At 59.7% G+C, this 46,589-nt stretch carries 48 protein-coding genes and 1 pseudogene (2 of these 49 cut by a window edge); 21 read left to right on the plus strand and 28 right to left on the minus strand.

The genetic code is table 11. The features are described from left to right. The 7 genes from AABM52_RS00505 to zur form a co-directional block, all read right to left on the minus strand. Positions 1 to 8: the start of a MetQ/NlpA family ABC transporter substrate-binding protein gene (locus AABM52_RS00505; RefSeq protein WP_347909927.1), read on the minus strand. Its footprint begins 763 nt before the window's first position; 8 of the gene's 771 nt are visible here — the first part of the coding sequence; it begins with the start codon at positions 6 to 8; the stop codon falls past the left edge of the window. Positions 9 to 68: 60 nt separating this feature from the next. Continuing rightward, positions 69 to 743, minus strand: coding sequence for a methionine ABC transporter permease (locus AABM52_RS00510; protein WP_008002212.1), 675 nt, complete (start codon positions 741 to 743; stop codon positions 69 to 71). Then, a complete protein-coding gene (locus tag AABM52_RS00515) occupies positions 743 to 1,750 on the minus strand; it encodes a methionine ABC transporter ATP-binding protein (RefSeq protein WP_095152821.1) in 1,008 nt (335 codons plus the stop codon). Before AABM52_RS00515 ends, AABM52_RS00510 begins: the two co-directional genes overlap by 1 nt. 239 nt (positions 1,751 to 1,989) lie before the next feature. Further along, entirely contained in the window at positions 1,990 to 2,706 is a 717-nt protein-coding gene (locus AABM52_RS00520; RefSeq protein WP_347909928.1) for a PA5502 family lipoprotein, read from the minus strand. Between the two features lie 37 nt (positions 2,707 to 2,743). Further along, positions 2,744 to 3,532: a zinc ABC transporter permease subunit ZnuB gene (gene znuB, locus AABM52_RS00525; protein WP_046042679.1), complete on the minus strand. Its 789-nt coding sequence runs from the start codon at positions 3,530 to 3,532 to the stop codon at positions 2,744 to 2,746. Beyond that, complete coding sequence (znuC, locus tag AABM52_RS00530; protein ID WP_347909929.1) at positions 3,525 to 4,310, minus strand: zinc ABC transporter ATP-binding protein ZnuC; 786 nt, start codon at positions 4,308 to 4,310, stop codon at positions 3,525 to 3,527. The genes znuB and znuC overlap by 8 nt, the downstream gene beginning before the upstream one ends. Further along, positions 4,310 to 4,792 carry a zinc uptake transcriptional repressor Zur gene (gene zur, locus AABM52_RS00535; RefSeq protein ID WP_347909930.1) on the minus strand — a complete coding sequence of 161 codons (483 nt, stop codon included), beginning with the start codon at positions 4,790 to 4,792 and terminating at the stop codon, positions 4,310 to 4,312. The genes znuC and zur overlap by 1 nt, the downstream gene beginning before the upstream one ends. A gap of 66 nt (positions 4,793 to 4,858) precedes the next feature. Between zur and znuA the strand changes: the two genes are divergently transcribed. Further along, positions 4,859 to 5,779 carry a zinc ABC transporter substrate-binding protein ZnuA gene (znuA, locus tag AABM52_RS00540; protein ID WP_347909931.1) on the plus strand — a complete coding sequence of 307 codons (921 nt, stop codon included), beginning with the start codon at positions 4,859 to 4,861 and terminating at the stop codon, positions 5,777 to 5,779. A 49-nt stretch (positions 5,780 to 5,828) separates the two neighbouring features. Here znuA and AABM52_RS00545 read toward each other — a convergent pair whose 3' ends face one another. Both AABM52_RS00545 and AABM52_RS00550 read right to left on the minus strand, forming a co-directional pair. Then, positions 5,829 to 6,779, minus strand: a complete 951-nt coding sequence (locus AABM52_RS00545; RefSeq protein ID WP_347909932.1) for a homoserine kinase — start codon at positions 6,777 to 6,779, stop codon at positions 5,829 to 5,831. A gap of 57 nt (positions 6,780 to 6,836) precedes the next feature. After that, entirely contained in the window at positions 6,837 to 7,127 is a 291-nt protein-coding gene (locus AABM52_RS00550) for a DUF2782 domain-containing protein (protein ID WP_347909933.1), read from the minus strand. A gap of 74 nt (positions 7,128 to 7,201) precedes the next feature. Between AABM52_RS00550 and polA the strand changes: the two genes are divergently transcribed. After that, positions 7,202 to 10,006 (plus strand): DNA polymerase I, encoded by a 2,805-nt coding sequence (gene polA, locus AABM52_RS00555; RefSeq protein ID WP_347909934.1) that lies wholly within the window; start codon positions 7,202 to 7,204, stop codon positions 10,004 to 10,006. Positions 10,007 to 10,329: 323 nt separating this feature from the next. Here polA and yihA read toward each other — a convergent pair whose 3' ends face one another. Then, entirely contained in the window at positions 10,330 to 10,974 is a 645-nt protein-coding gene (gene yihA, locus AABM52_RS00560; protein WP_046042671.1) for a ribosome biogenesis GTP-binding protein YihA/YsxC, read from the minus strand. A 191-nt stretch (positions 10,975 to 11,165) separates the two neighbouring features. Here yihA and AABM52_RS00565 point away from each other — a divergent pair, with 191 nt between their 5' ends. From AABM52_RS00565 to AABM52_RS00595, 7 genes are all read left to right on the plus strand, one after another. Then, positions 11,166 to 11,456: a cytochrome c5 family protein gene (locus tag AABM52_RS00565; RefSeq protein WP_008002190.1), complete on the plus strand. Its 291-nt coding sequence runs from the start codon at positions 11,166 to 11,168 to the stop codon at positions 11,454 to 11,456. 45 nt (positions 11,457 to 11,501) lie between these two features. Next, entirely contained in the window at positions 11,502 to 12,131 is a 630-nt protein-coding gene (locus AABM52_RS00570; RefSeq protein WP_347909935.1) for a c-type cytochrome, read from the plus strand. Between the two features lie 200 nt (positions 12,132 to 12,331). Then, on the plus strand, positions 12,332 to 12,973 hold the full coding sequence (locus tag AABM52_RS00575) for a thiol:disulfide interchange protein DsbA/DsbL (protein ID WP_046042669.1): 642 nt from the start codon (positions 12,332 to 12,334) through the stop codon (positions 12,971 to 12,973). A gap of 14 nt (positions 12,974 to 12,987) precedes the next feature. Beyond that, positions 12,988 to 13,866 carry an endonuclease/exonuclease/phosphatase family protein gene (locus AABM52_RS00580; RefSeq protein WP_347909936.1) on the plus strand — a complete coding sequence of 293 codons (879 nt, stop codon included), beginning with the start codon at positions 12,988 to 12,990 and terminating at the stop codon, positions 13,864 to 13,866. Next, on the plus strand, positions 13,863 to 15,842 hold the full coding sequence (locus AABM52_RS00585) for a diguanylate cyclase (RefSeq protein WP_347909937.1): 1,980 nt from the start codon (positions 13,863 to 13,865) through the stop codon (positions 15,840 to 15,842). Before AABM52_RS00580 ends, AABM52_RS00585 begins: the two co-directional genes overlap by 4 nt. A gap of 103 nt (positions 15,843 to 15,945) precedes the next feature. Continuing rightward, positions 15,946 to 16,725, plus strand: a complete 780-nt coding sequence (locus AABM52_RS00590) for an N-acetylmuramoyl-L-alanine amidase (protein ID WP_347909938.1) — start codon at positions 15,946 to 15,948, stop codon at positions 16,723 to 16,725. A gap of 76 nt (positions 16,726 to 16,801) precedes the next feature. Then, a complete protein-coding gene (locus tag AABM52_RS00595) occupies positions 16,802 to 18,415 on the plus strand; it encodes an EAL domain-containing protein (RefSeq protein ID WP_347909939.1) in 1,614 nt (537 codons plus the stop codon). A gap of 7 nt (positions 18,416 to 18,422) precedes the next feature. On the opposite strand, the gene AABM52_RS00600 is transcribed toward AABM52_RS00595, so the two are convergent. Next, complete coding sequence (locus AABM52_RS00600; protein WP_347909940.1) at positions 18,423 to 20,213, minus strand: KinB sensor domain-containing domain; 1,791 nt, start codon at positions 20,211 to 20,213, stop codon at positions 18,423 to 18,425. Between the two features lie 10 nt (positions 20,214 to 20,223). Continuing rightward, positions 20,224 to 21,570, minus strand: coding sequence for a sigma-54-dependent response regulator transcription factor AlgB (gene algB, locus AABM52_RS00605; protein WP_347909941.1), 1,347 nt, complete (start codon positions 21,568 to 21,570; stop codon positions 20,224 to 20,226). 435 nt (positions 21,571 to 22,005) lie between these two features. On the opposite strand from algB, the gene AABM52_RS00610 reads away from it, so the two are divergent. The 4 genes from AABM52_RS00610 (at position 22,006) to AABM52_RS00625 (ending at position 26,130) form a co-directional block, all read left to right on the plus strand. Then, positions 22,006 to 22,293, plus strand: a complete 288-nt coding sequence (locus AABM52_RS00610) for a hypothetical protein (protein WP_347909942.1) — start codon at positions 22,006 to 22,008, stop codon at positions 22,291 to 22,293. A gap of 71 nt (positions 22,294 to 22,364) precedes the next feature. After that, the gene (locus tag AABM52_RS00615) at positions 22,365 to 22,529 is read left to right on the plus strand and encodes a DUF1328 domain-containing protein (protein ID WP_003177151.1); all 165 of its coding nucleotides are present in this window, start codon (positions 22,365 to 22,367) and stop codon (positions 22,527 to 22,529) included. A gap of 837 nt (positions 22,530 to 23,366) precedes the next feature. Next, the gene (gene gltP / locus AABM52_RS00620; protein ID WP_347909943.1) at positions 23,367 to 24,698 is read left to right on the plus strand and encodes a glutamate/aspartate:proton symporter GltP; all 1,332 of its coding nucleotides are present in this window, start codon (positions 23,367 to 23,369) and stop codon (positions 24,696 to 24,698) included. A 202-nt stretch (positions 24,699 to 24,900) separates the two neighbouring features. After that, on the plus strand, positions 24,901 to 26,130 hold the full coding sequence (locus tag AABM52_RS00625) for a nucleoside recognition domain-containing protein (RefSeq protein WP_347909944.1): 1,230 nt from the start codon (positions 24,901 to 24,903) through the stop codon (positions 26,128 to 26,130). Here the strand turns inward: AABM52_RS00625 and AABM52_RS00630 are convergent. Beyond that, positions 26,112 to 27,209, minus strand: a complete 1,098-nt coding sequence (locus AABM52_RS00630) for an aminopeptidase (protein WP_347909945.1) — start codon at positions 27,207 to 27,209, stop codon at positions 26,112 to 26,114. The two genes, AABM52_RS00625 and AABM52_RS00630, sit on opposite strands and share 19 nt — an antisense overlap. A gap of 59 nt (positions 27,210 to 27,268) precedes the next feature. Between AABM52_RS00630 and AABM52_RS00635 the strand changes: the two genes are divergently transcribed. Beyond that, positions 27,269 to 27,691 carry a hypothetical protein gene (locus AABM52_RS00635; protein WP_347909946.1) on the plus strand — a complete coding sequence of 141 codons (423 nt, stop codon included), beginning with the start codon at positions 27,269 to 27,271 and terminating at the stop codon, positions 27,689 to 27,691. Positions 27,692 to 27,731: 40 nt separating this feature from the next. Beyond that, the gene (locus tag AABM52_RS00640) at positions 27,732 to 28,154 is read left to right on the plus strand and encodes a hypothetical protein (protein WP_347909947.1); all 423 of its coding nucleotides are present in this window, start codon (positions 27,732 to 27,734) and stop codon (positions 28,152 to 28,154) included. 4 nt (positions 28,155 to 28,158) lie between these two features. Here the strand turns inward: AABM52_RS00640 and AABM52_RS00645 are convergent, their stop codons facing one another. Beyond that, positions 28,159 to 28,392: a DUF1161 domain-containing protein gene (locus tag AABM52_RS00645; protein WP_347909948.1), complete on the minus strand. Its 234-nt coding sequence runs from the start codon at positions 28,390 to 28,392 to the stop codon at positions 28,159 to 28,161. A gap of 391 nt (positions 28,393 to 28,783) precedes the next feature. On the opposite strand from AABM52_RS00645, the gene AABM52_RS00650 reads away from it, so the two are divergent. Continuing rightward, positions 28,784 to 29,785, plus strand: coding sequence for an LLM class flavin-dependent oxidoreductase (locus tag AABM52_RS00650; RefSeq protein ID WP_008045867.1), 1,002 nt, complete (start codon positions 28,784 to 28,786; stop codon positions 29,783 to 29,785). A 68-nt stretch (positions 29,786 to 29,853) separates the two neighbouring features. Here the strand turns inward: AABM52_RS00650 and AABM52_RS00655 are convergent, their stop codons facing one another. Both AABM52_RS00655 and AABM52_RS00660 read right to left on the minus strand, forming a co-directional pair. Next, positions 29,854 to 30,075: a DUF1161 domain-containing protein gene (locus AABM52_RS00655; RefSeq protein WP_347909950.1), complete on the minus strand. Its 222-nt coding sequence runs from the start codon at positions 30,073 to 30,075 to the stop codon at positions 29,854 to 29,856. A gap of 121 nt (positions 30,076 to 30,196) precedes the next feature. Then, positions 30,197 to 30,412 (minus strand): dodecin, encoded by a 216-nt coding sequence (locus tag AABM52_RS00660; RefSeq protein ID WP_008045871.1) that lies wholly within the window; start codon positions 30,410 to 30,412, stop codon positions 30,197 to 30,199. A 157-nt stretch (positions 30,413 to 30,569) separates the two neighbouring features. On the opposite strand from AABM52_RS00660, the pseudogene AABM52_RS00665 reads away from it, so the two are divergent. Then, positions 30,570 to 30,893 (plus strand): annotated as a pseudogene (locus AABM52_RS00665) (YqjD family protein). Here AABM52_RS00665 and AABM52_RS00670 read toward each other — a convergent pair. Next, the gene (locus AABM52_RS00670) at positions 30,890 to 31,783 is read right to left on the minus strand and encodes a LysR family transcriptional regulator (RefSeq protein ID WP_347909951.1); all 894 of its coding nucleotides are present in this window, start codon (positions 31,781 to 31,783) and stop codon (positions 30,890 to 30,892) included. The pseudogene AABM52_RS00665 and the gene AABM52_RS00670 overlap by 4 nt on opposite strands. A gap of 124 nt (positions 31,784 to 31,907) precedes the next feature. On the opposite strand from AABM52_RS00670, the gene trpB reads away from it, so the two are divergent. Together trpB and trpA are read left to right on the plus strand one after the other, a co-directional pair. Then, entirely contained in the window at positions 31,908 to 33,128 is a 1,221-nt protein-coding gene (gene trpB / locus AABM52_RS00675) for a tryptophan synthase subunit beta (RefSeq protein WP_008002146.1), read from the plus strand. Beyond that, a complete protein-coding gene (gene trpA / locus AABM52_RS00680) occupies positions 33,128 to 33,940 on the plus strand; it encodes a tryptophan synthase subunit alpha (protein ID WP_015092933.1) in 813 nt (270 codons plus the stop codon). The genes trpB and trpA overlap by 1 nt, the downstream gene beginning before the upstream one ends. A gap of 107 nt (positions 33,941 to 34,047) precedes the next feature. On the opposite strand, the gene AABM52_RS00685 is transcribed toward trpA, so the two are convergent. The 11 genes from AABM52_RS00685 to AABM52_RS00735 all read right to left on the minus strand — a co-directional run bounded on the left by AABM52_RS00685 (position 34,048) and on the right by AABM52_RS00735 (position 44,204). Continuing rightward, positions 34,048 to 36,009, minus strand: coding sequence for a DUF4105 domain-containing protein (locus AABM52_RS00685; protein ID WP_347909952.1), 1,962 nt, complete (start codon positions 36,007 to 36,009; stop codon positions 34,048 to 34,050). Then, on the minus strand, positions 36,006 to 36,326 hold the full coding sequence (locus tag AABM52_RS00690; protein ID WP_057712574.1) for a DUF2388 domain-containing protein: 321 nt from the start codon (positions 36,324 to 36,326) through the stop codon (positions 36,006 to 36,008). The genes AABM52_RS00685 and AABM52_RS00690 overlap by 4 nt, the downstream gene beginning before the upstream one ends. Positions 36,327 to 36,353: 27 nt before the next feature. Beyond that, positions 36,354 to 36,671 (minus strand): DUF2388 domain-containing protein, encoded by a 318-nt coding sequence (locus AABM52_RS00695; protein ID WP_347909953.1) that lies wholly within the window; start codon positions 36,669 to 36,671, stop codon positions 36,354 to 36,356. A 107-nt stretch (positions 36,672 to 36,778) separates the two neighbouring features. Beyond that, a complete protein-coding gene (locus AABM52_RS00700) occupies positions 36,779 to 37,099 on the minus strand; it encodes a DUF2388 domain-containing protein (protein WP_347909954.1) in 321 nt (106 codons plus the stop codon). A gap of 142 nt (positions 37,100 to 37,241) precedes the next feature. Then, positions 37,242 to 37,451, minus strand: a complete 210-nt coding sequence (locus tag AABM52_RS00705) for a DUF1127 domain-containing protein (RefSeq protein WP_347909955.1) — start codon at positions 37,449 to 37,451, stop codon at positions 37,242 to 37,244. Between the two features lie 258 nt (positions 37,452 to 37,709). After that, positions 37,710 to 37,925, minus strand: coding sequence for a DUF1127 domain-containing protein (locus AABM52_RS00710; protein WP_030129620.1), 216 nt, complete (start codon positions 37,923 to 37,925; stop codon positions 37,710 to 37,712). Positions 37,926 to 38,244: 319 nt separating this feature from the next. Then, positions 38,245 to 39,738, minus strand: a complete 1,494-nt coding sequence (locus AABM52_RS00715; protein WP_347909956.1) for an acetyl-CoA hydrolase/transferase family protein — start codon at positions 39,736 to 39,738, stop codon at positions 38,245 to 38,247. Between the two features lie 214 nt (positions 39,739 to 39,952). After that, positions 39,953 to 41,389 (minus strand): NAD(P)(+) transhydrogenase (Re/Si-specific) subunit beta, encoded by a 1,437-nt coding sequence (locus AABM52_RS00720; protein WP_347909957.1) that lies wholly within the window; start codon positions 41,387 to 41,389, stop codon positions 39,953 to 39,955. Continuing rightward, positions 41,386 to 41,736, minus strand: a complete 351-nt coding sequence (locus AABM52_RS00725; RefSeq protein ID WP_046042645.1) for an NAD(P) transhydrogenase subunit alpha — start codon at positions 41,734 to 41,736, stop codon at positions 41,386 to 41,388. The genes AABM52_RS00720 and AABM52_RS00725 overlap by 4 nt, the downstream gene beginning before the upstream one ends. A gap of 11 nt (positions 41,737 to 41,747) precedes the next feature. Next, positions 41,748 to 42,869 carry a Re/Si-specific NAD(P)(+) transhydrogenase subunit alpha gene (locus AABM52_RS00730; protein WP_347907157.1) on the minus strand — a complete coding sequence of 374 codons (1,122 nt, stop codon included), beginning with the start codon at positions 42,867 to 42,869 and terminating at the stop codon, positions 41,748 to 41,750. Positions 42,870 to 43,304: 435 nt separating this feature from the next. Next, positions 43,305 to 44,204, minus strand: coding sequence for a LysR family transcriptional regulator (locus AABM52_RS00735; RefSeq protein WP_008053123.1), 900 nt, complete (start codon positions 44,202 to 44,204; stop codon positions 43,305 to 43,307). A gap of 157 nt (positions 44,205 to 44,361) precedes the next feature. Here AABM52_RS00735 and AABM52_RS00740 point away from each other — a divergent pair, with 157 nt between their 5' ends. Both AABM52_RS00740 and AABM52_RS00745 read left to right on the plus strand, forming a co-directional pair. Next, the gene (locus AABM52_RS00740) at positions 44,362 to 45,543 is read left to right on the plus strand and encodes an acyl-CoA dehydrogenase (RefSeq protein WP_347909958.1); all 1,182 of its coding nucleotides are present in this window, start codon (positions 44,362 to 44,364) and stop codon (positions 45,541 to 45,543) included. 11 nt (positions 45,544 to 45,554) lie between these two features. After that, a protein-coding gene (locus tag AABM52_RS00745) for a CaiB/BaiF CoA-transferase family protein (RefSeq protein ID WP_347909959.1) crosses the window boundary here: on the plus strand, positions 45,555 to 46,589 show its 5' portion. It continues 186 nt past the right edge of the window; the window shows 1,035 of its 1,221 coding nt (coding positions 1-1,035); the start codon lies at positions 45,555 to 45,557; its stop codon lies beyond the right edge, outside the window.

Genomic DNA, 46,589 nt, shown 5'->3' on the forward strand with positions numbered 1-46,589 from the left:
TTTTTCATTCAGCTAACTCCATGTGAGGTGCCCGTTTGGCACCTGCCAGCGAATGGCCGGCTCATGTCTTACTTACGGGAAAAGTGGACGACCAATTTGTCGCCAACGGTTTGCAGTACCTGGACCAGTACCAGCAGCAACACCACGGTCACCACCATCACATCGGTCTGGAAACGCTGGTAACCGAAGCGGATCGCCAGGTCACCCAGACCACCGGCGCCCACGACACCGGCCATCGCCGTGTAGGACACCAGTGTAATGGCTGTCACCGTAATCGCCGCGAAGATGCCCGGACGAGCCTCCGGCAGCAAGGCATTGGTGATGATCTGTCGCGTGGTCGCGCCCATGGCCTGGGTCGCTTCGATGATGCCGCGATCCACTTCACGCAGGGCGGTTTCCACCAGGCGGGCGAAGAACGGCGTGGCACCCACCACCAGCGGCGGGATCGCACCGGCGACACCGAGGGACGTGCCGGTGATCAACACGGTGAACGGGATCATCACGATCAACAGGATGATGAACGGCAGCGAACGCAGGATGTTCACCACCAGCGACAACATCGCGTAGACGCCTTTGGCTTCCAGCAACTGGCGTGGGCTGCACAGGAACAGCAGCACCCCCAGGGGCAAGCCGAGCAGTACGGTGAACAACAGCGAACCGCCGAGCATCAGCAGGGTATCGCCGGTGGCCAGCCAGATTTCGAACCAGTCGATATTGGCGAAGAAACTTGTCAGGGCTTCCATTAGCGCAGCACCTCCATGTGGACGTCGGCCGCGGTGAAGCGGGCAAAGGCCGCTTCCATGTCACCGCCGGTCACGGCCAGGGTCAGTTGCCCGTATGGGATGTCTTTGATGCGGTCGATACGACCGGCCAGGATGCTGTAGTCCACACCGGTTTCCCGGGCGACAGTGCCCAGCAGAGGCGCGTAGGTCGCTTCGCCCTGGAAGGTCAGACGCACGATGCGACCTGGTACGTGAGCGAAGTCGTCACGCTGTTCGCTTTCGTCGATCTGCTCGTCTTCCTGCACGAAGCGTTTGGTGGTCGGGTGCTTCGGATGCAGGAACACCTCGGCCACCGAGCCTTGCTCGACGATCACACCGGCGTCCATCACGGCTACCTGGTCGCAGACCCGGCGGATCACGTCCATCTCGTGGGTGATCAAGACGATGGTCAGTTTCAGCTCGCGATTGATCTCGGCCAGTAATTGCAACACCGATGCGGTGGTTTGCGGGTCGAGGGCGCTGGTGGCTTCATCGCACAGCAGGATTTTCGGCTTGGTCGCCAGCGCACGGGCAATGCCGACACGCTGCTTCTGCCCGCCGGACAATTGCGCCGGGTACTTTTTCGCGTGGTCGGACAACCCGACCCGCGCCAGCAACTCGGCCACGCGCGCATCGATCTCGCTGCGCGACAATTCGCCGGCCAGGGTCAGCGGCAGCGCTACGTTGTCGGCGACAGTCTTGGAGGCCAGCAGGTTGAAGTGCTGGAAAATCATCCCGACCTGCTGACGGAAGCGGCGCAGGCCGTTGGCGTCGAGAGCGGTGACTTCTTCACCATCGACGATGATCTTGCCGCCGCTGGCGTTTTCCAGGCGATTGATCAGACGCAGCAGGGTACTTTTTCCTGCACCGGAATGACCGATCAAGCCGTAAACCTGCCCGTTCTCAATCGTCAGACTGGTCGGATGCAGGGCGGGGATTTCCTTACCGGCGACGCGGTAGGTTTTATGGACGTTTTGAAACTCGATCACGTAGCGAACCTTGTGGGGCGCGTTAGAAAAGGATCAGCGGTTAGCCGGGCGCGCATTTTAGCCTGTCCGTATAGAGGTTCTTAGCATTTATTTCGCATTGGTCCTGTCATTTGGCAATAACGCGATCAAAGGTCAGGAAAAAGGAACGGCTAAAGAAGCTGGCCCAACTTCGAAGGCAATTTCGACCTGAAATTGTTTTTGCCAGAAAGGACGCCGTCGCGAGCAGACTCGCGATGCTTTTAAGATTTGCGAGGCGTCAGAACCATCTGCGCCGGAACGCTGCGCAAAATCTGCCGTTCCAGCGTCAGATCAAACTCGGGATCGAGTTTCTTCACTCGTTTGGTCAGCAAATTAGCCAGCCAAGGGTAATCGTTGGTGCGCGGAGCCTGAATGCTTACGTCGCACTGAAAATTCACCACATCGGCGGCGATGGCATCCAGTTGGCGACGCAGTTTGCCCATATCGTTGATATTCAGTGCGACCGTGGTGCTTTCAGCCGTCAGGTCGATAACCTTGGCTTTTGGCTTGGCTTCGGCAGCCTTGAGGGCGGCTTCGGCTTTTTCCAGCTCGGCCTTGCGTGCCTGGGCAATCGAGCCGTTGACGCCGCCAGTCAGTGCCGGAGCCTTGGGCATCAATGCGCGGGCACGGCTCAAGGCGGTCGCGGCGGCATCCACGTCACCCTTTTGCAGCACGATCTGGCTGCGGCGCAGATAGGCTTCGGCCAGTTGCCGCTGGTATTGCTCAAGAGAAGCATCGTTGGGCGATTCGGCCTGCAAGGCTGCCAATTGGTCTTCGGCGGTGGCCAGTTCATCGCTGGCGATGTTTTGCTCCAGCTGCACGATAGCCGTGGCCCGTGCATCGGCGGCCTTGGTGGCTTCCGATGGCGTGCTTTGGCAGGCGCCCAGCAGCAAAGAAAATGCGACAAGGAGCAGATAACGGGAGGCGAACGACTTCATTCCTGCGACTCTCTATTTGCGCAAAAAACGAGCAAGTCTACACCCCTCGACGGGGCAGAACAAAACTCAGCAGAAACAGCGCGGCGGCCGTCACCACAATCGACGGGCCAGCCGGGGTGTCCTTGAACCAGGACAGCGCCAGCCCGCCACACACGGCGAGTATGCCCAGCAGGCTCGCGCCCAGTGCCATCTGCTCTGGTGAGCGGGCGTGACGTTGTGCCGCAGCCGCCGGGATGATCAGCAACGAGGTGATCAGCAATACCCCGACGATTTTCATCGCCACGGCGATCACTACGGCGATCAACAGCATCAAGGCCAGGCGCAATCCCGCCACCGGCAGGCCTTCGACCCTCGCCAGTTCTTCATGCACCGTGATCGCCAGCAGTGGGCGCCACAACGCAACCAGCAAGAGCAGTACCGCAGCGCTGCCGCCAAGGATCCAGGCAAGATCGGTCGGACTGATCGCCAGCAGGTCGCCGAACAGATAGGCCATCAGGTCGATACGCACTTCGTGCATGAAGCTTAGTACCACCAGGCCCAGAGAGAGCGTGCTGGGTGCGAGAATTCCCAAAAGTGTGTCGGATGCCAGTGGCTGGCGTTGTTGCAAGGTCACCAGCATCACCGCCAACAGCAAGCAGCCAACGGTGACGGCAACGGTCGGGCTGACATCCAGCAGGAAGCCCAGGGCCACGCCGAGCAATGCCGCGTGGGACAGGGTGTCGCCGAAATAGGCCATGCGCCGCCAGACCACAAAAGACCCCAGCGGGCCTGCGACGACGGCCAGGGCCAGGCCTGCAAGCAGGGCGTAGAGCAGAAAATCAGCCATGCTTGCAGCTATCTCCGTGAACATGGGGTTGGCCCGACGCGGGCGCCTTGACCACCGAGCCATGCAAGTCGTGGGCATGGTCGTGATGGTGGTGATAAATCGCCAGGCTTTGTGCGTTCTTTCCGAACAGCTCGACGAAAGCCGGATCGCCGCTGACCTGTTCGGGATGGCCGGAACAGCAGACGTGACGATTGAGGCAAACCACCTGGTCGGTGGTGCTCATCACCAGATGCAAATCGTGGGAGACCATCAGCACGCCGCAACCGTGACGGTCACGCAGACGAGTGATCAGGCTGTACAGCTCAGCCTGGCCGGCCACGTCGACACCCTGTACCGGTTCGTCGAGTACCAGCAGTTCCGGTTCGCGCAACAAGGCGCGGGCCAGCAACACACGTTGCATTTCACCACCGGAAACGCTTTGCACCGGGCTGTCGATCACCTGTTCGGCGCCGACTTCCTTGAGTGCCGCCAAGGCCATCGCACGGTCCACGCCCGGTACCAGGCGCAAGAAACGCAGGACCGACAGCGGGAGGGTCGGATCGACATGAAGTTTTTGCGGCATGTAACCGACCCGCAGTTTCGGCTTGCGCCAGACGCTGCCGCTGTCCGGTTTCAGCAGGCCGAGCACGGCCCGCACCAAGGTGGTTTTGCCGGCGCCGTTGGGGCCGATCAGGGTAACGATCTGCCCCGGCTCTACGCTCAGTTGGATGTTGTCCAGCACCGGTTGCCCGGCGAACTTGACGGCAACCTGCTCAAGACGGATCAGCGCGTTGCTCATCAAGCCCCCTGGCAACCCGAGCAGAGACCGACCACTTCGACGGTCTGGCCTTCGACGACAAACCCGACATCCCTGGCGCTGGCGATGATCGCGTCGCTGATGGATTTTTGCTCAAGTTCGATCGCTGCGTGGCACGCACGGCAAATCAGGAACTGACCCTGGTGGGCATGTTCCGGGTGATTGCAGCCGATGAAGGCGTTGAGCGAGGAAATCCGATGGACCAGGCCGTTTTCCAGCAGGAAATCCAGCGCGCGGTACACCGTTGGCGGCGCGGCGCGGCGACCGTCCTGCTCGCTGAGTACCGCGAGAATGTCGTAGGCACCCAGGGGCTTGTGGCTTTGCCACACCAGTTCCAGCACTCGCCGGCGCAACGCGGTCAGGCGCAGGCCTTGACGTGCGCACAGGGTATCGGCCTCGGACAAAGCGCTGTGAACGCAATGTGAGTGGTCGTGGGGACGGCTGGCGATCGGTGTTTTTAGCATGAGCGGCGACGACGATTGTGAGAGACGTTATTATGTTACCCGTTCTCGCCTCTTCGAGTGGTCATCGTGTCCCGACTTTTTTCTGTTTTTGTCGCATTTATCGCAAGTTTTCTGCTGATCGGTTCGGCGCAGGCCGAGGTCAAGGTTCTTACCAGCATCAAGCCTCTGCAGTTGATCGCCGCAGCAGTGCAGGATGGCGTGGCGATCCCCGAGGTTTTGCTGCCGCCGGGCGCCTCACCACATAACTATGCGTTGCGCCCTTCCGACGTGCGCAAGGTGCAATCGGTAGACCTCCTGTACTGGATCGGCCCGGACATGGAAGGCTTCCTGCCACGGGTGCTCAATGGTCGTACGTTGCCCAACGTCGCCGTGCAGGATTTGCCGGGCATGAAACTGCGCCGCTTTGCCGAAGATAGCCACTCCCATGCCGAAGAAGCTGACGAACACGACCACGATCACCGTCCGGGCAGCCTCGATGCGCACCTGTGGCTGTCGCCGGTCAACGCCCGGGTCATCGCCACGAAAATGGCGGCGGACCTGAGTGCCGCCGATCCTGACAATGCCACGCGCTATCAGAGCAATCTGAAAGCCTTCGACGAGCGCCTCGATGCGTTGGATGCGCGCCTGAAGAAACGCCTGGCCGATGTTCAGGGCAAGCCCTACTTCGTGTTCCACGAAGCTTTCGACTACTTCGAAGACGCCTACGGCCTCAAGCATGTGGGTGTGTTCAGCGTCGCGGCCGAAGTGCAACCCGGTGCCCAGCATGTCGCAGCGATGCGCGCGCGGTTGCAGGAAGTCGGCAAGACCTGCGTGTTCAGCGAACCACCGCTGCGGCCGCGCCTGGCGGAAACCCTGGTGGCGGGTTTGCCGGTGAAGCTGGCTGAACTGGATGCGCTGGGCGGGTACACGCCGGCGACTGCCCAGGGCTATGAGCAGGTGTTGGAGAAATTGGGGAATGATCTGGCGGGGTGTCTGGAGTCGTTGTAACCGACGCCAGACCCTGTGGGAGCAAGCTCGCTCCCACAGGTCAAAGCCTTTAAAGGGCGAAAGGCAACGGTGTATTGACCGTCTGCCGCTGCGCCAGGCGCAACTGGAACTCCATCGGATCGTGAATCAACACGTCCTGCCCGGCGAACGACTCCGCTGCGATCAGGCGTGACAACCAGAACCGTACGCACGCCACCCGCAGCATGGTCGGCCACAACTCGGCTTCGGCCGCTGTGAACGGTCGCAAGGCTGCGTAAGCGCCGAGCAAGGCCCGCGCACGCGGTCCATCGATCACGCCATCGTCGTCCGAGCACCAGTCGTTCAAGGCAATCGCCACGTCGTAGAGCATCGGCCCGGAACAGGCGTTGTAGAAATCGATCAGCCCGGTCAGGTGCGTGCCTTCGAACATCGCGTTGTCGCGGAACAGGTCGGCGTGAATGTTTGCCCGTGGCAGTGCCAGGATTTTTTCTTTTTGCCGGGTGATTTCTTCCAGTGCCCGCTGCAGCAGGTCTTTCTGTTCGGTACCGAGGTGCGACAAAAACTGCGTGCCCTCTTCCAGCATCCAGTCCAGGCCGCGATCGGTTTTGCGCTTGATCATGTTGGCCTGGGTCGCCAGGTGCAGATGGCCGAGCAACTCTCCCACCTGCGCGCAATGTTGCGCGTTGGCTTGCTTGATATGCTTCCCGGCCAGGCGTGGTTGCAGCAGCGCAGGTTTGCCCGCCAGTTCGCGCAAAGCCACGCCGTCGGTGGTGCGCAAGGCGTAAGGCACCGGTAGGTCGGCACCGTGCAGCACGTCGAGCAGTTCGATGAAGAACGGCATTTCCTGAACCGGACCACGCTCGATCAGGGTCAGGACAAATTCGCCCTGCTCCAGGCTGATAAAGAAATTGGTGTTTTCGCTACCGGCGGCAATCCCCTGGAAATCAAGCAGGCGGCCGAGGCCATAAGGGGCGAGAAAAGCTTCCAGCTCGGGCCGAGCCAGGGGGGTGAACACAGACATGTTTTAACTGCCAGTACGGGCGCGGGCATTGGGCCAGCGCCGATTGAAATTAAGAAACTACTTCCACTCAAAGATCTTCCACGACGGAATCAGCATATCCGGCTGATCCGAACGAATGAAGTTTGCATCGGTACCGTCCGCACGCACCAGAAAGTACGGCTTGCCGCCTTTTGGTGTGACTTTGATCGCATACAGGAAGCCGTTTTGACGGTATTCCTGAATGACCTTGTCCCCTTCCGTGTGGATCGTAACCTCCGGCTCCTGTTTCGAAACATCGTCCGCCGCCATGACGGCCAGTGGTGCGATTGCAAACAAGCCAGCCAGCAACAGGCGATTTAGTGTGCGCATGATAACCTTGTCCCTTTGTCGTCAACGGTCCCGCTATTCTAGCGCCGGACCCGCCGAAAAGGTTGATCCTGCTCATGAGCCAAGCCCCCCTCGTCCTGGTGGACGGTTCTTCTTACCTGTACCGCGCCTTTCACGCGTTGCCACCGCTGACCACGTCCAAAGGCCTGCCGACCGGCGCGGTCAAGGGCGTGCTGAACATGCTCAAGAGCCTGCGCAAGCAATATCCGGATAGTCCGTTCGCCGTGGTGTTCGACGCCAAGGGTGGGACTTTTCGCGATGACATGTACGCCGAATACAAGGCCAACCGTCCGAGCATGCCCGACGATATGCGCGTGCAGATCGAGCCGCTGCACCAGAGCGTGATCGCCCTGGGCTTCCCGCTGCTGTGCGTCGAAGGCGTCGAGGCCGATGACGTGATCGGCACCCTGGCCCGCAGCAGCGCGGCGGCGGATCGTCCGGTGGTCATCTCCACCGGTGACAAGGACATGGCGCAACTGGTCGACGGTCACATTACCTTGGTCAACACCATGACCGGTAGCAGCATGGACGTGGAGGGCGTGAAGGAGAAATTCGGCGTCGCTCCGGAGCAGATCATCGATTATCTGGCGCTCATGGGCGATACTTCCGACAACATTCCGGGTGTCCCGGGTATCGGTCCGAAGACGGCTTCCGGCCTGCTGGTCGGTGTGAACGGTGGCCTGACCGAGCTCTATGCGCAGCTCGACATCGTGCCGACCCTGCCGATTCGCGGCGCCAAGACCCTGCCGGCCAAGCTCGAAGAGCACAAGGAAATGGCTTTCCTTTCCTATCAGCTGGCGACCATCAAGATCGACGTGCCGCTGGACGTTGGGCTCGACGACTTGCAAATGGGGCCTGAAGATCCGGCCAAACTCTACGAGCTGTACACCCTGCTGGAGTTCAAGAGCTGGCTGAACGACCTTGATCGCGATGCCAAACGCCTGGAACTGAGCGCTGCCGCCGAGCCTGCACCGGCCGCCGACCTGTTCAGCGAGCCAGAGGCCGAAGCACCGGCCGCCGCGGCTGAAGCTGCCTATGAAACCATCCTCGATCAAGCGCGTTTCGATGCCTGGCTGGAAAAACTGAACAACGCCAAGCTGTTTGCCTTCGACACCGAAACCACCGGCATCGATGCGCAGCAGGCGCAACTGGTGGGTCTGTCGTTCGCGGTTCAGGCCAACGAAGCGGCCTACATCCCATTGACCCATTCCTACATCGGCGTGCCGCAACAACTGGACCGCGACACGGTCCTGCGCGCACTCAAGCCGATTCTGGAAGACCCGAGCAAGCTCAAGGTCGGCCAGCACGCCAAGTTCGACATGAACATCCTGGCCAACTGCGCCATCGGCGGTGATCAGGGCAACGGCATTACCGTGCGTGGCATCGCCTTCGACACCATGCTTGAGTCCTACGTACTGAACTCCACGGCCACGCGCCATGACATGGACAGCCTGGCGCAGAAGTATCTGGACCACACCACGGTGAGTTTCCAGGACATCGCCGGCAAAGGCGTGAAGCAGCTGACGTTCGATCAGATCGCCCTGGAGCAGGCCGGGCCATACGCCGCCGAAGATGCGGATATCACCTTGCGCCTGCACCAGACCCTGTTCGAAAAGCTCTCGGCCATTCCAAGCCTGGCCAGCGTGCTGACCGACATCGAAATCCCGTTGGTGCCGGTATTGGCGCGTATCGAGCGCCAGGGCGCATTCGTCGACGCCGCCTTGCTGGGCGTGCAAAGCATCGAACTGGGCGACAAGATGGTGGCGCTGGAGCGTGAAGCCTTCGAGATTGCCGGCGAGGAATTCAACCTCGGTTCGCCCAAGCAACTCGGCGTGATCCTTTACGAGAAGCTCGGCCTGCCGGTATTGAAGAAAACCGCCAAGGGCCAGCCCTCCACCGCCGAAGAAGTGCTGGCCAAACTGGCAGAAGACGACTATCGATTGCCCAAAGTGCTCATGGAATACCGCTCCATGAGCAAGCTGAAAAGCACCTACACCGACCGTCTGCCGGAACAGATCAACCCGCGTACCGGGCGGATCCATACCTCGTATCACCAGGCGGTGGCGTCCACCGGGCGGCTGTCCTCCAGCGATCCGAACCTGCAGAACATCCCGGTGCGCACCGCCGAAGGGCGTCGCATCCGCCAGGCGTTCGTAGCCCCGGCCGGTTACAAGCTGTTGGCGGCGGACTATTCGCAGATCGAACTGCGGATCATGGCGCACCTGTCCCGGGATGAAGGGCTGATGAACGCCTTCCGCCACAATCTGGACGTACACACTGCGACCGCCGCCGAAGTGTTCAAGGTCGAACTGGCCGACGTGACCTCCAACCAGCGCCGCAGCGCCAAGGCGATCAACTTCGGCCTGATCTACGGCATGGGCGCGCAAAAGCTCGGCAAGGACATCGGCGTCGACACCAAGACCGCCAAGGCCTACATCGATACCTACTTCGCCCGGTACCCCGGTGTTCGCCAGTACATGGACCGCACGCGTGCCCAGGCCGCCGAGCAAGGTTATGTCGAGACGTTCTTCGGCCGTCGCCTGTACCTGCCGGACATCAACTCCAACAAACCGCAAGAGCGCGCCGCCGCCGAACGCACAGCGATCAACGCACCGATGCAAGGTACTGCCGCGGACATCATCAAGAAAGCCATGGTCGCGGTGGATAACTGGCTGACCGCGTCGGGCCTCGACGCCAAAGTCATCTTGCAGGTGCACGATGAACTGGTGCTCGAGGTGCGCGAAGACCTGGTCGACCAGGTTCGCGATGAAATTCGCGTGCACATGAGCGACGCGGCGAAACTGGATGTGCCGTTGCTGGTCGAAGTGGGTGTCGGGAATAACTGGGATGAGGCTCACTGAGCCCCCTGAAAAGACCTTTTCTGCTGCGGCATAGTGCCGCGGCAGAAGGGCGCAAAAAAAGCTTAGTCCGCAGGGCTATCAGAGTTATTTCAAAGCTATTTGAAAAAAATCTGAACTAATCTTGCACACGACCACTCAGAGTTACTGAATGGCTGGTGAAGCCCTTCGATGCTCCTATGTTGTGTTAAGTGTTGGCAGATATCTGGACCCCGCCCTAGCGGTCTAGAGCTTGAACCCCGGAACTTCTCCCTCCCCATATGAAGCCCGGGGTTTTTTTTGCCCGGAGAAAACTGCCTGGGTGCACCGCAGGCAGTTTTCGGCACTTACTGAGCTTCTGCTTCGGCACCCTTGTCCGCCAGCTCCATCCAGCCAGCCAGTACGGTGTAGGCATCTTCCAGGCCCATGCGTTTGGGGGCCGAAAACAGCTGGATTGTCACCAGATCGCCCCAGCCCTTGCGGATTTCCGCCTGAACCTTGAGCAGCGTGTTCTTGGCCGCGCCATAGGTCAGCTTGTCCGCTTTGGTCAGCAGGATGTGCATCGGCATGCCGGCAGCAACGGCCCAGTCGAGCATCAGCAGGTCGAAATCGGTCATCGGATGGCGGATGTCCATCATCAGGATCAGACCTTTCAAACTCTCGCGACCACCCAGATAAGCCTCCAGGTGACGCTGCCAGTGTTGCTTGAGCGGGATCGGTACTTTTGCATAACCGTAGCCCGGCAGGTCGACCAGACGGCGTTCATCGTCTAGCTTGAAGAAATTCAACAGTTGCGTGCGCCCCGGGGTTTTCGAGGTGCGCGCCAGGCTGGCGTGGGTCAGGGTGTTCAAGGCACTCGACTTGCCGGCGTTGGAACGCCCGGCGAAGGCGACTTCGAAGCCCTCGTCATCCGGACATTGGTCGACTTTGGCGGCGCTGAGCATGAAGGTGGACTGTTGGCACAGACCGAGGATGGGATTCTTGAGTTGCATGGGATTTCCGATGTGGGCGGCGCCAGGAATGGGTGCGGCAAGCAGTGTCGCTTCCGTTTCAGTGACGCCAGTATATAATGCCGCAGATTTTGTGTGCGCTTTGTCCCAGCGAAGGATGAAGTTCACGAGAGCGACAGACCTTGATTGCGCACTAGAACGCAGCTCGCTCTCAACCCTGAAAAGGTCGTTTTATGACGAAATGGCTGCTAGCTGCCGGTGTATTGATGCCGCTTTACAGCGCTCAGGCTACACAGGATCCGGAAGCTGTGTACAACCGTGTTTGTGGTGCCTGTCATTCCGGCCAACTCCCCATGGCGCCGAAAAAAGGCGATCAGGAAGCTTGGACGCCGAGGTTGGCGAAAGGTATGGAGACGCTGGTGCAACACGTGACCCAGGGTTTCAAGGCGATGCCGCCGCGTGGTTTGTGCATGGACTGCAGTGCCGAGGATTACCAAGCCATCATCCTTTGGATGAGCGAGTAAGCCCGGTCCATAACTCTTAACCCTTAGCCGTAGTTGGATTAGCTGATGAAGAAATTGATCGTGAGTCTGCTGTTGACCGTGGGCATCTCCGGCATGGCCCATGCTGCAGGTGAGGCAGTACAACCGGGTGATGCAAAAGCCGGCCAGGCCAAAGCCGCCGTCTGTGGCGCCTGCCACGGCCCGGATGGCAACAGCATGGCGCCAAACTTTCCAAAACTGGCGGGCCAGGGTGAACGCTACCTGACCAAGCAATTGCACGACATCAAGTCGGGCAAGCGCACCGTTCTGGAAATGACCGGCCTGCTGACCAACCTGAGCGATCAGGACCTGGCGGACATCGCCGCCTACTTCGCCAGCCAGAAAGGCAGCGTCGGTGCCGCCGATCCAAAGATCGTTGCTCGCGGTGAAGCCCTGTTCCGTGGTGGTGACCTGGCCAAGGGCCTGCCATCCTGCACCGGTTGCCACTCGCCAAATGGCGCAGGTAACGCGGCTGCCGGTTTCCCGCACCTGGGTGGCCAGCACGCTCAATACGTCGGCAAGCAACTGACCGATTTCCGCAAGGAAGACGGCGGCCGTACCAACGACGGCGATACCAAACCCATGCAGACCATTGCCAAGAAGCTGAGCGACGAAGACATCGCCGCGGTGTCCAGCTACATTCAAGGCCTGCACTAAGGCTGGCGGATCGAGTGTTGAACGGGGTGCTTATCACCTGCAACGTTAACGCTCGATTAATCCGTTGCAACGAGTATAAAAAGGGTGGCTTTGGCCGCCCTTTTTTGTGGCCGCTGCCGTTACACTACAGAACTCAAGCCCGCCAGGACCTGTCTGATAACAGGTCGCGCGAGGCGAAAAAATTTGTCCAGGAGTGAAGCATGCGTAATCTGATCATCAGCGCCGTTTTTGCCGCTGCCAGCCTGTTCGGCATGACTGCCCAGGCCGCTGAAGCCCCCGCCGCACCTTATGTCGAACTGAGTAACCCGGTTCCGGTCGCCGTGCCTGGCAAGATCGAAGTGGTAGAGCTGTTCTGGTACGGCTGCCCGCATTGCTTCGCCTTCGAGCCAGTGATCAATCCGTGGGTCGAGAAGCTGCCTTCGGACGTGAACTTCGTACGTATTCCAGCCATGTTCGGTGGCCCGTGGGACGCTCACGGTCAGATGTTCCTGACCCTTGAAGCCATGGGTGTCGAGCACAACGTTCACGCCGCGGTGTTCAATGCGATTCAGAAAGAACACAAGAAACTGACCGACAAGAACGACATGGCCGACTTCCTCGCTACCCAAGGCGTGGACAAGGACAAGTTCCTCGCGACTTTCGACTCTTTCGCCATCAAGGGTCAGATCGTCAAGGCTCGTGAACTGGCCAAGAAGTATGAAATCTCCGGCGTTCCAACCATGATCGTCAACGGCAAGTACCGCTTTGACGTGGGTTCTGCCGGCGGTGCCGAACAGGCCCTGCAACTGGCCGACAAACTGATCGACAAAGAGCGAGCGGCTAACAAGGCTGCCGCCAACTAAGGGCAGTCACTGCCATGCGCCGATGGGGTACTGAACGCATCGTTGGCCTGCATGATCCGCGGGTCAACGAGCATCATCTGGAGTCCACGGGCCTGCCCGCAGACAGTCGTCTGCGCTTGCTCAGTTTCAATATCCAGGTCGGCATCAGTACCGAGCGGTATCGGCATTACCTGACCCGGGGCTGGCAGCACCTGCTGCCGCACACCGGGCGTGCCGACAACCTGCAGAAAATCGGCAATCTGCTGGGCGACTTCGATCTGGTCGCCTTGCAAGAGGCCGATGGCGGGAGCCTGCGATCAGGCTACGTCAATCAGGTCGAACACCTGGCCCAGCTCGGCGCCTTTCCCTACTGGTATCAACAACTCAATCGCAATCTCGGTCGCCTGGCCCAGCACAGCAATGGCGTGCTCAGCCGGTTGCGCCCGTGGGCAATTGAGGATCATCCGCTGCCGGGGCCAAAGGGGCGCGGAGCCATTCTGGTGCGGTTCGGCGAAGGCCCGGAAGCGCTGGTGGTGGTCATGATGCACCTGGCGTTGGGCGCTCGGGCGCGCAGCCTGCAACTGGCCTACATTCGCGAGTTGATTGGCGGCTACAAGCATCAGGTACTGATGGGCGACATGAACACCCATGCCAGTGACCTGCTGCAACATTCCCCGTTGCGCGATCTCGGCCTGCTGGCGCCGCAACTGGAAGCGACGTTTCCCAGCTGGCGCCCACAGCGCTGCCTGGACCATATCCTGCTGAGCCCGAGCCTGACCCTGGAAAAGGTCGAGGTGCTGGCACAGCCCATTTCCGATCACCTGCCGGTCGCGGTAGAGATTCGTTTGCCGGGTTCGCTCACGGCCGATGCATTGCCCGCGTTGAGTCCTGCCCCTCGCGGAACCCCTGAATGAGCGACGAAGCACAGCGCTGGAAAGAGAAATACCTCAAAAGCATCGAACAACAGGAAAAGCTCGAACGTCGCTGGGACGCGCGGCTCGACTTGCTGCGTCGCGGGCTGGTGCGCAGCACCCTGGCGGCGGAAGGTACTGACCGCGCCGTTGATCAATGCATGAAGGAAATGCGCGAAGTCGTGCGCACCGACGACATGGACGCCGGCCTGGCCGCGCTGATTCCACGCCTGGAAAAAGCCGTGCTCGACTCGGAGCAGCGTCGGGAAACCCGGGTCAACCAGACCAGTGCCGCCCTGACCGCGCTGGTCACTCAACTGCAAACATTGCCACTGCCGCGGGAAGTGAGTCGGCCACTCAAGAGTTTCGCCAAGCAACTGGAGGCGCGGGTCAGTCAGGCACGTGAGATTCCCTTGCTGCTCAGCGAGCTGAGTGGCTTGCAGGGCAAGGCCCTGAGCCAACTGGAGACCCCGACGGAGAACGGCCGCCCGGGCTTGCTGCAGCGGTTGTTCGGTGGGCGTGAGGCGGAGGAGATGGTGACATCAGCGGCTACTTCTCCTGCCCTGTTCTCTGTAGCCGAGACCCCTGCGGCAACTTTCGAGGTACCCCCTGCTGCGCGAGTTGAAGACGAGTCTGCGCCGACCGAGCCAACCGTGGCTGCGCCTGCTCCGGCAGTCGTGGCTTTTGTCCCCCAGGCTGCGGAGCCACAACCGGCCAGTGCCACCGCGACAGAAACCGAATCGGCCGAGCAACCGACCCCGGAAACCATCACGACGCCTCCTGAGTCGGAAACAAACCCCGACGAGCTGATCGTGCAAACATCGCCCGATAGTTTGCCTTTACCTTCGATGCCGACACAGGACCTGGCCGCCGTCGATCAGACATCATCCGAACACGACATTCTCTACGCACTCCCGGACTCCCCCGAGCCCTCCTACAGCTCGGTGGCCAGCCACATCGAAGACACGCTGCTGGGGCTGCTCGACGATCTGACATTGCCCGAGCGTCATCGCCCGCAAGCCGAGTCCATGCGCGATCGTCTGAAAAACGGTCTGAACTGGTACGAACTGCTTCCGATCCTCGACGACTTTGCCACCTTGATGCTGGCGATTACCGACAGCGGCCAGCATGAGTTCGAAGCCTATCTGCAACGACTGAACGAGCGTCTCGAATCGTTCCAGAGCAACTTGCAGGCCGCCACCGCAGGACACGCCGACAACCGTTCGGCTGCGCGGCAGATGGACACGCAGATCCGCGAGCAGGTCGATGGCCTGCAAAGCAGCATGCAGGAAGCCGCGGACCTGGAAGATCTCAAGCACGTACTGGAAAACCATCTTGAAGGCTTGCTGGGCACCATGGACCAGCACCAGAAGCAGCGCGATGAACGCGAGCAAGAGGTCGCTGCGCGCCTGCACAGCCTGGCCGAGCGGGTTGCCCATATGGAACAGGAGGCCCAGGGTTACCGCGAGCACCTTGAAGAGCAACGGCAGAAGGCATTGGTCGACCCGTTGACCGGGCTGCCCAACCGCGCGGCCTGGAGCGAGCGCCTGGATCATGAGGTCACACAATGGCAGCACCATGGCAACACGCTGTTGCTGGCCATGCTCGACCTCGATCATTTCAAGCGCATCAACGATAACTACGGGCACCTGGCCGGTGACAAAGTGCTGAAAATCATCGCCGGCGTGTTGCGCAAGCGGCTGCGCGGGACGGATTTCATTGCCCGGTTTGGCGGCGAGGAGTTTGTGCTGTTAATGCCGTCCACGGTGCCGGCGGCGGGGCTGAAGTTGCTGGAAAGCTTGCGTGCCTCCATTGAGGCCTGTCCGTTCCACTTCAAGGGAGAACCGGTGACCATCACCGTGTCTATCGGGATGACGGCGTTCAGGCCAGGTGAACATAGCGATCAGGTGCTTAAAAGAGCCGACCAGGCGCTGTATCGCGCGAAAAATGCCGGCCGCAACCGGGTGGAACCGAGCTGACGGTTATTTGTTCCATTTTGTTTAATTCGATGGGATTGCCGTCCACCCGCAAGGCAGTACGTTACACTGTTGCATTATTGTCTTGCGTGTATTGCCTTTCGCCATGAAATATTTTGCTCTGATCCTATCGCTGATTGTGCTTGCCGGCTGTGCCAGCGGTCCCCGTTTCGACACCAGCCACCCTTCGGCCAATTACGACAGCCGCGTGCAATTTGTGGTGGTGCATTACACCAACGCCTCGCTGGAGCGTTCGTTGCAATTGCTGACCCACGGTGAAGTCAGCAGCCATTACCTGATCGGCGACGACAAGGGCGCCACCATCTACAAGCTGATGGATGAAAATGCGCGGGCCTGGCACGCCGGGGAGAGCGAGTGGAATGGCCGGACCTGGCTGAACTCCAGTTCCATCGGTATCGAAATCGTCAACCCGGGTTTCAAGGACACCCCGACCGGACGCGTGTGGTATCCCTACACTGAAGATCAGGTCCAGTCCTTGATCGTGTTGCTCAAGGACATCAGCAAGCGTCACGGCATAAAGCCTCGCGAGATCATTGGCCATAGCGATATTGCACCCTTGCGCAAGCTGGACCCGGGGCCGCTGTTTCCCTGGAAGCGTCTGGCCGCCGAAGGCCTGAGCATCTGGCCGAATGAACAGTCGGTGGCGCGCCAGCAAATGTTGTTCGCCGAGCAGTTGCCGAGCATCAGCTGGTTTCAGTCGCAGTTGGCCCGTCTGGGTTATGCATCGCCACAAACCGGCGAGCTCGATGTCGCGACACGGCATGTGATCGCGGCATTTCAGATGCATTTCCGTCCGGCACGCTTCGATGGCACTCCGGATGCGCAAACTGCCGCGCTACTTTTGGTGTTGAATCAGACAAAATAATGACGCCCGCCCGACGGTCAGGGCTTTTTCCCATTCAGCAGCTATAACTCATTGGTAATCCTTCGGATATTTCACAATGACCGCTGCTCGAGAGACCTTCCGTAGTTGGTTCCATCGCCCCTGGTTCCTGGGGCTGATGTCTGCTGTCTTGAGCGCAACGTTATTGATGGCCGGCAGCCTGTTCGTCGCCATACACCAGGTTGAGCAAAACGAAAGCGAAGAAATGAATGCTCAGGGCGAACGCTTCCTCGCCCGCCTGGAACAGCTCTTCGGGCAACTGCGTGAAAGCCTTGACGACCTTGAAGCGCAACCTTTGCGCGGCTGCGATGCTGAAATGATCGCAACCTTGCAACAGGTTTCGTTCAATTATCGCTTCGTCTACGAAGCCGCCTACATGGACTCCTCGCGAATCTGCTCCAATCGTCCTCGCCAGGAAGGGTTATCGCTGAGCCGATCGCCAGACATCAAAGGCCCGACTTACAGCTATTGGCTCAACACCACTACCGAACCCGATGAAAACCGCGCCGCGCTGATGCTCGGACGCGGGAATTTCCGGGTTGCGACCTCTCGCGGGCATTTGACCGATATGGTCGACCTGTCACCGGGCAGCAGCCTGCTGGTGGTCCTCGACCATGGCGCGCGCGCGATTCCGGTGCTCGGCGCTTCTCAGGTCTGGCCGCCGGCCGAGGCCTGGCCACCGAAAAACCGTGATGCGCTGCAGATCACCCAGGCGCGCCTGATATACCGGATGCCCACCGACAACCCGGAATATCAATTGGTGTTGATCAGCCCACGCACCGGCATGCATATCCCGGCGGTCTGGTGGTGGTTGCTGCCGGCCAGCCTCGCGCTGGGCACCTGCGTTGGGTTCCTGGTGTTTCTGCTGGTACGTCAGCGGCAGTCGCTGGATGCTGAACTGACCGGCGCGATTCGCCGTGGCGAGTTGCAGGTGCTGTATCAACCGATCTTCGACCTCGATAGCCGCAACTGTGTCGGGGCTGAAGCACTGCTGCGCTGGCGCAGGCCGGACGGTACCCTGACCAGTCCCGACCTGTTCATTCCCATGGCGGAGAACACCGGGCAGATTCGCCAGATGACGGACTTCGTCTTGCAGCGCCTGCTCGAGCAACTCGGCCAGTTGCTGCGTGCCAACCCGCAGTTGTACATCTCGGTCAATCTCGCGGCGTGTGACGTGATGGTTCCGCGGATCGGCCAGGTGATGGCGCGGCTGCTGACCCTGCACCGCGTCGCTGCGCGGCAAATTGCCTTTGAGGTCACCGAGCGCGGGCTGGTCGATGTGGTGGTGGCCAGGGAAAACCTGCAAGCGCTGCGGGATGTCGGGCACCAGGTGTTGATTGATGACTTTGGCACCGGCTATTGCAGCCTCGCCTATTTGCAAACCCTGCCGGTCGATTGCCTGAAAATCGACAAGGCGTTCATTGATGCGTTGGGCCATGACGCCGCCAGCAGCGGCGTGGCCCCGCACATCATTCACATGGCCCAGTCGCTGCACCTGAAGGTGATTGCCGAGGGCATCGAACATGAGGCCCAGGCCGCGTTCCTGTGCAGTGAAGGCGTGAAGTTCGGCCAGGGCTGGCTGTTCGCCCGCGCGCTGAGCGCAGTGCAGTTCACTGAATTGATTACCCGGGGGCGGCGTCGGGGAGGCCGGCGCCTGGATGACGAGGCGTGAGAGTGACCTAAACGGTCAGCGTCATATAGAACTGAGTACCCTGCCCCGGCCGTGAATAGACGCCTATCCGCCCGCCGTGCAACTGCACGATTTCCTTGCACAAGGCCAGTCCGAGCCCGGCCCCGCCCTTCTTGCGTCCAACCTGCACGAACGGCTCGAAGATCCGCCCTTGCTGACCGTAGGCAATGCCTTCGCCATTGTCCTCGACACTGATGATGACCCGCTCGCTGTGGCGCCGGGCTTGCAGGCGTATCCGCCCGCCGGATCCGGTGTGGCGCAAGGCGTTGTCGAGCAAGTTGTCGAGTACCCGCTCCAGTTGTGGCTGGTCGGCCTGCAACCGCGGCAAAGGTCCTTGCACTTCCACCAGCAGACTGATTTCCTTCTCTTCGGCCGCCGAGGCAAAGCGTGACCGAGCCTGTTCCAGTAGCGCCTCGATGGAACACGGCGCCAGGGTGAGCTTCTGCAAGCCGTTCTGGTAACGGGAGAAATTAAGCAGGTCGTTGATCAACTGCATCAGCCGCTGCATCTCTTCATTCACGGTATCGAGCAGGTCGGCTTCCCGGGAGTCCGGGGCAAAGTGCGCGCGCTCAAGGAACAATCCGAAGGCCATGTGCATGCCGGTGACGGGTGTGCGCAGTTCATGGGAGGCACGCAATACAAATTCGCTGCGTACCCGCTCGAAGGCTCGTTGCTCCGTGACGTCATGCAGCACCATCACGGCACCCAGAATATGGCCCTGGGTATGGCTGACCGGGGTCAGACTGTAGGTCAGCAGTCGCGACTCGCCATCGACTTCGACACTCAAGTCTTCCAGTGCCCGCTCCAGCGTGCCGCCGCGCAGTACCACTTGCAGCTGCTCATCAAGCTCGGGGCGCCCCAGCGCCGTGCCCAGCCCCTGCCCCAGACGATCGGACTCCCAGCCCAACTGACGCTGGGCTACAGGGTTGAGGTGTTCCAGATGGCCCTGACGATCGATCATCAGCAGTCCGTCGTCGATGCTGTCGAGCACGGCCTGCAAACGCTGCTGACCGGCCAGCAGCTCATCGACGTTGGTGGCCTGATGTTCACGCAGTGCCTGGGCCATGATCCCGAAACGCCGGGTCAGCTGGTTCAGTTCCATCGCCGAAGAAATCGGCAGGGTGACATCGAAATTGCCCTGGCCGATATTGTCCGCCGCCTTGGCCAAGGCCTCGATGGGCTCTCCGAAACGCCGGGCGATGGCCTGCGCGGTCACGAAGCCGATGATCAGCACCGCCAGCCCCACCAGGCCAAGCAATCCGGCAATCAGCAGCGCCTGCTCCCGGGCCTGGCGCTCGGTAGTGCTGATGTTGTCCAGCGCGCGCTTGTGTTCGGCGATCAGGCCATTGCGTAGCGAGTTGAATTTTTCCGTCAGGTTGTCGTTGCTGCTGAGCACATTCGACGGGTCCGGAGAGGTTTCATAAGCCTGGATAAAGCTCTCGTAGTCGGCCTTGGCTTTTCTGAAACCGTGCTCGTTTCCGGTTTCCTCCGGCTCCTGGGCGATGCCTTCCTCCAGCAATTCGAAGTAATGCTGCTTCGAGGCGGCGAAAGCGGTGGAGTCGGGTTTCTCGCTGAGCATGATGATCAGTTGATCACCCAGGGTCTGACGCAGCTTGAGCCCCAGGTCCAGGGTGATGAAGTTACTGCGGATCAATGCTTCCTGGCTGCCGGCCATCTGCATCACGCTGACCAGCCCGAGCAAGAGCCCGAGCAACGCGACGGTGATCAGTGCGGAGATGCTCAGGAAAAGCCGGGTTCGCAACTTCATCGCCAGTTTCATCGGCGGTTGCTCACAAGTTGTACTGCTTGCGTTTGCGGTACAGCGTCGAGGCGTCGATGCCCAGGGTTTTCGCCGCTTGATCAAGGGTGTCGGCGGTGGCGAGGACCGCGCCGATGTGGGCCTTTTCCAGCTCCTCCAGGCTCAGTGCCGCGCCAATGTGCGGTGCATTGTTGACCGGTGTTTCGGCCATGCCCAGATGACTGATCTCGACCCGCTCCTGCGGACAGATGATGCTCGCTCGCTCGATCACATTGCGCAGTTCGCGGATGTTGCCCGGCCAGCGATAGCCCAGCAGTGCTTCCCTTGCCTCGTCGCTGAAGGCGCGCGCGGGACGGGCGTACTCCTTGACGAAGCGCGCCAGGAAACGGTCGGCCAGGTTGAGAATATCTTCGCGCCGTTCGCGTAGCGGTGGCAGGTGCAAGGTAATGACATTCAGGCGATAGAGCAGGTCTTCACGGAAGCGACCTTCGCGCACCATGTCCTCAAGGTTGAGGTTGGTGGCCGCAAGGATGCGCACATCGGCACGACGGGTCACCGGATCACCGACGCGCTCATATTCCTTGTCCTGAATAAAACGCAGCAACTTCGGCTGCAATGTCAGGGGAAAGTCGCCGATTTCGTCGAGAAACAGCGTTCCACCGTCAGCCTGGTTGACTCGGCCCAAGGTGCTCTCGCTGGCGCCGGTGAAGGCGCCGCGGCTGTGGCCGAAGAGTTCGCTTTCCATGAGCTCGGCGGTCAGCGACGGGCAGTTGATCGTGACGCAGGATTTCTTCGCGCGTTTGCTCCAGCCGTGAATGGCTTGGGACAGTTCGCCCTTGCCGGTACCGGACTCACCCAGAATCAGGATATTGGCATCGGTCGTGGCAACCTGGCGGGCGGTTTCGAGTACCACTTTCATGGCCGGGCTGTGGGAGTCCAGACCATCCTTGGGTTTGCGCACCTCGCCTTCCAGGGCTTCCAGCCGCGCCGACAGTTGCCGCACTTCCAGTTGCTTGGCGGTTGCCAGGCGCAATTGATCGGGGCTGCACGGTTTGACCAGATAGTCGGCGGCGCCGGCCTGAATCGCATCCACCGCCGTGTCGACGGCCGAGTGGGCAGTGACGATCACCACCCGCATCCAGGGTGCCTGGATGCGCATCTGGGCCAGCACATCGAGGCCGTTGTCTTCACCCAGGCGCAAATCAAGGAAGCACAGGTCGAAGACCTGCCGCTGCAGCAGGGCTTCTGCCTGCGCGGCGCTGGTGGCGGTGGCCACGCTGTAGCCTTCATCTTCGAGGCAGTAACGGAAAGTACGCAGGATGGCGGATTCATCATCCACCAGCAGAATGCGGCCTTGATGCTCAGTGGCGGATTCCATTTTCCTACGCTCCTTAAAGAATGATCTTAATTTAGTCCCGGAGAAATCGGGCAAGTTGCATGATTGATTCTGAGCCTTTCCTGTCATGGCAGGGTAGCTCTCATCCGATGTATCGGTTAGCTACCTGATTTAGCGGGTCCTTTAATAGATACCCGGTCTCTGACAGTGGCTAGCGTGAATTTCTGACACCCGCGCCCTCCTCTCAATTCAAAAAATTTACGGCCTTCCTTCAAGCCAATCGTGCAATACGCACGGCGGCATAAGCGGCATCGTGCAGGATGCGCGCGAAGTGGTTTCTTTGATGTTGATAACTTATTGATATTAAAGGCTATTTGTCAGCTTCAAAGCTGGCATGCGCTCTGCAATTGTCTGGTTAACCAGGGCATTCAAATACTAACGCCCGCGAATACCGACCCCAGTGGTAGGAGTTCCAGGATGAATCGTCAACGTGTCGTCCACTTGCACCTCTGGCCTGTGCATGTCCAGCAAGGACTGTTTGCTGTTCTGGCGCTGTTGATCACCTTGATCGGCGGCCAGCAGTTTCTGCGCTGGGAGCAGAGCCGGCAGCAGGAAGCGCCATGCCTGTCGATTCCGCATCCGGTCCAAACCCATTTCAGTGCTGTCAGCAGCGGTCAGGCTGATAGCACCCCGATGCGCATGATGGATGCCGACCAGGCCGGGCCTGTGGGTGAGATACGCCCTCAAGAGCGTTGGGTGTTCTAGGCAAAACTTCCGCCGCACCCCATGCGCCGGGAAACGCAGCACCTCTAAACAGAAGCGTAAGGAGAATCACCATGTTGAGCTGGGCAATCACATTCCTGATCATCGCCATCATCGCCGCTGTACTGGGCTTCGGTGGTATCGCGGGCACCGCCACGGGTATCGCCAAGATTCTGTTTGTCGTGTTCCTGGTGATGTTCATTGCCTCTTTCTTCTTTGGCCGTCGCGGTCGAGGCTGATATGAGCGAGTCGTTCAAGTGGCAGCCGCCCTGCTGTTGGGCGGTAGTGCCATGGCATGCGGGCTGGCGTTTTCCCGACATGCCTGAGGCCCCCATGCAGGGCTGGTTGATAGAACAGAATTTGTACACGAAGGGGGCCACAGCGCCTCTTTCCACCTGCGCCACCTGAGGAAGGCCGGCGCATGACCAAGGGGTCGGGACGTTCTGCCTGTTTCAGGGGCGGAGTGACCTACGGGTACAGGGAGTGCCTGCGCAAGGGCCGGATCAGGAAAAGCTACTGCGCAAGTTCGCCGGACCGCCAAGGCTCGACGGGCTTGCGAAGGGCTTGATCAAGCAACACATTGAAATAGAGCGCTCGTCTCGATTTCATCACTGTTATCCCGTCCTTGTCCTTGTCACGTCGGAAAATACTTTTCCCGGTGTTTCATCTGCGACCGTATATCGAGAAAAATCACCTTTCTTTGGCCGCGATTTTTCCCTTCGTCCTGCGGGATTTTGCTGAAAAATCAACGCTCGGCCACTGCTCAAAAAACATTCAATCTGCTCTGTGATAGCCGGTTCACGGCACTTATGCCTGCCGAAATGTCGTTTTCGAACCGGTTGGGACGCGCGTTTCGCTAGAAAAACCTCATGCCGATTCGGCATAGGGTAGGCGTTTACGGCATTAGACGGCGCTCCCTTGCATCGGAATAGTTGCGCCTTTTTTCGCCTGCCAGAGAGCCGTAAACACGCGCTCCGGGGCACCTTATACGGGGGGCAGATGCACTGGACTTTTTCGCCACAAGCGTTCCAGTTCGCGCATCTCCCTGAGTCAAACAACAAAGTAAGGGTAAAGATATGAAGAAGGCAAAGCTTAGCCTCGCCTGGCAGATCCTCATCGGTCTGGTATTGGGGATTGCAATCGGTGCGCTGCTCAACCATTTCAGTGCCGAAAAAGCCTGGTGGATCAGCAACGTCCTGCAACCGGCAGGCGATATCTTTATCCGTCTGATCAAGATGATCGTGATCCCGATCGTCATTTCCTCCCTGATCGTCGGCATTGCCGGCGTCGGTGACGCCAAGAAGCTGGGGCGCATCGGCTTCAAGACCATCATCTACTTCGAGATCGTCACCACCATCGCCATCGTGGTCGGCCTGCTGCTGGCCAACCTGTTCCATCCGGGTGCCGGCATCGACATGAGCACCCTGGGCACTGTGGACATTTCCAAGTACCAGGCCACGGCGGCCGAGGTTCAGCATGAACACGCGTTCATCGAAACCATCCTCAACCTGATCCCGTCGAACATCTTCGCGGCCATGGTTCGCGGCGAAATGCTGCCGATCATCTTCTTCTCCGTATTGTTCGGTCTCGGTTTGTCGAGCCTGCAGGCGGACCTGCGCGAGCCGCTGGTGAAGATGTTCCAGGGCGTATCGGAAAGCATGTTCAAGGTCACTCACATGATCATGAACTACGCTCCGATCGGCGTGTTTGCACTGATCGCGGTGACCGTTGCCAACTTCGGCTTCGCGTCGCTGATCCCGCTGGCCAAACTGGTGATCCTGGTTTACGTCGCCATCGCCTTCTTCGCTTTCGTGATCCTGGGCCTGATCGCTCGTCTGTTCGGTTTCTCGGTGATCAAACTGATGCGCATCTTCAAGGATGAGCTGGTACTGGCCTACTCCACCGCCAGTTCCGAAACCGTGCTGCCGCGCGTGATCGAGAAGATGGAAGCCTACGGCGCGCCGAAGGCCATTTGCAGCTTTGTGGTGCCGACCGGCTACTCGTTCAACCTCGACGGTTCGACCCTGTACCAAAGCATCGCGGCAATCTTCATTGCCCAGTTGTATGGCATCGACCTGTCGATCAGCCAGCAACTGCTGCTGGTACTGACCTTGATGGTCACCTCCAAAGGCATCGCCGGCGTACCGGGCGTGTCCTTTGTGGTACTGCTGGCCACCTTGGGCAGCGTCGGTATTCCTCTGGAAGGCCTGGCGTTCATCGCCGGTGTCGACCGTGTCATGGACATGGCCCGTACCGCACTGAACGTGATCGGCAACGCCCTGGCGGTTCTGGTTATCGCTCGTTGGGAAGGCATGTACGACGACGCCAAAGGCCAGCGCTACTGGAACTCCCTGCCGCACTGGCGCAGCAAGGAAAAACTGCCAGCGGGTGAAATTTCCAAGAGCTGACACAAAACCCCTGTAGGAGTGAGCCTGCTCGCGATAGCGCAATATCAAACAACAGAGATGTTGAATGTACCGCCCTCATCGCGAGCAGGCTCGCTCCTACAGTGAGCAGTGCCAGCAGTACCAACAAACCCCGGAGAAATCCGGGGTTTGTCGTTTCTGGCCACCCCGCTATCATTCGCGGATCTTTTGGGGGATTTGACTGATGCTCAATGGCCTGTGGCTTGGCTTTTTCATCGTGGCAGCCGTATCGGCGCTGGCCCAGTGGCTGATTGGCGGCAACGCCGGGATATTCGCGGCGATGGTGGAAAGCATTTTTGCCATGGCCAAGCTGTCGGTCGAAGTCATGGTGTTGCTGTTCGGCACCCTCACCCTCTGGCTGGGCTTTCTGCGCATTGCCGAGAAAGCCGGCATCGTCGAATGGCTGGCCAAGGCCCTGGGGCCTCTGTTCTTGCGCCTGATGCCGGAAGTCCCGCCGGGTCATCCGGCCATCGGCCTGATCACCCTCAACTTCGCCGCCAATGGCCTGGGGCTGGACAACGCTGCCACGCCGATCGGCCTCAAGGCCATGAAAGCGCTGCAAGAGCTCAATCCCAGCGCGACCGTCGCCAGCAACGCACAGATCCTGTTCCTGGTGCTCAATGCCTCCTCGCTGACCCTGCTGCCGGTGACCATCTTCATGTATCGCGCCCAGCAAGGCGCGCCAGACCCGACGCTGGTGTTCCTGCCGATCCTGCTGGCGACCAGCTGCTCGACCATTGTCGGCTTCCTGTCGGTGGCGTTCATGCAGCGCCTGCGCATCTGGGACCCCGTGGTGCTGGCCTACCTGATCCCCGGCGCCCTCGCCCTCGGTGGCTTCATGGCGTTGCTGGCGACCCTTTCGGCGACTGCGTTGGCCGGCCTGTCATCGATCCTCGGCAACCTGACGCTGTTTGGCCTGATCATGCTGTTCTTGGTGATCGGCGCGCTGCGCAAAGTGAAGGTCTACGAGGCCTTCGTTGAAGGTGCCAAAGAGGGTTTCGACGTCGCCAAGAACCTGCTGCCCTACCTGGTGGCGATGCTCTGCGCGGTAGGCGTACTGCGCGCGTCCGGGGCGCTGGACTTTGGCCTGGATGGCATTCGCCATCTGGTGGAGTGGGCTGGTTGGGACACGCGCTTCGTCGATGCGCTGCCGACGGCGATGGTCAAACCCTTCTCCGGTAGCGCCGCCCGGGCGATGCTGATTGAAACCATGAAGACCTCGGGCGTGGACAGCTTCCCGGCGCTGGTGGCGGCAACGGTTCAGGGCAGTACCGAAACGACGTTCTATGTCCTGGCCGTGTACTTCGGCGCCGTGGGCATCCAGCGTGCACGCCATGCCGTCGGTTGTGCATTGCTGGCCGAGCTTGCCGGGGTGCTGGGTGCGATCGGGGTTTGCTACTGGTTCTTTGGTTGATCGGCTCCGTCAGCCAAAGTCTTCAGCGCGGCCTTGCGCTCGTCCGTCGGCAAGGCACCAAGCTTTTCCACGGCGGCGTAAAATTTTAGCCAGTCGCCACTCTCCTGATGAAACAGCGCGGCAAAAGCCGGCACCCATTGGTCGTACAAGCCAAACGGCAATAACCGGGCATTGTTCATTGGGGCATAGATCCAGGCGTCGTAGCGTTTGTCGGCGGCCCACTGACTGTCGCGCAATTGCCGATATTCGCTGCGCAAGCGCTCGAACTCGGCGGCCTTGCGCTGGCGCATTTGTTCCGTTGGCAGCGGCAAGGTGTAGAGCTGTTCCAGTCGGGTGCGGGTCTTGAGCACCAACTCGGTGAACTGGTCGCGCTGACGCGCCTGCGCATTGTTATCCGGTGGCAGTTGGCGATAGGCGCGCCATTGGCGAGTACCTTCCTGCTCGACGAAGGTGGCGAAGGATTCGTTGAACTCCGTGTCGTCCTTCACATAGACGCGTTGATGGGCCAGTTCGTGAAAGATCAGCGTGGCCAGTCGCTCATCCCCCCAGCCCATCATCGAACTGATGATCGGGTCGTTGAACCAGCCGAGTGTCGAATAGGCCTCGACGCCGCCAATCGACACGTCCATGCCTTGCAAGCGTTGCAAAGCCGCTGCGCCGCGGGCTGCGCTCTGGCTGTAGTAACCGCGATAGGCCACACAACCGGCAATGGGGAAGCAGTGGTTTACGGGCTTGAGGGAAAATTCCGGCGTGGCGAAGACATTCCAGACGACGTAGGGACGCCCAATGTCCGCGTACAGGCGGTAACTCTGGTTATCCGGCAGGTGCAATTGCTGGCTGGCGAAGGTTCGGGCCTTTTGCGATTGCTCCAGGTGTGTGCGCAGTTTTTGATCGCGCGCCGGGTCGGCAATCACGCTGGAAACGGGCTCCCTGGCCCGCAGCAACTGCAATTGGCCGCTGGCCAGTTGGCTGTAATAACTGGCGCTGGTGCAGCCATTGAGCAACAAAAACAACAGGCTCGGAAACCAAACGCGAAAAACGCGATCAAGTAACCCAAGGCTAGGAAGCGGCCTGATCACAATAATTCTTCCTTGGAGAGTCTTTCCGCAAGACTATCCCGCCAGACTGGAGCTCCGCTATGCGCATGTTGATACTGACAGGAGGCCTGCTGATGCTGGCCGGCTGTGCTGGTTTCGGAATACCCCGCCATGATCCTGCGCAAGCCTGGATCGACCTGGATTCGAAGCAAGAAGATACGGCGCTGCAGGCGCTGGAGGTCGATGACAAGATCACCGACGATAAGCGTTATTTCCAGGTTCATCCCGGTAGCCATGAGTTGACGGTCCGCTACCAATTCACGGTCCAGCCTACCAATATCGGCCCCGATGCCGAACCGTTGTGGCGCGATTGTCAGTTGAACGTGAAATTCAGCGACTTCAATGCGGGCGAGCGTTATCAGCTACAGGCGGGGAACATCGGCTTTCGGCCTTGGGCCAAACTCTACGATCAGCAGCGCAAAGTGATTGGTCAAGGCACGCCGGCAGGCTGTCAACACAGCTGATCGGCGTTATGCTGGATGCATATCCCTTGGGACATCCATCATGCGCAGGTTGATGCTGTTACTCGCCGTCGGTGTTGTCGCTGGCTGCCAAAGCCCGATGCCGACACCTGATCCAAAAATGGCCTGGGTAGAGTTCTCGACGCCCTTCCCTAACGACAAATTGTTGATGGCTGAGCGTCTGGATAAACAGCGCTTGGTCGACGGGCGTTTTTTTGAGGTTATGCCCGGCAGCCATGAACTGATCGTCCGCTTCGACTTCGAAGTTCCTGGTGGCGGGGGCTTGAACATGATGGGCGGCCCTTCTGAACGCATATGTTACTTGACCATCAACTTCGATCATTTCGAAGCAGGCCAACGTTATGTGCTTGAAGGCCGCTCGATTGCCTTCACTCCTGAAGCCAGGCTATACAACGCCAAGCGGGAGATCGTTGCAGAAGATCGGGAGTCTTACTGCTTGATGTAACGTGTCAGCGGTCGTTCTTCTGGTAGATGATTTTCCTGGTACCGTTTTCGCACGAGCCAACGACCATGTTCTGGTCGTGTACTTCGTCGTTGGTGACGATTTCAAGGGTGTACGAAGTGACGCCGCTGGCCTGGATCTTGGCTTCGATCTCGGCCTTGAGTTCTTCGCAGGGTTTCGGTGCCGCCAGGGCCGAGGTGGCCAGTGCGCAACAGATAACCGCCAGGGTAAAACGTTTCATGGTTGAAGCTCCTTTGAGGCAGCACGCACAATCGTGGGTTTTCGCTGCTGTCATTTATTCGACCACAGTTTTAGTGGGCAAGTCTGTCGTGACACAAAAAAGATCGCAGTCTTGAGCACCTTTTACCGAATGATCCCGGGAGGTTGCACAAGGCTGTGATTTTTTGTCGTCATCGAAAATCCAGCCGACCCATGCTGTCTCCAGGCTGATCTTCGCATTCAGCATCCTGGACACCGGGCAGTCCTGTCCGATCAATCCGCTTTTTTCGCGGGATTTTTTACCGGGCTATTGAAACTCGGGTATATGCCCTCATTGCATGAACACGCTTTTGGATTCGGCAGGTTTGTGTTCGCAAGAACAAACCTGCGCCCTCAATTGGAGAAGCAGGTTTATGAAACGACTGTCCGATATCAAGTTCTCGACCCTCGATCTGGTGCCAGTGCGCGAGAACGGCAGCGCGGCCCAGTCGCTGCGCAACTCGCTGGACCTGGCGCAGCATGTCGAGAAGTTCGGTTACAACCGTTTCTGGGTGGCTGAGCACCACAACATGGATGGCATCGCCAGTTCCGCGACTTCGGTGCTGCTCGGTTATCTGGCCGGTGGTACGTCGACCATTCGAGTCGGTTCTGGCGGTGTGATGTTGCCCAACCACGCCCCGTTGGTGATCGCCGAGCAGTTCGGTACCCTGGAAAGCCTTTATCCGGGCCGGATCGATCTGGGCCTGGGGCGCGCCCCCGGCTCCGACCAGATGACCGCACGTGCACTGCGCCGCGAACGCTCTGGCAGCGCCGACGATTTCCCCGAAGATGTGGCGGAACTGGTGCGCTACCTCGGGCCGCGTACCCCGGACCAACGGATCATCGCGATGCCGGGAACCGGGACCAATGTGCCGGTCTGGCTGTTGGGATCGAGCCTGTTCAGTGCACAGCTGGCGGGCGAACGCGGTTTGCCCTACGCCTTCGCCTCGCATTTCGCTCCGCGCTACATGCATGAAGCGATTCGGGTCTATCGCAATCACTTCAAGCCGTCAGCCGTTTTGGACAAGCCCTACGTGATGCTCGGCGTGCCACTGGTGGCAGCCGATACCGACGAGCAGGCCGACTACCTGGCGACCTCGGTGTTCCAGCGAATTCTCGCCCTGATGCGTGGCCAAAGCCTGGTACAGCGTCCGCCGGTGAAGACCATGGATGGCCTGTGGCTGCCCCATGAGAAAGATGCCGTGCATGATTTCCTTGGCCTGGCCATGATCGGCAGCCCGCAGAAAATCCGCGCCAAACTTGAGGTCCTGATCGAACAGACTCAGGCTGACGAGCTGATTTTCACCTGTGACCTGTACGAACATGCCGATCGCGTGCATTCCTACGAACTGTTGGCGCAGGTCATGCGGGGCTGATACTCAAACGGCAGGCATAAAAAAGCCGGCGCCACGGCGTCGGCTTTTTCATTCGAGCGAGAATCGGCCTACGTTTTATAGACGATCACTTTGGCGCCCGCTTCGCATTTTCCAACAACTTTCCCGCCGGCAGCGGCACCTTTATCGACAATCTCCAGCGAGTATCCGGAAACGCCCTTGGCATCAAGTTTCGCTGCGATTTCGGCTTTCAGCTCTTCGCATGGCTTGCCACCCGCCAATGCGCTCCCCGCAAGGCTCAACAAACCTACCGCTAACATAAACTTCTTCATCGGTTGCATTCCCTGGTCGGATCATAGGGGTAACCAGCCGTCAGCCGGACGCACTCATGGAGTGCTTTGCCATTCCCTATGGCATTCGACCGGCGTGCAAGTTCAGAAGACTAGCCCAAAGTCAGCTGCTGGCAATCCGGAACCCGACTTTCAGGGTCACCTGAAAGTGCGCCGCCTTACCGTCCCTGATATGTCCACGGGTCTCGGTCACTTCAAACCATTCCATGTACTTGATGCTTTTGCTGGCTTCGGCCAGCGCGTTGTTGATCGCGTCTTCGATACTGCTGGTGGACGAGCCGATCAGCTCGACTTTCTTGTAGGTGTGATGGTCAGACATGGCGTTCTCCTCGGCGTGTGAATTACAGACTAGCAGTGATTTTTCCTATTTCTTCTGTTGGCCGTTCCGAGTGTGAAGTTCAGATTTTCTGCACTTTCTCGAACCCGTGAAGTCCCAACCAACACACGCCACTCATCACCAATGCAGGAGAGCCACCATGGCCAACAGCTCGTTACGCAAAGCCTCATTGCAAAGCATGGAAGCCGAGATCGAGAGTCTGCTCAAGTCTTTGGAAAGCCTGAAGGACGACGCCTCGGACGAGTCGCGTAAAACCCTCAAGACCCTGAAAAGCAACGCCGAGAATGCCTTGAAGCACTCGCGCCATCTGCTTGCCGATGCTTACGAATAGGTCAAGGTCAAAACCCGTGAAACCGGGATTGCCACCCGGGACTACGCCCAGGACCACCCCTGGACAACAGCCGGTGTCGCCGTGGGCGCCTTGGGCCTGCTGGCCGCTTATCTGTTGTGCAAGCGTGATTAATCCGCTCGACGCAGCTCGTTCTTGAGCCACTGCGCCAGTTGCCGGGCGCGCCCGTCCGCGGCGCGCTTGGGTAGCCACAACGCCAGTTGCGCCGGGGTTTCACTGAAGCCCCAAGGTGCAACCAGGCGGCCGGCCTTCAAGTCCTCTGTCACCAAGGGTTCGGGGGCAATCGCCACGCCCAGACCCGCGACGGCGGCTTCCAGCAAGTAATATAAATGTTCAAATCCCTGACCGTACTTCAGCGCCTTGGGGTCGAGCCCGCGCGGTTGCGCCCAGTTCGGCCAGGCTTGCGGGCGTGAGGTGGTGTGCAGCAAAGGTTCGTTCAGCAGCGCGGTTTCCGGCGCCTGCTTGAGCCGTTCATAGCCGGCGAACCGCGGGCTCATGACCGGGCCGATGCGTTCGCTGGCCAGCTCAAAAACCTGCATGTCCGCCGGCCAGGGTGGCTCGGCAAATACCAGCAAGGCATCCAGCCCCGGTCTTCGCGGATCCAGATCGCCTTCTCCGGCCGACAGGTGCAGGCGCAAGTCCGGCAGGTCGGCATTGAGCCGCCCCAATCGCGGGATAAACCAGCGCGCCAGCAGACTTCCCGAGCAACCGAGCACGAATGGCGCATCGGCGGTGCTTTGTGTGAGTTCCGCGCAAACGCTGCGCAGGCGCTCGAAGGCTTCGCTGCTGGCGTCACGCAGTCGCAACCCGGCATCTGTGAGTTTCAGGCCGCGACCGTCCTTGATGAACAGGCTGATGCCGAGGTGTTCCTCAAGCACCTTGAGCTGCCGGCTGACCGCGCCGTGGGTGACGTGCAGCTGTTCGGCCGCCTGACTGACGCTGTTCAGGCGGGCAGTGGCTTCGAAGGCGCGAAGCGCGTTGAGCGGAGGAAGGTCGTGGCTCATTTGATCTGTGAGTTTTCCTGACAGGTTGTGGCGATCTTATCGGTTTTCAGGCCGGGGCGTCAGGGGTAGAGTGAAGCCCACTATCTCTTTATGCATCACTTCACGCATTCAACTGGAGCGCCCCATGACCCAGACTAATCTGCGCAACGGCCCTGATGCCAACGGCCTGTTTGGCGCGTTCGGCGGCCGCTACGTTGCCGAAACCCTGATGCCGTTGATCCTCGACCTGGCCCGCGAATATGAGTTGGCCAAGGAAGATCCTGCATTCAAGGAAGAGCTGGCCTACTTCCAGCGCGACTACGTCGGACGTCCAAGCCCACTGTACTTCGCCGAGCGTCTGACTGAGTTCTGCGGCGGCGCAAAGATCTACCTCAAGCGTGAAGAGCTGAACCACACTGGCGCGCACAAGATCAACAACTGCATCGGCCAGATCCTGCTGGCGCGGCGCATGGGCAAGAAGCGCATCATCGCCGAGACCGGCGCCGGCATGCACGGTGTGGCCACTGCCACCGTCGCTGCGCGTTTCGGTCTGGATTGCGTAATCTACATGGGCACTACTGACATCGAGCGTCAGCAGGCCAACGTGTTTCGCATGAAGCTGCTGGGCGCCGAAGTGATCCCGGTGGTAGCCGGTACCGGCACGCTGAAAGACGCGATGAACGAAGCCCTGCGCGACTGGGTGACCAACGTCGACAGCACTTTCTACCTGATCGGCACCGTGGCCGGTCCGCACCCTTACCCAGCCATGGTTCGCGATTTCCAGGCGGTGATCGGCAAGGAAACCCGTGAGCAGCTGCAAGCCCAGGAAGGTCGCCTGCCTGACAGTCTGGTGGCGTGCATCGGCGGTGGTTCCAACGCCATGGGCCTGTTCCACCCGTTCCTCGACGACAAGAGCGTCGAGATCATCGGCGTTGAAGCCGCCGGTTACGGTATCGAGACCGGCAAGCATGCGGCCAGTCTGAATGGCGGCGTTCCAGGCGTTCTGCACGGCAATCGTACTTTCCTGCTGCAGGACGACGATGGCCAGATCATCGACGCCCACTCGATCTCCGCTGGCCTGGACTACCCGGGCATCGGCCCGGAACACGCCTGGTTGCATGACATCGGCCGCGTTCAGTACACCTCGGTGACCGACGACGAAGCCCTCGCTGCGTTCCACCAGTGCTGCCGCCTGGAAGGGATCATCCCTGCCCTGGAAAGCGCCCATGCCCTGGCTGAAGTATTCAAGCGCGCACCGACCTTGCCAAAGGATCACCTGATGGTGGTCAACCTGTCCGGCCGTGGCGACAAAGACATGCAGACCGTGATGCACCACATGGAACAATCAAAGCAGGAGAAACACTGATGAGCCGCCTGCAAACGCGTTTTGCCGAACTCAAGGAACAGAATCGCGCCGCCCTGGTGACCTTCGTCACTGCTGGCGACCCGGGCTATGACACCTCCCTGGCCATCCTCAAGGGCCTGCCAGCGGCTGGCGCCGACGTGATCGAGCTGGGCATGCCCTTCACCGACCCGATGGCTGACGGCCCGGCCATCCAGCTCGCCAACATCCGTGCGTTGGGTGCCAAGCAGAATCTGGCGAAAACCCTGCAAATGGTTCGCGAGTTCCGCCAGGACAACAACGAAACGCCGCTGGTGCTGATGGGTTACTTCAACCCGATCCACATGTACGGCGTTCCGCGCTTCATCGCCGAAGCCAAGGAGGCCGGCGTTGACGGCCTGATCGTGGTCGACCTGCCGCCTGAGCATAACGGCGAGCTGTGCGACCCGGCGCAGGCCGCGGGCCTGGACTTCATTCGCCTGACCACGCCAACCACCGACGATGTGCGCTTGCCGACCGTACTTAACGGCAGCTCCGGCTTCGTCTACTACGTTTCGGTGGCCGGTGTGACCGGCGCCGGCGCCGCCACGCTGGAACACGTAGAGGAAGCGGTCGCCCGTCTGCGTCGCCATACCGACCTGCCGATCAGCATCGGTTTCGGTATCCGGACTCCGGAACAGGCGGCGTCCATCGCGCGCCTGGCCGACGGTGTTGTGGTGGGCTCGGCGTTGATCGATCACATCGCCAATGCCACGTCCCCGGAACAAGCCGTGGATGGCGTGCTGAGCCTGTGTTCGGCGTTGGCCGAAGGCGTGCGTAAGGCCCGCGTCAGCTGAAGGTAAAGCTCCGATTCAGAGACTAAACAGCAAAAAGGGCTTCAGGACTGCGTTCTGAAGCCCTTTTTGCTGTGTGACTAAACGCTGTCAACCTTGTGGGAGCGATATCAAGGCAACTCTATCCCGCCCGATGCCTTGTGCAGTTTGCGCAGGTGTTCACCAATCTGCTTCACGTTGGCCTCGTTGGCGGCCATTTCGGCGGCACGGCCCGGTTCGAGCAGCGCCCTCACTTCCTTGTCCAGATCCCCGGACAGCGCCAGGAGCTGCTTCTGGCGCTGACTGGTTTCCGCTTCCAGATGCTTCCACTCGCTTGGTTGCGGCAAGCCATAACCGTTGGTGCCCAGCAGTTCCGCCGGCCGGCTGAGGAAGCCACTGTTGGCGAGAATGTCCTTGAGCGTTTCGTTGGCCTTGTCCATGCCGCCATTCTTCAGCTCTCGGGCGCCCAGATAGCGCTGCTTCACTTCATCCTGGGCCAGCAGCAACTGCTGACGGAAGCTGGCCTGTTCCAATAGCAACAACGCCGCGCTGGTGCGCAAGTCAGCCTGCTCGAACCATTGCCGACGTTCCGCGGCTTTCAAGTCGAGCCAGTCTTCGACGGTTTCCTGTTTGATCGGCAAGTGCTTTTTCAGGATCTCGAACATCGCCTGATAGCGCTCGCGGAAGGAGTCGAAACGATAACCCAGGCGCAAGGCTTCTCGTTGATCGTCCAGCACACTGGTGTCCGCCAGTCCGCGGCCTTTCAGCACTTCCAGCAAACCGTTGGGCATGATGTTGTCGAGTCCTACCAATTGCGGGTTATTGGTGCCGCCGCGCAGTAATTTCAGCTCTTCCACCGCGCAGTTGTTCGACAGGAAGAAGTAGTTGCCGTCGTAGCTCCAGTGCATCTCGGCGGCACGTCCGACCACGTCTTCAATCTCAGTGCGTGACAGGTTCAGGGGCACGGAGGCCAGGCTGCGCAGTTCGGTCTTGGTGTATTCGTCGATGACCTGGGACAGCGGCAGGATAAACAGCCGCGACGGGTATTTACCGACCAGGCCATCCCAGCTCGAAAGCTGTACGTCGCCGACGAAGGCGCGGTACGACAGCACCAGATGCTGGTCCAGATCCAAACGGCAATCCGGTCCGCGTGGGCGGCCCGGCGCGCAGATCACCAGGCGCAACATGCTGTGGCCCCAGCGGCTGAACAGGTTCTGGTTGGCCTCGGCCAGCAGATAGTCAACGGCATAGACCCGCTCCGGATCGACCTGGCCCAAAGGTGTCTTGGCGAAGTCGTTGCCGGCATTGAGGAACGCGAAGGTCTTGCTGCAGGCGTCTTTGGCGGCGGGTGCCCAGCCGAAATGTTCCTTGTAGTAGCGGTACAGCGCGGGGCGGCGGCAGGCATAGCTCGGGTCGAGGAGGAAATACTCCATGTTGACCGCGACGAACTCCTTCGGACTGCTGGTCTCGTAGATGTCCGGGCTGCGGGCAATCTGGCGATTGTGCTGTTCGCGTTCACCGCGACGCCCTACGTATTGCTGCCAGCCAGCGAGGTCGAGCAGACGCGGATCGTCACTGAGGGTAAAACGCCGATCGGACTGGCCCCGGCATTGGTCGGGAATGCCAACCAGCCCTGAGCTGTTGTTGCGCTGGGTGCAACGCTGGATCAGCTTGCGCTCGGCATCCGGCCACAGGCGAGAGCGATCATAGATGTGAGTCAGCTCGTGCAGCACCGTGGCCAGCATTTCCCGGCGCACGGTGCCATGGGGGCGATGGGTTTTTTTGGTCGCGGCACTGCCATCGGTCAGGCCGGCCAGCAGGTTGCGGTTCAGATCAAGTTCGGACACCAGTGACGCCTGACCGTAGGCATTTCTCGGCATGTCATCGGTCCAGCCGACGTCTATGCGCCGGTCTAGTTGCTCGACAAAGCGTGGCGGCAGTGCCTGCATGGCTTCATCGAGCAACGCCTGGCTGGCTTGCTGTTGCGCGGGAGTCAGACCTTCGGACTTGAGCCGTAATTGAAGGCCAGCTTGGGCCGTGTTGCCGAGCAGCAACAGGGCCCCGGCCAGTAGCCAGACGCCTGGACGCTTCACAGTGCGAGGATGGCTTCGGCGAGATCCTGGTCACTGGCGTCACGAGCTTCCGGCACGCGGGTGCGCAGCAAATCGAAGGCGGACTCCAGGTGAGCGCCACGAATGTCGCCATTGCTGGCAACGAAACTGGCGGCGTCGTCCTGGGCTTCGCGCACGATTTTCGAATCGCGAATGGACGTGGTGGTGTCGGAGGTGAAATCGAGGGTGCGCTGGGTAGCACGGATCAGAATATTACTGGTGGCAACCAGAGTATGTGCCTGGGCCACATCGGCCAACAACAGCAGGCCTAAGGTGGCAGCAATCAGCGGGTTACGCATGGAACGACTCCAGAAAAACAGGGATAACTATTGGACGAGAATTGCTTGTGCCAGTTCAAGGTCGCTGGCATGAAGTTTTGCCTGGGTTCGGCGCAGATACCGCAGGGCCGACTCCAGTCGTGCGCCTCTCAGTTGGCCGTCACTGGCAATAAATGCCGCGGCGTCATCATGGGCAGCGAGCAGCAGTTTATGGTCGAAGGGGGCGGAGGTCACCAAACTTGTGGCGTAACCGCTGGCAACGATGCCTTGGGTGGACAGGTTGAAGGCGTCATAAGCGTGGGCCGATCCGCAGTAACCAAGGGTAAGAAAGACTGGAGCGATCAAGAAACCTGAAGGGAAACGCATGAGACTCGACAGTTGAATGTGAGTCCCCAGCCTAGCGCAAGGCCCGGTTTAGAGCCAGCGCCGAAACATCGGGGCACGTTAGGCATGCCCCATGTCCATACAGTCGCTTAGATCGTCAGGATCGCCTGCGCCAGTTGTGCGTCGGTTGCGTTCAGCTGTGGCGCCTGGCGGTGGATGTGGTTGATGGCGCTTTCCAGCTTCACGCCGCGGATGGAACCTTCACTGGCGACGAAGCTGGCAGCGTCGTCACGGGCCGCGAGGACGATCTTGTCATCCTTGAACGACGACGAGACGACATCGGTGGTCGCATCGGATGTGGCTTTGAGCGCGTTGACTACAGCGTCGGTGGTCACGATGAAGCTGGTTGCGCTGGCATTGGCTGCCACGGCAAACAGGGCTGCAGCGCTGAGCAGACGGAGACGGGACATGGGTAACTCCTTTGGGTAAACCAATTGAAAAATGGCGCAGTATCTGCAAAGTCAGACGCCAGGCGCTTGGCGCTCGCCACGTTCTGAATTGATATTAGGCCTGAGTGTGTCAGTTCGAACAGCCCGTCATGCAAACAGGCCGTCAGCGCCAGAGCGGTTTATCCAACTCATTGATGCGGTCGGCGTGGCTGATGCCAAGGTCTGAAAGCTGACGATCATCGAGTTGAGCCAGTAAACGTCGTGTTCTCGCCCTTTCCAGGCTAGCGAAGAGCCCTGTCAGCAGATCTCTGACCCAGTGCAAGCAAGGTCTCGATTGAACTGAGGGGGTGGAAACATCCTGTAAAGAATTCATGGCGCGGTCCCTGTCCTGATCAGTAGAGGGCTCCATGTTGACACCGGCCGAACATCCACTACAGACACACTGCGACGATATTGTACTCATTCAGTTTGTGTTTTTATCAAACTGTACTGGTATTCAGATTTGCCTACTGTAAGACCGGATTTGACAGGCCAAAACGACAAAACCCGTCGTGGTTTCCCACGACGGGTTTTGTTTTTTCAATTCGGGTTGCTGGCGGTGGACCTTCAGGTCAGAGCCAGCGACGCTAACTTAGCGCCAGAACGGCTTGCTCAGCTCTTCGTAGCGTTGTGCTTCGCTAATCCCGGCGTCAGCCAGCAGACGCGAATCCAGGCGAGCCAGTTGATGGCGGCTGGTAATGCGGCGCTGCCACAGCATCAGGTTGGCGATAACGCGCAGAGGCATGGAAGCCTGGGTTTTTGCAGCAGTGTCTTCGAAGAACAGTTCGGAACTGAGTGTACGTTCCATGGTTGACATCCTTCCGCTTATGGCGGGATTAGGTAGTGGTTTAACTGGTGCCCATGATCCTCTCGTTTGCCTAGTCTCTGTAGATACAGTTCATCTGTATTGTGAGAGCTCAGTTAACTGTTTATAGGGGGTGTACTGGTCGAAATTGAGGCAACTGTACCTATGCGCACTATTAAGGTGCGAAACTGCTGTTTTTGCTCGACAAGGTAGGAATTTTCCCTAGGAAATGACCAGTACAGCAGTACAGTTTTTTTCATATTGCGAAGAGGCAAGAGCAAGCTGGCGAAACTGTGTTTGCGCCAGCTGCTATCTGTACCAATTACTTCTTCAGCATTTGCCCGGTTTCTTCCAGGTTGATGTGCCAGCTCAGGGCGTCACGCAGGATGTGCGGGGTGTGTCCACCGATGGCGCACGCGGCGGTGAAGTAATCATTCAGCGCCTGGCGGTAATCCGGATGCACGCACTTGTCGATGATGACCCGGGCACGCTCCCGGGGCGCCAGGCCGCGCAAGTCTGCCAGGCCCACTTCGGTCACGAGGATGTCGACGTCATGTTCGGTGTGGTCAACATGGCTGACCATCGGCACCACGCTGGAGATCGCACCGCCCTTGGCGATCGACTTGGTCACGAACACGGACAGGTGCGCGTTGCGCGCGAAGTCGCCCGAGCCACCGATGCCGTTCATCATCCGCGTGCCGCAGACGTGAGTGGAGTTGACGTTGCCGTAGATGTCGAACTCCAGCGCCGTGTTGATGCCGATGATGCCGAGGCGGCGCACGACTTCAGGGTGGTTGGAGATCTCCTGCGGGCGCAGAACCAGTTTGTCTTTGTAGCGCTCCAGATTGCCGAACACATCGGCATTGCGCCGGCTCGACAGGGTGATCGAACTGCCCGAAGCAAAACTCAGCTTGCCCGCATCGATCAGGTCGAAGGTCGAATCCTGCAGCACCTCGGAATACATCGTCAGGTCTTCGAACGGCGAGTCGATCAGGCCACACATCACCGAGTTGGCGATGGTGCCGATACCGGCTTGTAGCGGGCCGAGCTTGTTGGTCATGCGTCCGGCTGCCACTTCTTGTTTGAAGAAGTCGATCAGGTGGTCGGCAATGGCTTGGGTCTCGGCGTCCGGCGCCAGCACCGTGGAGGGCGAGTCAGCCTGGTTGGTGACCACGATGGCGACGATTTTTTCCGGCGGAATCGGGATGGCGGTGCTGCCAATGCGATCGTCGACCTTAACCAGTGGAATCGGCGTGCGGGTCGGACGGTAGGTCGGAATATAGATGTCGTGCAGACCTTCGAGATTCGGGTTGTGCGCCATGTTGATCTCGACGATCACGTGCTTGGCGAAAATCGCGAAGCTGGCCGAGTTGCCGACCGAGGTGGTTGGCACGATGTGCCCTTGCTCGGTGATCGCTACGGCTTCAATCACGGCGATGTCTGGCAGCTTCAATTGCTGGTTGCGCAATTGCTCCACGGTTTCCGACAAGTGCTGGTCGATGAACATGACCTCGCCGGCATTGATCGCCTTGCGCAGGGTGCTGTCGACCTGAAACGGCATGCGTCGCGACAATACACCGGCTTCGGTCAACTGCTTGTCGAGGTCGTTGCCCAGGCTTGCGCCGGTCATCAGGGTGATCTTCAGCGGCGTGACCTTGGCACGCTCGGCCAACGCCTGTGGGACGGCCTTGGCTTCGCCTGCGCGAGTAAAGCCACTCATGCCGACGGTCATGCCGTCCTCAATCAGAGCGGCAGCGTCGGCAGCGCTCATCACTTTGTCCAACAACGAAGGCAGGCGAATACGGTCACGGTACATGGATTGTTATCTCGGGCAACAGGTAGCAGGACGTGCAGTCTAGTGAATTGTGCCGGTTTCTGTCCCGCTACCAAGGTCGCAATCGAGGCGTCTATTCCGGGCCTTTCAAGCAAAACACCGTTACCGGATCGGTAACAAAAGGATAGTTTGTCCGACGATTTGCGCAAACAAAAACGCCCCGACGAGTCGGGGCGTTTTTGTTTGCCGCAGAGGGTTAGTCGACGGCTTTGACCATGTCTTCGATGACCTTTTTAGCGTCGCCGAACACCATCATGGTTTTGTCCAGATAGAACAGTTCGTTGTCCAGACCGGCGTAGCCGCTGGCCATCGAGCGCTTGTTGACGATGATGGTCTTGGCCTTGAACGCTTCGAGGATCGGCATGCCGGCAATCGGCGATTTCGGATCGTTCTTGGCGGCCGGGTTGACCACGTCGTTGGCACCCAGCACCAGTACCACGTCGGCCTGGCCGAACTCGGAGTTGATGTCGTCCATCTCGAACACCTGGTCGTAAGGCACTTCGGCCTCGGCCAGCAACACGTTCATGTGGCCGGGCATGCGACCGGCAACCGGGTGGATCGCATACTTCACGGTCACGCCGCGATGGGTCAGCTTCTCGGTCAGTTCCTTCAACGCGTGCTGAGCACGGGCCACCGCCAGGCCGTAGCCCGGCACGATGATCACGGTGTCGGCGTTGGTCAGCAGGAAGGTCGCGTCGTCAGCCGAACCGGATTTCACCGGACGGGCTTCTTTCGAACCCGCCGGGCCGGCGGCATCTGCCGTATTGCCAAAGCCACCGAGCAGCACGTTAAAGAAGGAGCGGTTCATCGCCTTGCACATGATGTACGAGAGGATTGCACCGGACGAGCCCACCAGCGAGCCGGCGATGATCAGCATCGAGTTGTTCAGCGAGAAGCCGATACCCGCCGCCGCCCAGCCGGAGTAGCTGTTGAGCATCGACACGACCACTGGCATGTCCGCGCCACCGATCGGGATGATGATCAGCACGCCGAGCACGAAGGCCAGGGCCAGCATCACGGCGAAAGCGGTGTAGTCACCGGTGAGCATGAAGGTCACGCCCAGGCCCAGTGTGGCCAGGCCCAGCAGCAGGTTCAGCTTGTGCTGGCCACTGAACTGTACCGGTGCGCCCTGAAACAGGCGGAACTTGTACTTGCCGGCCAGCTTGCCGAAGGCAATGACCGAGCCGGAGAAGGTGATTGCACCGATGGCGGCACCGAGGAACAGCTCCAGGCGGTTACCGGCCGGGATCGCGTCACCCAGTTGCGCAACAATACCCAGCGACTGCGGCTCGACCACCGCCGCGATGGCGATGAACACCGCGGCCAGGCCGATCATGCTGTGCATGAAGGCGACCAGTTCGGGCATCTTGGTCATTTCAACGCGTTTGGCCATGATCGAACCGGCAGTGCCGCCGATCAGCAGGCCGATGATCACGTAGACGATACCGTCTTGCGCCAACTCGGAGCCCAGCTTGTAGATCAGGCCGACCGTGGTGAGGATCGCCAGGCCCATGCCGAGCATGCCGAACAGGTTGCCACGACGCGACGTGGTGGGGTGCGAGAGGCCCTTGAGCGCCTGGATGAAGCAGACCGAGGCGATCAAATACAGGGAGGTAACCAGGTTCATGCTCATGCTTGCTGCACCTCAGCCTTGACTGCTGCGGCTTTTGCAGCCGGAGCTTTGGCCGCTTTCTTCTTGAACATTTCCAGCATGCGGCGGGTCACCAGGAAGCCACCAAACACGTTGACCGCAGCCAGGGCCACGGCCAGGGTGCCCATGGTCTTGCCCAGCGGGGTCACGGTGAGGGCGGCGGCGAGCATGGCGCCGACGATCACGATGGCCGAGATGGCGTTGGTGACCGCCATCAGCGGTGTGTGCAGTGCCGGTGTGACGTTCCAGACCACGTGGTAACCGACATAGATAGCCAGCACGAAGATGATCAGGTTGTAGATACCGTGAGAGATCAGCATGTCTTCCATTGTTTTTATCCTCAGCCGTTCTTGCGCACGATCTGGCCGTCGCGGCACATCAGGCACGCGGCGACGATATCGTCTTCAAGGTTGATCACCAGTTGTCCTTCTTTATCGAACAACAGTTTCATGAAGTCCAGCAGGTTGCGTGCGTACAGCGCCGAAGCGTCAGCCGCCACGGCGCTGGCCAGGTTGGTCGGGCCAACGATGGTCACGCCATTTTCGACGACCACCTGATCGGCCACGGTCAGCGGGCAGTTGCCGCCCTGGGCGGCCGCGAGGTCGATGACCACCGACCCCGGCTTCATCTGTGCCACGGTTTCCGCGCTCAACAGCGTCGGCGCCTTGCGGCCGGGAATCAGCGCGGTGGTGATAACGATGTCAGCCTGCTTGGCGCGTTCGTGCACCGCGGCGGCCTGGCGCTGCATCCAGCTGGACGGCATCGGGCGGGCGTAACCGCCGACACCGACGGCGCATTCACGCTCTTCATCGGTTTCGTAAGGCACGTCGACGAATTTGGCGCCGAGGGACTCGATCTGCTCTTTTACCGCAGGACGCACGTCAGACGCTTCGATCACAGCACCCAGGCGTTTGGCGGTAGCGATGGCCTGCAAACCAGCCACGCCGGCACCGAGGATCAGCACGCGGGCCGCTTTCACGGTGCCAGCAGCGGTCATCAGCATAGGCATGAAACGAGGGTAGTGGTGAGCTGCCAGCAACACGGCTTTATAGCCGGCGATGTTGGCTTGCGAGGACAGCACATCCAGGCTTTGGGCGCGGGAGGTACGAGGTGCGGCTTCAAGGGCAAAGGCGGTAATCCCGCACTCGGCCATTTTGGCGATGGTTTCATTGCTGAACGGATTGAGCATGCCCACTACAACGGTGCCGCTTTTAATCAGCGCCAACTCGCTGTCGCTGGGTGCGACCACCTTCAAAATCAGCTCTGCACCAAACGCGTCATTGGCGCTGCCAATGCTTGCGCCTGCGGCTTCATAGGCACTGTCGACAACGCTGGCATTAATGCCGGCGCCGCTTTGTACAGTGACCTTATGGCCCTGGCCGATCAGCTTCTTGATGGTTTCCGGGGTTGCAGCAACCCGTGTTTCACCGGTCTGGGTTTCGAGAGGAACACCAATGTGCACGTCAAATCTCCTGCGTGATCTTATAGAGTAAACCCATGCACTACGGATGGTGCGGCTGGGGCGGCCGATCAGCACGATCCCGCCAAATCAGGGCGGGGCGCGGCATTTTGCAGGCGAACTTTGTGCCCTTCAAGGGATTATGACGGGTGACGGAAAATTAACTACAAGTCACCCCGTGACCGAATGTCGCAACCAACTGGCTCAATCCCTTACAGACCGTGCTTTTCAAGGATTCTGGCCGAAATTGAAGAATTTACACATCGGCCGTATGAATGATGCGGCATCGCCTCGAAATAGTGGCGCAAAGCCGCGTCATCAGGCGCTTGTGGGACGTTTGTACGACTTCTCGATACAGTTTGCTGGTATGCGACAAATACGTATATCTGTAGGGCTTTTGTTTTGCTGACTACGGGGTCAGGTAACATTGGAGAGCCTTTATCCCTCTAGGCTGTAGCTGTGCGCCTGATTTACCAGCCAGTCACGAAATGCCCTTAAAGACGCGGATTCGACCTTTCGCTCAGGAATCATCAGGTAGTAAGCCTTGATGCTGGACAGTGCTTGCGGGTTGGCGATCACCAGGCGTTTCTCTTTCAACTCCCTTTGAATCAGGAACGGCGGGATCAGGGCAATGCCCATGTCGTGCATGGCTGCCTGGGCGAGCATGGAGAATAGCTCGTAGCGGGGGCCTGTCATGTCTCGCGGGACATTCAGGTGCTGGGAGTCGAACCATTGGCGCCAGGCATAGGGGCGGGTGGTTTGTTGCAGCAGAGGTAAGTCGGCGATTTCGCCGGGCGTCAGACCGGTCTTGTTTCCGAGCAGGTTGGGGCTGCAAACGGGCATCGGATTTTCACCCATCAGCCTGTGGGATTCTGTACCTGACCAATCCGCGTCACCAAAGTAGATGGCGGCATCAAAATCCGTGTCGGCGAACAGGAACGGCCGCGTGCGGTTGGTCAGGTTGACCGTCACTTCCGGGTGTTTCTGCTGGAAATCCTTGAGTCGCGGCAGCAACCACTGGGTGCCGAAGGTCGGAACTACGGCCAGCTCGATCACGTTGGTGCCCTGCTGTCCCATCACGGACAAGGTATCGCGCTCAACCGCATCGAGCTGAGTCGCCACTCGACGGCTGTAGGAGAGTCCGGCTTCCGTCAGCTTGACCCCGCGCCGCGAACGTCGGAACAGTTCCACGCTGAGGAACTCTTCAAGGCTGGCGATCTGTCGGCAAATCGCCCCTTGGGTCAGCGAAAGTTCCTGGGCGGCCTTGGTGAAGCTCTCGTGGCGCGCCGCGGCCTCGAAGCTGATGAGGGCGGTGGTGCTGGGTATCTTTCTGCGCATGTACGTCAACCTCACTAATACATCGCATAAAGGCTCTTTCGCGACGTTTCGGAGTGAGAAATTAGCACAACAGTATGCGAAATCCTCGTTTGCCGTAACGCCGATCCGGGCCTAGGATCAGTCCACGTTATTTGACCCGATTCGAGAGGACACACTCATGGGCGGTAAAGCTAGCTTCAACTGGATCGATCCCCTGCTGCTGGATCAACAGCTCACTGAAGAAGAACGCATGATTCGCGACACGGCTGCGCAATTCGCTCAGCAAAGCCTTGCGCCGCGCATCCTCGAAGCTTTCCGTCATGAGAAGACCGACCCGGCGATCTTCCGCGAAATGGGTGAAGTCGGTCTGTTGGGTGCAACCATCCCCGAGCAGTACGGCGGCAGTGGCCTGAACTATGTCAGCTATGGCCTGATCGCCCGTGAAGTCGAGCGCGTCGACTCCGGCTATCGCTCGATGATGAGCGTGCAGTCCTCGCTGGTGATGGTGCCAATCAATGAATTCGGTACCGAAGCGCAGAAGCAGAAGTACCTGCCGAAACTGGCGTCGGGCGAGTGGATCGGCTGCTTCGGCCTGACCGAGCCTAACCACGGCTCCGACCCGGGCGCGATGATCAGTCGTGCGCGCAAAGTGGAAGGCGGCTACAGCCTCACCGGCAACAAGATGTGGATCACCAACAGCCCGATCGCCGATGTGTTCGTGGTCTGGGCCAAGGACGATGCCGGTGACATCCGCGGCTTCGTTCTGGAGAAAGGCTGGAAAGGTCTGAGCACTCCGGCAATTCACGGCAAGGTGGGCCTGCGGGCATCGATCACCGGTGAAATCGTGATGGACAACGTGTTCGTTCCGGAAGAGAACATTTTTCCGGATGTCCGTGGCCTGAAAGGTCCTTTCACTTGCCTTAACTCGGCCCGTTACGGTATCTCCTGGGGTGCGCTGGGTGCAGCCGAGTTCTGCTGGCACACCGCTCGCCAGTACACCCTGGATCGTCAACAGTTCGGTCGCCCGCTGGCCGCCACCCAGTTGATCCAGAAGAAGCTGGCCGACATGCAGACTGAAATCACCATGGCGCTGCAAGGCTGTCTGCGTCTGGGTCGTATGAAAGACGAAGGGACCGCTGCAGTCGAAATCACCTCGATGATGAAGCGCAACTCTTGCGGCAAGTCCCTGGACATCGCGCGCATGGCACGCGATATGTTGGGCGGCAACGGCATCTCCGATGAATTCGGTGTTGCGCGTCACCTGGTCAACCTGGAAGTGGTGAACACCTATGAAGGTACTCACGACGTCCATGCGCTGATCCTCGGCCGTGCGCAAACCGGCATCCAGGCGTTCTATTAAGGAGAACGTCCATGGGCGCGCTATCGCATCTACGGGTACTGGATTTATCGCGGGTGCTGGCCGGGCCTTGGGCCGGTCAGATCCTGGCCGACCTTGGCGCCGAGGTGATCAAGGTCGAGCGTCCGGGTAACGGCGATGACACGCGCGCCTGGGGGCCGCCGTTCCTTAAAGACGCTTATGGCGAGAACACCAGCGAGGCTGCCTATTACTTGTCGGCCAATCGCAACAAGCAATCGGTCACCATCGACTTCACTCGCCCTGAAGGGCAGAAGCTGGTGCGTGAACTGGCGGCCAAGTCGGACATCCTGATCGAGAACTTCAAGGTCGGCGGTCTGGCGGCTTATGGCCTGGACTATGAATCGCTGAAGGCGATCAATCCGGATCTGATCTATTGCTCGATCACCGGGTTCGGCCAGACCGGCCCTTACGCCAAGCGTGCGGGTTATGACTTCATGATCCAGGGGCTGGGCGGCCTCATGAGCCTGACGGGGCGACCTGAAGGCGAAGAAGGCGCGGGGCCGGTGAAGGTTGGCGTGGCGCTGACGGACATCCTGACCGGGCTGTATTCGACTGTCGCGATCCTGGCTGCGCTTGCGCATCGGGGTCACGACGGCGGTGGCCAGCATATCGATATGGCGCTGCTGGACGTGCAGGTGGCTTGTCTGGCCAACCAGGCAATGAACTACCTGACGACAGGTAATGCTCCTAAACGACTGGGTAATGCTCATCCGAACATCGTGCCCTATCAGGATTTTCCTACGGCGGATGGCGATTTCATCCTTACCGTCGGGAACGATGGTCAGTTCCGCAAGTTCGCGGAAGTGGCCGGGCAGCCGCAGTGGGCGGACGATCCGCGTTTTGCCACCAACAAGCTGCGGGTGGCAAACAGGGCAGTACTGATTCCGCTGATCCGCCAGGCGACGGTGTTCAAGACGACCGCTGAATGGGTGGCGCAGCTGGAGCAGGCTGGCGTGCCATGCGGGCCTATCAATGACGTGGCGCAGATGTTTGCCGATCCTCAGGTCAAGGCGCGCGGGTTGGCTATC

This window comes from Pseudomonas grandcourensis, assembly GCF_039909015.1.
Classification (GTDB): Bacteria; Pseudomonadota; Gammaproteobacteria; order Pseudomonadales; family Pseudomonadaceae; genus Aquipseudomonas; species Aquipseudomonas grandcourensis.

Excerpts from the sequence above, each read along its gene's own strand:
- AABM52_RS00735 (WP_008053123.1), bottom strand. The coding sequence starts at position 44,204 with ATGCGCAGAAAGATACCCAGCACCACCGCCCTCATCAGCTTCGAGGCC.
- AABM52_RS00570 (WP_347909935.1), top strand. The coding sequence starts at position 11,502 with ATGAAGAAATTGATCGTGAGTCTGCTGTTGACCGTGGGCATCTCCGGC.
- AABM52_RS00705 (WP_347909955.1), bottom strand. The coding sequence starts at position 37,451 with ATGAATTCTTTACAGGATGTTTCCACCCCCTCAGTTCAATCGAGACCT.
- AABM52_RS00585 (WP_347909937.1), top strand. The coding sequence starts at position 13,863 with ATGAGCGACGAAGCACAGCGCTGGAAAGAGAAATACCTCAAAAGCATC.
- AABM52_RS00575 (WP_046042669.1), top strand. The coding sequence starts at position 12,332 with ATGCGTAATCTGATCATCAGCGCCGTTTTTGCCGCTGCCAGCCTGTTC.
- AABM52_RS00655 (WP_347909950.1), bottom strand. The coding sequence starts at position 30,075 with ATGAAGAAGTTTATGTTAGCGGTAGGTTTGTTGAGCCTTGCGGGGAGC.
- znuB (WP_046042679.1), bottom strand. The coding sequence starts at position 3,532 with ATGGCTGATTTTCTGCTCTACGCCCTGCTTGCAGGCCTGGCCCTGGCC.
- AABM52_RS00725 (WP_046042645.1), bottom strand. The coding sequence starts at position 41,736 with ATGGAAGACATGCTGATCTCTCACGGTATCTACAACCTGATCATCTTC.
- trpB (WP_008002146.1), top strand. The coding sequence starts at position 31,908 with ATGACCCAGACTAATCTGCGCAACGGCCCTGATGCCAACGGCCTGTTT.
- AABM52_RS00625 (WP_347909944.1), top strand. The coding sequence starts at position 24,901 with ATGCTCAATGGCCTGTGGCTTGGCTTTTTCATCGTGGCAGCCGTATCG.
- AABM52_RS00610 (WP_347909942.1), top strand. The coding sequence starts at position 22,006 with ATGAATCGTCAACGTGTCGTCCACTTGCACCTCTGGCCTGTGCATGTC.
- AABM52_RS00715 (WP_347909956.1), bottom strand. The coding sequence starts at position 39,738 with ATGTACCGTGACCGTATTCGCCTGCCTTCGTTGTTGGACAAAGTGATG.
- AABM52_RS00695 (WP_347909953.1), bottom strand. The coding sequence starts at position 36,671 with ATGCGTTTCCCTTCAGGTTTCTTGATCGCTCCAGTCTTTCTTACCCTT.
- AABM52_RS00550 (WP_347909933.1), bottom strand. The coding sequence starts at position 7,127 with ATGCGCACACTAAATCGCCTGTTGCTGGCTGGCTTGTTTGCAATCGCA.
- AABM52_RS00650 (WP_008045867.1), top strand. The coding sequence starts at position 28,784 with ATGAAACGACTGTCCGATATCAAGTTCTCGACCCTCGATCTGGTGCCA.
- yihA (WP_046042671.1), bottom strand. The coding sequence starts at position 10,974 with ATGCAACTCAAGAATCCCATCCTCGGTCTGTGCCAACAGTCCACCTTC.
- AABM52_RS00720 (WP_347909957.1), bottom strand. The coding sequence starts at position 41,389 with ATGAGCATGAACCTGGTTACCTCCCTGTATTTGATCGCCTCGGTCTGC.
- AABM52_RS00710 (WP_030129620.1), bottom strand. The coding sequence starts at position 37,925 with ATGGAACGTACACTCAGTTCCGAACTGTTCTTCGAAGACACTGCTGCA.
- AABM52_RS00640 (WP_347909947.1), top strand. The coding sequence starts at position 27,732 with ATGCGCAGGTTGATGCTGTTACTCGCCGTCGGTGTTGTCGCTGGCTGC.
- AABM52_RS00545 (WP_347909932.1), bottom strand. The coding sequence starts at position 6,779 with ATGTCTGTGTTCACCCCCCTGGCTCGGCCCGAGCTGGAAGCTTTTCTC.
- AABM52_RS00660 (WP_008045871.1), bottom strand. The coding sequence starts at position 30,412 with ATGTCTGACCATCACACCTACAAGAAAGTCGAGCTGATCGGCTCGTCC.
- algB (WP_347909941.1), bottom strand. The coding sequence starts at position 21,570 with ATGGAATCCGCCACTGAGCATCAAGGCCGCATTCTGCTGGTGGATGAT.
- polA (WP_347909934.1), top strand. The coding sequence starts at position 7,202 with ATGAGCCAAGCCCCCCTCGTCCTGGTGGACGGTTCTTCTTACCTGTAC.
- zur (WP_347909930.1), bottom strand. The coding sequence starts at position 4,792 with ATGCTAAAAACACCGATCGCCAGCCGTCCCCACGACCACTCACATTGC.
- AABM52_RS00595 (WP_347909939.1), top strand. The coding sequence starts at position 16,802 with ATGACCGCTGCTCGAGAGACCTTCCGTAGTTGGTTCCATCGCCCCTGG.
- AABM52_RS00520 (WP_347909928.1), bottom strand. The coding sequence starts at position 2,706 with ATGAAGTCGTTCGCCTCCCGTTATCTGCTCCTTGTCGCATTTTCTTTG.
- AABM52_RS00580 (WP_347909936.1), top strand. The coding sequence starts at position 12,988 with ATGCGCCGATGGGGTACTGAACGCATCGTTGGCCTGCATGATCCGCGG.
- AABM52_RS00635 (WP_347909946.1), top strand. The coding sequence starts at position 27,269 with ATGCGCATGTTGATACTGACAGGAGGCCTGCTGATGCTGGCCGGCTGT.
- AABM52_RS00615 (WP_003177151.1), top strand. The coding sequence starts at position 22,365 with ATGTTGAGCTGGGCAATCACATTCCTGATCATCGCCATCATCGCCGCT.
- AABM52_RS00590 (WP_347909938.1), top strand. The coding sequence starts at position 15,946 with ATGAAATATTTTGCTCTGATCCTATCGCTGATTGTGCTTGCCGGCTGT.
- AABM52_RS00670 (WP_347909951.1), bottom strand. The coding sequence starts at position 31,783 with ATGAGCCACGACCTTCCTCCGCTCAACGCGCTTCGCGCCTTCGAAGCC.
- AABM52_RS00645 (WP_347909948.1), bottom strand. The coding sequence starts at position 28,392 with ATGAAACGTTTTACCCTGGCGGTTATCTGTTGCGCACTGGCCACCTCG.
- AABM52_RS00700 (WP_347909954.1), bottom strand. The coding sequence starts at position 37,099 with ATGTCCCGTCTCCGTCTGCTCAGCGCTGCAGCCCTGTTTGCCGTGGCA.
- AABM52_RS00690 (WP_057712574.1), bottom strand. The coding sequence starts at position 36,326 with ATGCGTAACCCGCTGATTGCTGCCACCTTAGGCCTGCTGTTGTTGGCC.
- trpA (WP_015092933.1), top strand. The coding sequence starts at position 33,128 with ATGAGCCGCCTGCAAACGCGTTTTGCCGAACTCAAGGAACAGAATCGC.
- AABM52_RS00565 (WP_008002190.1), top strand. The coding sequence starts at position 11,166 with ATGACGAAATGGCTGCTAGCTGCCGGTGTATTGATGCCGCTTTACAGC.
- AABM52_RS00740 (WP_347909958.1), top strand. The coding sequence starts at position 44,362 with ATGGGCGGTAAAGCTAGCTTCAACTGGATCGATCCCCTGCTGCTGGAT.
- znuC (WP_347909929.1), bottom strand. The coding sequence starts at position 4,310 with ATGAGCAACGCGCTGATCCGTCTTGAGCAGGTTGCCGTCAAGTTCGCC.
- AABM52_RS00510 (WP_008002212.1), bottom strand. The coding sequence starts at position 743 with ATGGAAGCCCTGACAAGTTTCTTCGCCAATATCGACTGGTTCGAAATC.
- gltP (WP_347909943.1), top strand. The coding sequence starts at position 23,367 with ATGAAGAAGGCAAAGCTTAGCCTCGCCTGGCAGATCCTCATCGGTCTG.
- AABM52_RS00600 (WP_347909940.1), bottom strand. The coding sequence starts at position 20,213 with ATGAAACTGGCGATGAAGTTGCGAACCCGGCTTTTCCTGAGCATCTCC.